Source organism: Nostoc sp. DedQUE07, assembly GCF_034530975.2.
Classification (GTDB): Bacteria; Cyanobacteriota; Cyanobacteriia; order Cyanobacteriales; family Nostocaceae; genus Nostoc.
The window spans coordinates 1-57,671 of sequence record NZ_JAVRCC020000029.1 but is presented as its reverse complement, the minus strand read 5'-3'; the positions used below and the strand labels follow the sequence as shown (position 1 = coordinate 57,671).

Below are 57,671 nucleotides of genomic sequence, written 5' to 3'. Positions count from 1 at the left end.
CTTCTTTTAGCCGCTTATTAATTGCTTTTAGTTCACGTAAAGACAAGCGTTCAGTCTCTAAACATTGCGCGTGAGCATAATCAAGAAAATCTTCTGTTCCGTCTGCATTAATCTTGTATACAAGAAGCGTAGTTATATCAGCCGGGTCGTATCGAAATGCCACAATTTCTGCGTCTCGGCCTCTCAAATGCTCCGCCCGATAGGTCAAGTTTTCAAATTGAATACAGCCATATTTTTGGACTTTACGCCGTTCTTGCTTCATTAAACAAATTGCCAAGTCCAATTGATCATAAAGATATGGGTCTGTCATTAATCCAGCCTCCCATCGCCCAATTCGAGACTGGCCTTTCATCCTGGCATCTGTGTGCGGGTTATATTCATCTACGATGAAGCGTACTAACAATAGCTCTAAATCCTTAAGAGTTAAGCAAGCATCTTTATCCACATTTTCTGGTCTTTCCTGCACGTTTGAACCCGTATATCCAGGAAGGGTATTTAGCACTTGTAAATTAAGTGTTTTAAAAAAACGCTCCACAATTCCGTCATCAGATGGTCGTCTTCTCAAAGCACAATTAAAACCTATTTCTACTGCAACTTGTTCTGTAGTGTGGATGGAAGTAAAATCTTTTCCACCATCGGTATAGAAGTAATTAGGTTTTCCGTAAGCTTGCCATTCATTGCGTAATTGGTACTCGGAACCGTAAGACTTGGGCAAAATAGCATGACGTAGAGCTAGAGCATCTATTTGGGAGCTAGGGTGATCAAATCCCACATAAAACCCCACTAAGCAACGGGAGTAGGAGTCGATAACAATTGTCAGCCAAGGACGATCTAACACTCCATACTCATCCACAAGCCTTACATCTAAACGAGTATGATCGCATTGCCAAACATCATTGCTACCCTCTACCTCCAACTCTCGCCCATCGCGGGTCATGTGCGTCAATCGCTCTCCTAAATAGCCAGGGCTTCTTGCTTTCTCCTTTCTCTCTTTCTGCTCAATATGTTCGTCAAGAATTCGATAAACCGATTGGTGGCTAGGGTGTTCACTTTTGTTAAGGCTAAGTTGTTTAGCTCTACCTTTGACCTTCAGAAACACCTGATTCCGGGTCATCCGCTTGCTACCTTCATTACCCTCTTTATAAGTATTAATGATGAAATCTATCCACTCCTGCTCAAGACGATACTTCCCCTTATCTGAGCGTGTTGTAGTCAGTCCCACTAACCCTTGTTCTCGCCATTTTTGAAGTAAACGTTCTACTTGACGAATTGATACACCCAGTTTTTGGGCAGCTTCTATCTTTTTAGTGCTGTAGGTTTTGCGATCACATGGCTCTGTGAGGCTTTGAATTACCTCCATTCTCAGCTTTACCTGCTCTGTGATTAACTCTTCTGACGGCAGTTTATGAGGTTTTGTAGAATCTTGATGCTGTTGTAATTCAACAGCATCATCTTCGGTTGAAAGACAAGAATTATTTAATTTCTGATACATTATTAACTGAACAATGTAAGAATAACAAAGTGGAGTTAAATATCTAGCTTATGCCATACAACACTGAGCATAAATATCTATAACTATAGTTAAATAAGGTTTTCCGATAACTGAAAAAGTTATATCAGCAATATTTATATCCAATAAAGCAAAGTCAACAAACTAGGAAGAGTTGCTATAGTTCGCAAACGAAGAATCATTTTGTTTATGAAGTTGAGAAACCATAGTTTTTTATTAAAAATTTATTTTGCAAGTTTTGCTTAATTAGGCAAGGTATTAACTACTATCTGAGATTGGAGATTGTAGCCAGAGGTATTGAGTCAATTTTGATTACTAAATGCATTCCACTAATATTGTTAAATTAACATATAGTGTGCAAAGTAAAACTTATTGTGTGTAAATTAATCTATCGAAACTGGTTTATAGCAGTTTTTGCATGGGTAAGGTACAGAAAGGAATAATTAACCACAGATGAACATAGCAAGGATACACAACAGCTAGCTGTGTGCCCCTACCCGTGTACCTCATTCAAATGAAAATTGCTATCAGAAGCTTCTGTCAGCCAAAAAACAGATAAAGATTAATTACGATACGCCAAACTCGAAAATTATCACCTTCACTCAGCCGTTAAGCAATACCTTTTGCATTTTAAGCATCGCAAGCGGGGCAATTGCGGAAAATTATAAGTATTAATGCCAACTACTAAAGCATCTCGACTCATGAATTATCAATCGCTCCCATTAGTTTTAATGCTATGCGCTGTGCAGACGTTAGTCCTCTTACACCTGTAATATTCAGCCCAGCAAAGATTTTGCAGTTGATGACTTTTATACATTTGCCAGTGCTTGCATCCCAAATTCGGATGGTTTCGTCAATACTACCACTGACTATGAGTCGACCGTCGGGGGAAAATTCTAATGACATGACTCCATCTTCATGCCCAACAAAGGGTTGACCAATGGGTTGACCATTCATATCCCACAGCCGCACTGTGTTGTCAAAACTACCACTGACAATGAGTTGACCATCAGGGGAAAACGTTACTGCTCTAACTCCACTTTCATGGCCGACAAAGGGTTTACCAATAGGTTGACCATTTACATCCCACAACCTTAAGGTCTTGTCATCACTACCACTAACAATGAGTTGACCATCAGGGGAAAACTTCACTTTCCAAACTTTATCCTCATGCCCCATCAAGGATTGATCAATGGGGTGACCATTTATATTCCACAGCCGTACCGTTTTGTCAAGACTACTACTGATAATTAGTTGACCATTTGAGGAAAACTCTACTGAACTGACTGCATCTTCATGTCCCTTCAAGGGTTGACCAATGGGTTGACCATTCACATCCCACAATCGTACTGTCTTGTCCCAACTGCCACTGACAATGCGCTGACCGTCGGGGGAAAACGCCACTGATATAACTCCATTTTCATGCCCAATAAAGGGTTGACCAACGGTTTGACCATTATTCACATCCCACAATCGTACTGTCTTGTCCCAACTGCCACTGACAATGCGCTGACCGTCAGGGGAAAACGCCACTGATATAACTCCATTTTCATGCCCAATAAAGGGTTGACCAACGGTTTGACCATTATTCACATCCCACAATCGTACTGTCTTGTCCCAACTGCCACTGACAATGCGCTGACTGTCAGGGGAAAATGCCACTGAATATACCCCAGAATCATTGCTAACAAAGGGCTGACCAATGGGCTGACCGTTCAAATCCCATAGTTGCATTGTATTATTATTACTGCCAGTGACAATAAGTTCACCGTCCAGGGAAAACGCCACTGAACTGATCCTATCTTTATCCGTAACAAAGAATTGTTCAATGGGTTGACCATTCACATCCCAAATATGCACCATGTCCCAACTGCCACTGACAATGCACTGGCCGTCAGGGGAAAACGCCACTAATATGACATTAGAATAATGCCCAACAAAGAATTTTTCGATGGATTGACCATTTAAATCCCACAGCCTTAATGTCTTATCATCACTGCCACTGATGATGCGCTGACCGTCTGGGGAAAATGCCACTGATTTGACCCCATCTTCATGCCCGACAAAGGGTTGACCAATGGATTGACCATTTAAATCCCACAGCCTTAATGTCTTATCATCACTGCCACTGATGATGCGCTGACCGTCTGGGGAAAATGCCACTGATTTGACCCCATCTTCATGCCCGACAAAGGGTTGACCAATGGATTGACCATTTAAATCCCACAGCCTTAATGTCTTATCATCACTGCCACTGATGATGCGCTGACCGTCTGGGGAAAATGCCACTGATTTGACCCCATCTTCATGCCCGACAAAGGGTTGACCAATGGATTGACCATTTAAATCCCACAGCCTTAATGTCTTATCATCACTGCCACTGATGATGCGCTGACCGTCTGGGGAAAATGCCACTGATTTGACCCCATCTTCATGCCCCTGAAGGAATAATAAAACTCTGCCAGAAGATGCTTCCCAAACCTGTACAATCCCCTTACTATCTCCAATCACTAATTTTTTTTGGACATCTGGACTGAATGCTACAGACAAGATCGTTCCTAGAACTGGTGCAAAGACAGAATTTGTGAGATCCGCTCCCATCAAATTTATCCATCGCAGGCTGGCATTAGCAAAGTTTACATCTTTAATAACAGTGTGGCTGAGGTCAGATTTTTCTAGTCCGTAAAGATTTGCTCCCAGTAGTAATTTCACCAAGTTGCCACCCATATAACCCACCTGAGTCTGGGTTTTGCCACGGGTTGACTCAATTAATGCGAGCAAGCATTGTTGAAATACTTGCTCGTCTAACATTGGCACAGCTAAATCCAGCACAGCTTTTGCCAAGGGAGTTGTACCTAAATAGTTATATAACATCTCCAGAGACGTATTGGTAAATGACTTCAGTGGCGCTATGGGGAGCGGTTGCCCATTTTCCCTACACTGTCGCTGAAAGTATTCTGACCAAGTGTAATCCCGTGGTGGAACAGTCTTGTTTAAACAAGATTGTGCTTGAGCCAGTTCTGTGAAGTCGGGGGCTAAAACGCCTAACTCTGCCACCAGCTTATAGGCAGCAAAAAATTCCAATAACGAACGATGGGCAGGACTGTAGTCTCCTTCTGCATTACGAATTAGCATTGTTTGCCCCATCATGTCGTAATGCCAGTGGTCTAAATCTTTTTCTTCTTGGACTACAGCGGGAAATAAACGCCGAATTCGGTCGGGGAATTCTTTGTAGTTCATGCTCATCTGGTCTGTTGAGAGCATTTCCCAGGACAACTCACACAAAAAATAGAGCTTATCTGCCAATGAGGTAAAGGTACGCTTGGTTTTGATATCTCTCTCCATCTTGTGCCGCACAGCATATAAATATACCCGTGATATATCAACTGGCTTGCCCGCCTCAATCTCTGGCAAAGCTTCTATAATTAGTTCCGTCATTACCGGACGACGTGCCAAATCCCGCAATGTCGAATTATTCATTATCCGTTCTACTGTCTCTGGTTCAGAACGAAACGCTAGTACCTGCCGAATTTGCTCATCATCAAATTTTTCTAATTCCAGCACTTCAAAGCGCGGTGTCTCTAGAGGCAAGTCAATAGTAGAAGCTTGCAACTCTGCACTTAGCAAAGCCCTTCCTTCTTTTGCTTCGGGGAAATGTTCGGTGCGACAGGTGAGAATTACCTTTGCCCCTGGTACTACTACTTTGGCTAGTTCCCAGAAGTTGTTGATCATCTCTTGGCGATTGACTCTAGCTGCCATTTCATCAAAGCCATCAAAAATCAACAGTACCTTACCCATGCGGTTGAGTTGCTCAAAGGCAGAATAACCAGGCAGTGGGATTTCATGCTTGCGAAAAAAGAATTCTGAAAATAGCGATTCCACACTGACTGCTTTGGCATAGTCCCGTAAAGGAATGACTAATGGTAGACGTGGGCGTTCTACTCCCCGGCGTTGAGCATCCCGATAGCGTTGCAGGGCAGCCCAGGCATAATGCAATCCAAACCAGGTTTTGCCAGTGCCAAATTCACCCAAAATGGAAAGGTGTTCTTTGGCAGGGTCGTCAAGCCAACGTTCAACATAACCATCAATCCAACCATCAGCTTGAGCGTAACGGCTAATACCCATTTTCTGCTTTGATTTGGGATCAAATTCCTCTTTGGTACAAGCTAAGGGTACATAAGTGCGGTCAATTCCCCGTTCCTTGATTTCATTTTCTAACCAGTTGAGGTAGACATTAAAATCGGCATCCCTATCCAGCAACTCATCAAGGGTGTAGCAAAATAAATTTTGATTTTCTTGCTTGCTCACCTCATCTTTAGCAGCGCGACTGACACGGCGATTGGTGATTAGCCAACCTATATCTGTTTTTCGAGCATTTACTGACTGTCGCAAGGCAGCAACATCTGCCATTCCGGCTTCTCCTGTAATGCCGCGCACCAAAACTCGGTTATACCCCTTTTTCTCTATAGGGTTATTGACATTAATAATCCACTCAAAATAATTTTCATTGCTAATTTCACCTTTTTCAAAGCCATAACGTAGGGCAGTGAACCAAGCCCGTAATTGCTCTGCTAATTTATCTGTCTGATTTGGTTGACTCGGAGTTTGTACAGTAGATTGAACAGGTTGTTTATTTGTTGTTTCTTTCCTAAAAAAGAGATTAATACACCCCAAATTGTTAGAGATGAATTTTTGGGGTGCTGTTTCTAATTCCTGCCGCAAGAATGTTACTAGTGTTTCGTTTGTCACCCATTGGTTAGATACATCAGCCGAGTCAAATCCGCGCAAAATCGCGCTAGTGAGTACGCTGCTGGCTCCACTCACGTTTTCATGGGCTAGCTCAAATTCTCTGCAAGCGGCAATAAAACAGCGATCGCGTGTATTTCCGCGATCGCCTGGATCGGCTTCTGTAAAATTGAGTAGTTCCCCACTGTAACAACAGTCCAACCAGATAATTTGCTGCCGTACTGGGCTTTCTTGCAATAACTCACGCAGCCACTTTAATTGCAGTCCCCAGTTCCCATCACAATCGGTATCACTGGTAGCTAGAAAACCTTCTTTAATGCGCCGACCTGTGCGAAGACCATGGCCTGAGAAATAGAACAGGGCTGTATCCGGGATGCTCCTACCTTCAGGATAAAATAGCTCTTCTAAAACATCCTTTAAATCTGCTAGCTTGACTTCCTGATTTTGTGCTATCCGTGGTGCATCATCTTCAAACGGATCTAGGAATCCTGGCAATCGCTTGACATGAAAATTTCCAGCTTCACTGAGTCGCTTGGCGATCGCTTCTGCATCGTTAGCAGGCGATCGTAACGCTGACAATCCTGAAAAATTGTACTTATTAATGCCAACTACTAAAGCATCTTTACTCATTAATATGCGACTTTTTATAGAAATTCTGGAAAATTCATTGATATATTAACTAGCGTTTAATTCTACTCATCTTTTCCAAGACAATAACCAAGTAAATTTTTTTACTAAATATTCCCCTTTGTGACAGTCACTTGTCCTTTAATGGTGTAAATATTGGTCTGTCCTGATCAGACCCTCGCAACAAATAGATTGTCAATTGCTTACCAGACTCTTGTTCTTGCTTAGGATTGATAGGTATTGGCCAGCGAAGAGATTTATAAAGTTCTAAGCGATACAAATCAAAAGCAGATTCCAACAAGCTACAGTAGACACCTGCCGCATCAACTGTCCAGTAGTAAGCAAATATTAAGCCCAGTAACGCAGTAGGAACAGCCCACCAAGCCCAAACAGTCCATACAATAAACAGCAAACTCCAGAGCCAAAAACGGGCTGCTGTGTTCAGGCTTGACCGTGCTTCCTGTAATTCTTTCTTCACTCCATCTGGTAATACTAACCAGAGGCGAGACCAGCAAATTACAGCATCCAAGCCATACTTATCATGAGGACGGTTTTCAGCTGCTCTAAGGATATTGCCTAACTTTGTAGGCATTAACCTATTAAATTGAGATGGAAACTCCATAAGCTGTCCATCTAGCGTCACATATTCCTCTAATTCCTCGTTAGTTATAACTTGTTTATCTTTTTTATCAGCCAGAGTTTGCCAACGCTTATCTTTTCGTTTAAAGTCATGCTCTTGTTGCTGTATCATCCAGCGTCGTAAAGGTTGTAACCAGCGAGACCAATAGCCTTCTAAGAATCTTAAAACAGATAAATCAAACTTTTGAACCACAAAAGCTGAGACAGCAATCATGAGCAAACCTGTTACCATAACAGCAATTAGCAAAGATTCTGGTTGCTGTTTGAGCCAATCTTCCAAAGGTTTTCGACCAAAACGCAAGACCCAAGCTAATAGTCCCCCCATCCAAAAGACAAAAGCTGGTGTCAGTATATTTGCAGCCCAGTTTTCTGCAAGTTTTCCACCCAGACTTTCTAAAAATTTGGTTGGCATATATTTATTACTGAGCAGCAGGTATTAGCACGACATTATGAGTAGGACAGATTGGTATTGTCGCTCCGACAATGCGGCGATACCAAACGTAGTCTCCTTGAGGACATATATATTTTTGAGCAGATATTGCTTGACCTTTACCTGGAAGTGGCTCAAAACCTTTTGATACCTGCTTCTCACTAAGAAACTCCGCTATCCAATTGCGAGTGTCTGGCTGACTTTTCAAGATTTCTAAAATCTGCTTATCGACTTCCTGTCCAGCTTTAGCTTGTGCTAATAGTTCAGCCAATTGTTTGTCTACTTGAACCGCATCATTTCCTAAAAGTTCTGGAAGAAAAGGACGAATCGAACGGCCAGTCTCCAGAATGTCGTCAGGTTCAAACGTCACAACTGAAACCTCATTATGTAAGATTAATAGCTAATTTTTTTAGTTATACACTGAAACAGACTAGCGCAGTTAATTTTTCAACACTGATGCAGTCCATACCACTATTACTCAGGTTTTACCCCTTACATAAATAAACACATTGCCGCTATCAAGAATGCGACATCTAATTTGTGAAGTCTTTTAATAGCAGGCTTTCTCAGAGAAAAAATAAACGACCATTAAAATGTGAAACTTTTGGTTTTGCGACCTCAATTTGTGAAAACATTGAAAATCTCTAGTCACTTTTGGTTAATCATATAAATGAATAAAAACCTTGTAATGCGAGGGTTTTGCAGGATAAAATTAGCGACATTAATTTGTTAGACTATGACATCTAATTTGTGAATGTACAGTATTTATGGATAGCTGGAGCGCGTGGGCATCGTCAGATTCTAGGCACACCAGAACAAATTGCCGACCAGCTAGAAGATTGGTTTGTCAATGGCGGGGCAGATGGCTTTAATATTATGCCGCCCTGGTTGCCTGGAGGATTGGATGAGTTTGTAGACTTGGTAATTCCTGAATTGCAACGTCGCGGTCTGTTCCGTACAGAGTATGAAGCAGGAACCTTGCGCGAAAATCTTGGTTTACCTCGTCCAGTAAATCAGTTTAGCAAAGTTGCTACTCGTGAAGCGGCGATCGCCTAACTTTTTCTAAAGCAAGTTTTGCACCAAAAAGGCTCAAGCATTCCTGCCTGAGCCATGACTAAATTAAATTTATAGATTAGCTTCAAGAACTATATCTTTCGATCGGCAGTGGATAAGCTCAGGTAAAATTTATCGCAATAGTAATGTAAAATAATTATTTGGATGATGTCTGGTTTAAATCTATAGCCTAAACAAAATCTAAATTACTAAAGCTGGGAGTTGGGAAACTCCGGTGAAATTCCGGGACTGTGCCGCAGCTGTGATGGGATGACCCAAGTCAGAATGCCAACTCTCAGGATGTCCTCAAGACACACCCACCGTCTACTCCCTGCGTTGCACGGGGAAGGAGTTATAAGTTTGGTTTCTAGATTTGCCACTTGTCCTGGCTTGTTTTATGCTACTCCCGCCGCAGATGGTATATTATCTCGCGTTAGAATACCAGGTGGAATTATTAGTAGTCAGCAATGCCGTGCGATCGCAGATATAGCAGAACAGTACGGTGGTGGCTATCTAGATGTGACTAATCGAGCTAACCTACAAGTCCGTGAAATCCGCACGGGGATAAATGCTGAGGTTCTGAAATACCTACAAAATATGGGATTGGGTTCTGACAATACTGTTGTAGACCAAATCCGCAATATTATGACCAGTCCAACTGCTGGTATCGATCCCAAAGAATTAATCGACACTCGCCCTTTTGTTCAAGGTTGGGATGATTATATTGCAGCACATCCGGCACTTTCGGGACTTTCGGCCAAATTTAGCGTTTGCTTTGATGGTGGTGGGATAATTCGGGTGTGCGATCGCTTGAATGATATCGCCTTTGTAGCTGTCTTACTTAACGATAATGTTTACTTTCGCCTGCATCTCAGTGTCGGCGAGAAAAGTCAACCCCCCAGCGATACGGGAATTTTGCTACCACCAGAAAAATGTTTGCCCGTCTTAGCAGCTTTGGCGGATGTCTATCTAGCTTATAGTCATACTACGAGTAAGCGGCGGTTACGTCTAAGAGAGTTATTGAATACTTTGGGCTGTGAAAATTATCTCCAAGAAGTTGAGCAGCGTTTACCTTTTTCTCTTTTGTACAGTGAAATCGGAAAAGACCTAACCCCCCAACCCCCTTCCCGACGCGGGAAGGGGGAGGAATTCTCCCCTCTCCTCACAGGAGAGGGGTTGGGGGAGAGGTCAGATGCTAAGTATCAGCATATTGGCATCCATCCCCAACGTCAGCAAGGCTTATTTTACATTGGTGTTGTCTTACCCCTTGGCCGATTGGAAAGTATACAGATGCGGGGTTTAGCAGATTTAGCAGCAAAATACGGTAGTGGAACTTTCAGGCTAACCCCTTGGCAAAATTTGCTCCTGACAGATATTCCTCAGCAATGGGTTGCTGATGTCCAACGTGAAATTGCTTTATTAGGATTAGATTCTTCTGCAACCAATATCAAAGGTGGATTAGTTGCCTGTTCGGGAAAAAAAGGTTGCGCCGCTTCTGCCACTGACACTAAAAGTCATGCGTTGGCATTGGCAGAGTATCTTAAAACTCGCGTTACTCTCGATTACCCAGTTAATATTCACTTCACTGGCTGCGAAAAATCTTGTGCCCAGCACAGCAAAAGTGATATTACTCTCCTCGGTGTCAGCTTCAATGCTGACAATGAAACTGTGGAAGGCTATCACGTTTATGTTGGTGACAGCAAGCAGAAATTCGGACGCGAACTATATCAATATGTAACTTTTGCCGAACTACCTGCATTAATAGAGCGGATGCTATATGTATATAAAATTCAACGCCTAAATTCTGATGAGTCCTTCGGGCAATTTGCTAATGGATATCCGATAGCACAATTACAGCAGTTATTTAATATAATCCCTCAATCAATTGCGAACAAAAAGATTCCCAACTTTTTAGAGAAATCGGCAATCTAAGCCTTTTGATTTTTATATATCAATCCCAAATTTAAAATCCCAAATTGAATGCCCGACTATATCCGAGATGCCAACGAAATTTACCGTAATTCCTTTGCAATCATCCGGTCAGAAGCAAACCTAGATGTGCTGCCACCAGATGTAGCAAAAGTTGCTGTACGTCTCATTCATGCCTGTGGAATGACGGATATTGTCACTGACTTAGGATATTCACCAACAGCAGTGCAATCCGCAAGGGCAGCACTGGCAGCAGGAGCGCCAATTCTGTGCGATTGTCGGATGGTTGCCGATGGTATTACCAGACGGCGGTTGTCTGCAAACAATCAAGTTATCTGTACCCTCAACGAGCCAGAAGTGCCAGAACTTGCCCAGCGTATGGGTAATACAAGGTCGGCGGCAGCTCTTGAATTATGGCGATCGCACCTAGAAGGCTCAGTAATTGCAATTGGCAATGCGCCCACAGCCCTGTTTAGGCTGTTAGAAATGCTCGATGAAGGAGCGCCCAAACCTGCGATTATCTTGGGTTTTCCAGTGGGCTTTGTCGGTGCAGCGGAATCAAAAGCCGCACTGGCAGCAGATAGCAGAAATGTACCATTTTTAACCTTACACGGTCGGCGCGGTGGAAGTGCGATCGCGGCAGCAGCAGTTAACGCCCTGGCAACGGAGGAAGAATGAATATGCAACCTAAAGGTCGTCTTTATGGAATTGGTGTCGGCCCGGGCGATCCCGAATTATTAACTCTGAAAGCGCTGCGGTTATTACGTGCGGCTCCTGTAGTAGCTTATCAATCAGCCACAGATAAAGAAAGTATCGCTAGAGCGATCGTGGCGCAGTATCTTCCTGGCAATCAAATCGAGGTACTATTTCACCTCCCCCGCGCTTTGGAACCAGAAAAGGCAAAATCTATTTATGACCAGGAAATTGAACCAATTGCCGACCATTTAGCAGCAGGTCGAGATGTCGTAGTGTTATGTGAGGGCGATCCATTTTTCTATGGTTCATTTATGTACCTGTTCACGCGGTTATGCGACCAATACGAAACAGAAGTTGTCCCCGGAGTTTCCTCGCTGATGACTTGTCCGGTAGCCTTGGGTGTACCTTTCACCTACTACAATGATATTCTCACAGTCTTACCCGCCCCGTTACCAGCAGAAGAACTGACTACACATCTGCTGATGACTGACGCCGCCGCAATTATGAAACTAGGTCGTCACTTTACCAAAGTACGAGATATCCTGCATAAATTAGGGCTAGCGTCACGAGCAAGATATATTGAGCGGGCATCAACATCACAGCAACGCATCATCCCTCTAGATGAAGTCGATCCAGCCGAAGTACCCTATTTCTCAATGATTGTGATTCCCACCAAGAATCGACTATAGACTGACCTTTTCTTTTTAGTTAAGGTATTGTTTAACTGATGATTGAGACTTTACCATAAATAAATACTTCAAGAAAACTTGATGGCTTCTAATAGCACCTTCACTCCTGATACGATCGCTGCTGGCTTTCATGCCCTGTCTGACCCCCTACGGATTCAGGTATTAGAACTGCTGCGCTCTCAAGAACTATGCGTCTGTGACCTGTGTGAACACCTGGGAACTACTCAATCTAAACTGTCTTTTCACCTCAAAACCTTGAAAGAAGCGGGTTTAGTTCGCGCTCGTCAAGAAGGGCGCTGGATTTACTACAGCCTCAATCTACCGCAGTTTGCTGTCTTAGAGCAGTATTTAGCAGAATTCCGCCGCTTTAGCCCCATATTACCTATTCGTCCCCCCTGCGATCCTTAAATATTCATCAATTTTTTTTGTAATATTTCGTTTAATTTTAGTTTTATAGGCATTGACAAATCAATTTTTTTTGAAATGATGGAGATATACTCTTGATATAACTCACGAATTTTAGATTTTCAATTTTGGATGTTGGATTGAATAATCTGAAATTCCTGCTCGAAGCTCCTGCATTCATGTATGGGGTTAATTGTAATGAACAAAAATACTTCAAAACGCCTCTCTTTTATTGACCGTTTCCTAACCTTGTGGATTTTTTTAGCAATGGCGATCGGTGTAGGTCTAGGCTATTTCTTTCCTGGAGTAGAAGCCTTTATCAACCAGTTTCAGCTGGGAGCAACCAATATAGCGATCGCCATCGGGTTAATTCTGATGATGTATCCGCCCTTAGCCAAGGTGCGGTATGAAGAATTAGGGGATGTATTTCGCAACGGAAAAATTCTTGGTGTTTCACTAATTCAAAATTGGATCGTTGGGCCAATTTTGATGTTTGCTCTGGCAGCTATCTTCTTACATAATTACCCAGAATACATGACGGGATTGATTTTGATTGGATTAGCCCGGTGTATTGCAATGGTAGTTGTGTGGAGTGACTTGGCACGAGGCAATACAGAATATACGGCTGGCTTGGTTGCCTTTAACAGCATCTTTCAAGTCATCTTTTATAGTCCTTATGCTTGGTTTTTCATTACTGTACTGCCGCCACTGTTTGGTTTACAAGGCAGTGTTGTTAATGTCAGCATTGCTGAGATTGCTAAAAGTGTGTTTATCTATCTCGGTATTCCCTTTTTAGCTGGATTTTTCACTCGTTACTTCTTAGTAAAAGTGAAAAGTAAACAGTGGTATCACGAGGAATTTGTGCCTAGAATCAGCCCCATTACACTGATTGCTTTATTATTTACAATCGTCGTTATGTTCAGCTTGAAAGGGAATTTGATTGTTCAGATCCCCTTCGATGTGGTGAAGATTGCAATTCCCTTGATCGTCTACTTCTTCATCATGTTTTTGGTCAGCTTTTACATGGCTTGGCGCGTTAAAACAGACTATTCTAGAGCCGCAAGCGTCGCCTTTACATCGGCAGGAAATAATTTTGAACTTGCAATCGCAGTGGCGATCGCAGTATTTGGCATTAATTCGGGTGTTGCTTTTGCCGCCGTCGTCGGGCCTCTGGTGGAAGTGCCTGTATTGATTGGTCTGGTTAATGTGGCTTTCTGGTTAGAAAAACGTTATTTTTCGCCATCTGAATCGAGAACCTTTTAAATTTAGGCAAATTATTCAAAGGAGTTGAACCATGAAACGTGTGATGTTTGTCTGCAAAAAGAATTCTGCCCGTTCCCAAATGGCGGAAGGTTTTGCTAAAACTCTTGGTAAAGGAAAGATTGCAGTGATTAGCTCTGGGTTGGAAGCAAGTCAGGTTAGACCAGAAGCGATCGCAACCATGAAAGAAATTGGTATCGACATTACCGATCAACACTCCAAACCCCTGAGTGATTTCCAAGCACAAGACTTTGATATCGTGATTTCTTTGTGTGGCTGTGGCGTAAATTTACCGCCTGAGTGGGTTGTGCGAGAAGTATTTGAAGATTGGCAGTTAGACGATCCAGCAGAACAACCAGAAATTTTTCCGAGAGTCCGCGATGAAATCAAAGAACGGGTCACTCAATTAATTGAGTCTGTAAATCAAGAAATTACACCTGCTTGATAAGCATTACAAGGATGCTTTATTTCTTGGAAATCCCTAACCAATTATCATGACGACATTTGACCATCCCCCCAGAATTTTATTTTTGTATGGCTCCCTGCGCGAGCGTTCCTATAGCCGCCTTTTGGCAGAGGAAGCCGCACGCATCATTGAAGAATTTGGAGCAGAGGTGAAGTTTTTCGATCCCCGTGAACTGCCGATTTACGGTAGCGTACTTGACACCCACCCAAAGGTGCAGGAGTTGCGTCAATTAAGCTTGTGGTCAGAAGGGCAAGTTTGGTCTAGCCCAGAGTTGCACGGTCAGATTTCTGGCATTATGAAAAATCAAATTGATTGGATTCCGCTCAGTATTGGAGCCGTTCGCCCGACTCAAGGAAGAACTTTGGCTGTGATGCAAGTGAGTGGAGGATCTCAGTCTTTTAACGCTGTCAACACATTAAGAATTCTTGGACGCTGGATGCGGATGTTCGCGATCCCCAATCAATCGTCAGTGGCTAAAGCATATCAGGAGTTTAACGAAGACGGCACTATGAAAGATTCGCCCTACCGCGATCGCGTTGTCGATGTGATAGAAGAACTTTACAAATTTACCTTGCTATTGCGTGACAAAGTTGATTATCTCACAGACCGCTATAGCGAACGTAAGGAAAAAGCTGTCAAAGAGACAATCAAGATAGCTTCTCAATCTCTTGAAATTATAGCAACAGCCAAAAAGGTTAGGACATCAACAGACGATAAAACTTAGACACAAAAAGGCTTTTCACCCAGTCCCCAGTCCCCAGTCCCCAGTCCCCAGTCCCTTGCCATAACTTTAAAACAAATTGACTATTGAGCATCCAAAAAAAGATAACCTCCTGGCAGATTGAACCAGGAGATTTAAACAAATTGATTCATCTTTACAAGCGTTGTAGCAGACTCAAACCGTGGCTATCAGTACCACAGGTATTGAAAAGAAAGTATTCATCAGCCAACTTTTGCACTTGTTCTGATTCCAATACGCTGGGTTTCCAAGGGTTAGGGTTATTGTAGGCGTAGAAAGTTTCCACACCATCAATGCCCTTTTCGGACGCAGCTGGAATTAAGTCAAAAAGCGATCGCTTGTAACGAGCTGGATGAGCCAGAACTGCCAATCCCCCAGCTTCATGAATAGCGGCAATCACGTTACTTGCCTGATATTCTTGCCCTGTAGTCGGCCTTCTTTGCAGATAGGGTTTCATACTAGGATGTTCTGTTGCAAAAGCGTAAGCCAAAATGTGAACTTCTATATTCAAAAGGCTGGCATTAATTTCCACGCCACTCCACAGGTGAGGAGTGGTTGCATGAGGATTATTCCACTTCCAATCTTCTAACCAAGCAAGGGCGCCTTGATAGCCGACAATACCATGATGATCGGTGATAGCTAATCCTTTTAACCCAATAGCGATCGCCTGCTCCATCAATGCACTAGGCTGCAATCTACCATCCGAGTAGACAGTGTGCATGTGAAAGTTGAATAACCTTGGACAACTATGTGCATCAATGTTACGGAATACTTGCTTTAAAAGCTCTGCTGAAGTTGTAGTACGGGCCAAATTTACAACCATAACCCCCTCTGAAGAAAAATATCTATCTTTAACACACCAAAATGCCACATCTCTGAATGAGAAAGAACCAAAACTAAAAATTAGTATCAGTTGCTACTTTCTCAGCTTTCTCAGCAAATTTTTCAATATGTTAAGACTACGTTAGCAAATCTTAATCTCAGTAGTCATGGGTAGTTTGCACTACTTTATTATTAGGTAGTAGCAAATATTACATTTAAATTTTCATAAATGCGCCTATAACGTCTGTGTTAACTGGCTTATAAAATAAAGGTTTAGTATAGGAATTATCTCTAATAAGCCTGAAATGCAAATTAACTTTGTGTGTAAAAAATACTATTTACCTCAGTAATTACAGCTTTTTTCTAACCAATAATGACTTTAGCGTAAGCGTAGCCCGCCGCAGGCATCGCATAAGTGAGTCTAAAATAGCTTTGAGAAAACTAACGATGTCTACGACGGGCTATGCCTACATTTTGGTTGCATTATACCCCTCGCGCAATTCCAAAAGAATCTCCCTTCAAGGTGACTCCAAGGGGTTCTATCACTACCTCGCGGGAAAGAGACGCTTCAACTCTTCCAGCGATCGCAGCCGAAAGTTGATTCTCTCTTGCAAGTAGGACAATTCTCTCTGCATCCTGCTCCGACTCTGTATAGAATGCAAATCCTGCACCGTAATTGAACACCGAAAGCATCGTCTCGGCCCCGCCCTCAAGATGACTCTCAACAAATGTAAATATCTCTGGTACTGGGAGCATTGTTTCGATAACGTACCGAAGCGGCTTCACCGACCGCATCAGCTTTTGCCAACCATGACCAGTGATATTCTCCATCGCTGTGGGACGAATTCCTTCGCCCAGCACCGCCTGTACAAGGGGCGTGTAAAGATACGAAGCAGCATTCATCGCTTCCCAGAACTCTTGCCCACTCGGAAGTTTTGTTCTGTAGCCATCAGGAAGCGACTCAGCAAGCTTTCGCAGTGGGGTAAAACCGTTCTCATGGGGGCCCGAACTTTCCACCAAAACAATGGTATTTCCGGCATCCAGACGCGAGCTATCAATAGGAGCGACACCAGCCGGCATAACCCCAAAAACCGAGCCAGCGATGTCGAGCCGCCCTGGAATCATCTTAGTTTTTAGTTGAGGAGTTTCCCCTGAGAGATAGACACACCCGACTCGTTTGCACCCCTCAACTACTCCATCAAGAAACCCATCAAGGAAAGCAGGGGTAAAGATTGTTTCAGGAGTACTCGACGGCAGATAAAGACCCAGAAGTATAGTCTGCATACCTGAAGTTGCAGCATCGTTAGTCAGACAGGAGATGATCTTGATACCAATATTCCACCAGAATCGTCGAAGTTCTTCTTCGGAAAGATCGTCAGGGCGGGTATCGTCTGCGGTGCCCAGTCCTTCCGGCACAAGTGTCATCGAAAGTTCTCTAGCCCCCGCCTCTAGAAACGGAGCGAGGTTGAAGCTGAAAGCGTTAGCACTTGCTCCTAGACCTGACGCGGGGACGATGCCATAAGCGCTTGCAAAGCCAAGTGTGCGTTTTGCAGCATCAATGAAGCGTCGTTTTGCAGCATCGAGAGTATCGTAATCGACTTGATCGAGAGCTTGAGCCATCAGGTTGTGTTTTAAGTTAAGAGTTAGGAGTTAGGAGTTAAAAGTTAGCAAAACTCATAACTCATAACTCCTCACTTTAAAATACCTCATCTTCAATACCACGCCACCATTCACCTAATTTCATCAAGTCTTGGTAAATATCTTCTAATTCTTTGGTATAAACATCGTTTGTCAGAGTTGCTCGACGCTCTTGCAATTTTTTGAGACGCAGTTGTACCAATACCCAAGGTTTAGAGATGCTATTCGTTGCTTCGATGTATTGCGCTAGTTCTTTGCTATCCATATATTTTATATTTTGATTTCTCCACCATCCCCCTCAACGCCTAACCAAAAACAGTCACGATATTAGTACAATGTCAAGCTAGTTTTCAGGGTTTGTAGTCAGGACTTTAGTGCTTAGAAAATAAGGACTAAAGTCCTGACTACGAACTCACCTACCCATCAATTTAAACTTGACTGACTACTGTCGTGACTGCTGACAAAGGTGTTAAGTGAATTATTTCTATTTTAGATATCTGGCACAAACTACGTAGCTGCAAATTAGCTGACTAAAAGACATCGCAGCCAGTTCAAAACTGGCAAGTAATTAAGCTTTAGCCAAGTTTTCAGCAGCAAAGTCCCAGTTGACCAAGTTTTCTAGGAAATTCTTGATGAACGCTGGACGGGCGTTTTTATAGTCAATGTAGTAGGCGTGTTCCCAAACATCCAAGGTTAAGAGTGCCTTCTTACCATGAGCTAGGGGATTTTCTGCATTTGGTGTTTTGATCACCTTTAGCGTACCACCATCATCGATCAGCCAAGACCACCCACTGCCGAATTGAGTTGCAGCCGCGTTAGAGAACTCTTCCTTGAATTTGTCAAAGCTACCAAAATCTTTATCGATTTTGGCTGCGAGTTCACCTGTGGGTGTGCCACCACCTTGTGGTTTCAAAGAATTCCAGAAGAAGGTGTGGTTCCAAACTTGGGCAGCGTTGTTGAAGATTCCCACTTTAGAGGAGTCTTGGAAAGAAGTTTTAATCACTTCTTCCAGAGACTTATCAGCAAGTTCTGTACCTTCAGTGAGCTTGTTGAGGTTGTCTACATAAGCTTTGTGATGCTTGCCATAGTGATACTCGAAAGTTTCAGCTTTCATACCAAAAGGCTCTAGAGCATCTTTTTCAAAGGGTAGTGGGGGTTGTACAAATGCCATTGTGTCAAATCCTCTCTTTAGCGGTTTCTAGTTTGTAAGCTATTGCAGAAGTTTGGGAAATTAATAGCTTTTATTTTTAGAGGTTTTATGCCTTTGATTAGTGAAACATAAAACTTAACATCGTCATTCTACTACCAAAGTGAAGACGGAAACAAAGTAGTTTGTTGATAAGTCAAATCGCTAGCAATTCCTGACTATAAATAAAAATGACTAATGTTTTATAACTAAAGGCTAATAACTAAATAGCATTTAGCAATTAAAAGTTTAATACTTCTATCTTTAGTAAGATTAATTACGATTTGAAAAATCAGTCGAAAGCGAGATGATTTATTGTTAAAAAAATGTAGACTAAATTAATAATTGTTTACACTTGACTATAAGTATTAATTTTCAAATTAAAATAGCCAATAGTTAACTTACATCTATTTTATTTTTAAATACAGTTTTAAAGATGGTAAGTGAATAATCACTCACCACCCTTTGAAACTAAAAAACTAACAGCAAATAGTAGTAATTAACACTGAGATAAATGCTGTTGGTAATAGTTAACGATTTGTGCCGTGACTTCAGACACGTCTAAACCATCAGTTTGAAGTTCGATCGCATCTGCTGCTTTCTGCAAAGGAGAAACCTTGCGTGTACTATCTTTCCAGTCACGTTCGGCGATGTCGTGTTCCAACTGTTCTAAACTCACTTCAGGTTGACCTTGGGTGTTAAAGTCTTGCTGGCGGCGACGGGCGCGTTCACTCACAGAAGCGGTTAAGAAGATTTTAACTTCGGCATCGGGAAATACATGAGTACCAATATCCCGACCTTCAGCAACTAAACCACCTTTTTTGCCCCACTTTTGTTGTTGTTTAACCAGTGCTTGACGGACTGCGCTTTGTGCCGCGATCGCAGATACTTTTGATGTTACCTCAATCGTGCGAATCACTTGGGTAACATCAGTACCATCAATCCAAACCTGCACAGACGATTGTAAATCCTGGGTGGGAGTAAGTTCAATTTTACACTGGTTAGTTAATTCGGCGATCGCACACTCATCGTCAATAGCAATTTTCTTTTGCAGTACTAACCAAGTGACAGCACGGTACATCGCTCCTGTATCTAAATACACTAAATTCAGGTTTGCTGCCACTTGCCGCGCCACTGTGGATTTTCCAGCGCCGGCTGGGCCATCAATGGCGATAATGGGTTGACGATCGCGCAATATGAGATTGTCAATCAAACGTGTAGCACCAAGACGAGCTGCGATCGCCAACATTCCTTCCTCCTCAACTTTTTCTAAAGACATCAACGTAGTCGGTTCAACCAATTCAATATATTCCACACAGGCCGTGCTGACCATTGCCACTTCTTGCTGTACCACTGCTATCAACTTGTTACTATTGCGATCGCCTGCAATGAATGCGGCTTCAGCTCGTCGCAAACCCCGATATAACACCGCCGCTTGCTCTTTTGCCGTTGCAGTCAAATATTGATTGCGAGAACTGAACGCCAGACCCGACGCTTCCCGTACTGTTGGACAAGCAACAATTTCTACTGGCAAATTTAAGTCAGCTACTAAGCGTTTAATAATTGCTAGTTGCTGACCATCCTTTTCACCAAAGTAGGCACGGTCAGGCTGTACCAAATTGAAAAGTTTGGTAACAATCGTAGCGACACCCTGAAAATGACCTTGCCGAGAACGACCACACAAGCCTGTTATCATAGCAGATGGCGGGATAACTTGTGTAACCTTTGATTCTTGTATACTCTTCTGAGGAACAGCCATCTCTTCAGGACTCGGTGCAAAAATGGCATCTACCCCAGCTTGTTCGCAAAGTTGTTGGTCTTGCTCTAAAGTGCGGGGATAGCGTTGATAATCCTCGTTAGGAGCAAATTGCAGGGGATTGACGAAAATACTCACAATCACCGTAGAATTTTCGTGCCGCGCCCGTTGGATTAAGCTTAAATGACCTTGATGCAAATTTCCCATCGTTGGCACCAGACCGACTGCCGTCTGATACCAGCCAGTCATCTCATCTAGTCTCAGATCCTCAGTAACCGCAATTAGCTTGTTTTCTGAGCAGCGTTTAGTTAAATAGCAGCGTAAAGCTGCGACTGTTGTCAGCAGGCGCACAAAAATACCCCTAGTTCTTATCGATCCCTCCCCCGTTAGTTTATATCCGAAATAGAGGGAAGAGTTGATTGAACTAGGGGAATTAAGTGATACGGAACTGGGATTGGGCATTGGGCATTGGGCATTGGGCATTGGGTATTGGGCATTGGGGATTGAAAATACTTTTTCCTAGTCCCCAGCCCCTAATCCCCAGTCCCCAGTCCCTAGATTATTTCCCCAATACCTCAATATGCACTGGTGCTACGCCACTGCCCATCATTCCCAAAATTCGAGCTGCGCCGGCAGACACATCAATGACTCGACCACGAATGTATGGGCCCCGGTCATTAATCCGCAGCACTACGGAACGGCCGTTGCGAGTGTTAGTTACACGAACTTGCGTACCAAAGGGTAAACTGCGATGAGCGGCAGTCATTGCTTCTGGATTAAATCTCTGACCGCTAGCAGTGCGATTACCAGAACCATCATAGCCGTAATAAGAAGCCATTCCTCTCAGGGTGGCTCGCACTACTCCGACGGCAATCTGTTGAGGCAGCTTTGGTATTGATATTTGTTGACGGACTGGTAAATTTGCAATCTCTTTTAGGGGAGATGCATTGCCTAGTAGTCTCCGCAAGCGATTGGTTGCTTGCAATGCATCTTGCGCTAGATCGTTGGTACTACCTGCTAATCGCGTACCTTCGCTGATTTCGACCAACTCTTCGCCATTAATTTTAATTACATAGCGATCGCCATCTTGTTGGAGGGGGACGCTTTTGTTTTGCGCTTGATTGGCAGTAGATTTTTCCCCTGCTTTCCAACTGACGGTAATCTTACTCCCGTCCACGTTTTCCCGATTCAACTGGTTGATCTTAGCTGCTATTACACCAGCTATCTGAACCGGGTCATTGTCAGTGGAGCTAATCTGGTTACTCGCATCTGTTACGTTCCCAGTATTCAATGCATTTGATGAATTGCTAGCAATAAGGGCGTACCCTTGTACGCCCCCAGTATTGCCAATTGCACCAACTTTTTTAGTCTCAAGATTCGTATTTGATACAGAACTCAAAAAGGTGAGAACAGGTATATTTTTGATAAAAAGGGTTGCCGCCTTACGTCCTTTGATGTTGTGAGGATGAATTTCTGTAATCACAGCATCCAAGGTTTGTTTCCCTGCTGTTGATTGGAACTCTCCCACCTTAACCACATCAGGGGCGGGTGATTTTTGGGATGCTAGCGCATTTCCTTTAGTGGTTTGAGTGCAACCGACTGAGGGTACTCCCAAAACAGCCATAAACAGGGCAACAATAGTCCACAAATGTCTTTGATTCATGCGTCCGTTTTTGAAAGCGACTGTAGAACTTAAAGTTTTATAACTTGCGGGATTGATCGCTAATGAAAGTGATTTCCCTTTTGAAAAACTCGAACTCGTTCCGTTTTCACTTTGTTCTTTATAACTGCAACAGACTAACACGAACCTTTTAGCTTGGGGATCAGGGTTTTAGCGTAACTATGGGCCACTTTCTCAAATTCCCATTCCAATTTGAAGGTCGAAACCTTTCTCAAAAGCGGACTTTGGCTATGTAACGCTTTTTTGTGTAAGTCAAAAATTTCTTAAAAAAACTTTACGCTTATTTCACACTAAAGTAGCGATACCCTATTCACATCACTTCTAAAGGCTCACAACTACTCGTGTATTTTAGATCACATTGTTTTTGGCTATTTCCTATAAGAAAGTAATATAACTTTAATTAAATGGCATCGGCATAAATACTTAAAATTATTTATTTAAGGAAATATTTAGATTTAACTATGAATAAGTCGCGATCTGAGTTGCATCTTAAAAAATTATGCAAATTAGTTGGAGTCTGATATCTTTTTTCAAAGTTTTTTCTACTTACATCAATCATTACTTTGATTCTCCATAACTAGACTGATGTTGGTGATAAATATAACCTTAAGTAACCGTATTGCTGAGTATAAAAAAAAGGACGATACCCAAAGGAATATTTTTCAGGATTAATGACTTAAAAATTAATAAAACTTTGCGATCGCTTAAACAGCAAATACTGTTTGTAACAAAATATACGTCTTATTTTGTTTATTTTCAGTAATTGCTCAAGTATGATTTTTTAGAGCAAGCTGTTTTTGACAAAATCTTTGTAACTGTAGGGATGTACAGCTGTACCTCTTCTATATATAGTAGGTATTTTGGGAAATGCCATCAGCCTAATGACAAACCAAGCACATCCAGGAGATATAGAAATAGAAGCATCGCCATTAAAAGCTGTTCTCAACGAGTTACATTCCCAGTACAAGTCTCTGCAAGAGGGTGCAGTAGCGAAATACATTCCCGAACTGGCAAAGGCAAACCCGGATTTGTTCAGCATTTGCATTGTGACAGTAGATGGTCAGGTTTACAAAGTTGGGGACTACGAGCAACTTTTTACCATTCAGTCGATTTCTAAGGTGTTTGCTTATGGACTTGCCTTAGAAGATCATGGACTGGATTATGTTTTAACTAGAGTTGGCGTTGAACCGACGGGAGATGCATTCAACGCGATTGTTTTGGATGAGCAATCGAAGCGACCTTATAATCCAATGGTAAATGCAGGTGCGATCGCCACCACTAGCTTAATCAAAGGTTCCGGCCCTACCGAACGCCTGAATCGGATGCTGGATATGTTTCACCGATATATTAGCCGCGACGTATTCGTTGACATTTCAGTTTTTACCTCAGAACGCAGTACAGGACATCGCAACCGTGCAATGGCACATTTGATGCTCAACTTTGGCATGATTGATCGGAATATTGAAGAGGCGCTGGATCTTTATTTCCAGCAGTGTGCTGTGATGGTGAATTGTCAAGACTTAGCAGTGATGGCGGCTACTCTGGCTAACAGAGGTATTAACCCGATTAACAAAGAACAGGCGGTAGATAAGCGTTATATTAAAGATATTCTGAGTGTGATGTATACCTGCGGGATGTACAACTTTGCAGGTGAGTGGGCTTATAAAATTGGAATTCCGGCGAAAAGCGGTATTTCTGGTGGGATTATTGCCGTTGTACCCAATAAGATGGGCATTGGAGTTTTTTCGCCACTGCTAGATGTGCGTGGTAATAGTGTGCGGGGGGTAAAGGTGTGTGAAGAACTTTCCCAACGGTTAGGTTTACATTTATTTGATTGTTCAGGTCAAGAGGCGAAATTTGGTTGAAAGAAGCAAAGGGTAGAGGAATTTTATTTTATAGTTCTTTTAAGACGAGAGTCGGGATTAATATTATGCATGAAGTTTCAAAGCAGACTATAAAGACAGCACAAAAACATGCTCAAAAAGCAATTGAGCATAGCAAAGAGATACAAGAGTTGGGTAAGAGTTTAGAAACAGATGACCAAATCGATCCCGAACAAAAAGAACGTATCGAAGCCTATGGAAAAACCATGCACGAACACGCGCAGAAATTTCAAGATTTGGCGCACAGACTAATAGAAGATCCTTCAACAGATGTATATTCTGAAGCAGTAGAGGAGCATACGAAGGTAAATCAAGCCCATATCGAAGCAATTAAAGAACTTCAAAAGATACAACCGCCAGCTTAAATGAGATATCAACTGATGCAGTTGAGGAAAATTAAATTCTTGGTGATTGATAAAGAACTTCAGATTAGTATAAATGTACTATTAATTTGCGGCTTCTCTGCCTACTGCCCTGCTCCCTACTCCTCTTGCACTAGTTAATTACCTTTTAGCAAAGTCCAGAAGTAGCCATCTGGTGCAACAAAGGAAAAACTCGGCTCGCCAAACTCATTACTAATAATATCTGTAACTTTTTGTACAGTACTTGCCTTGATGCGATCGTAATACTCCTGTATTCCCTTAACCCGATAGGTATATAAAGACATACCCAAGCTACCTGGTTGGGCTGCCTCAAAGTGCGATTCTAAATTAATATTTTCTGGGAATCGAATGATGTAAAGCCTACCACTGCGTACAGCCATCAAGTCAGACTTAGAAGAACGAGGATCATCAAAGGTAGTGAGAATAAACTTTTCACCAGGATTAAGGTCAAAAATATCTCGACCGGCTGGCGAAGATTCATAGCTAGTTTCGACACCATCACGCACACGCAGCAAACCTAAAACTTCTTCATAAAACTTCAGGGTTTCTTTGCTATCATCTTGAACGATGATCCCCATATGGGTAAACTGACTAGCCTTGAGAGCAGCATTGTGGTTAACTTGTCCGTAATCCGGTAGTGTATAGCCAAACCGTTGAAATAGAAGCTGGCGAGCTAAGGGTTGCAGTAGCAGCATTTCTCGTACACCAACTGCTGGCTCAATAAATGGACGGCTTTTCCTCTCTTTGTTGTAGATGACTTCCCAATAAGGGTTAGTGTGCCTAATAGGCAAACCTGCGGCTTTTGCATTTTCTATATGATTTAAGATACTTAACACATCTGCTGTTAAGCTTGCCGCCCAGCGATTTCCCTTAATTTTCATCGACGCTGTTCCTAAACCTTGATGGGTGGGGTTTTGCCAAACCATCAGCCGAATCAAACCATGATCTGCATTTTGGTGGTAGAGGCGGATTGAGCGTAAAGATGAATTCACACCATATAATTGATTGGCTACATCTGCGGTTAATTGACCCACTTGACCAATGCGATAGCCAAATTGCTCCCAATACTGAATTGCAGAAATTGGCTCTGTGATGCCGATACAGATTTCATAGATACCTTCTATTGCAGTTTGTTGTTCGTGAGTCATACCAATTTGGGATTTTAGATTTTAGATTGGGTCAAAATAGACTTTTAAAAGATTCTCTCAAGGGGGAGCAGGGTGATTTCATATAACGAGAGAAAAATCCCATACTCTTATTTCTTTGTCGGTTAACTATGGAAACTAAATCACAACTGAATGGAAATTTAGGGCTTACACATTTTTCTACCATCAAATGAAACCACCCTGCACTTTTCTCAAGAGGGGAGGATGTCAAAATTCTTCTGCTTGAGGAAGCGGGAAGACTTCACCAGCCAAGTAAGCTTGAAAGTGCTTTTGGAAGTACAACCAGGAAGTCATATCTTCGCCATCTGTCAATGCTTTTGGGGCTTGCTTATATAGAGGAATACGGTTATTAATTTCGTCTTGCAGCACTGGGGGCAGTTCTGTTAAACCATTGACTTTGCTGCCAACAGCACTGTAGATTAGCTGACCGGGGCGATCGCCCATTTTCATCCAGGGAAGCCATTGACCAATTCGATCCCAACTCAATTTGAGTTCAGAAACAGATTTCAGTGCTGGGTTGAATAAATCTGCGGTTGGCACAGTTAATTTAAACAATTCCGCTGCCTGATAAATTGGATTTGGGCTGTATTCAGCAAATTTGCGATCGTCTGCTAAGGGATTGGGGTAATAAGGAAATATATCAAAAACGAAGGTTGTGCTGTCACCATCGACCTGTGCGGGGAAGTTTCCTTCAAACTTTCCCTGCACAGGATTATTGGCAACGTGAATCACCGGAACTGTCTCCCCTGTCCAGGGGTTTTCCCATTTGGATAAAACCTCATCTGTTTTTGGGTTGAGGTAGTAAGTTAGTTCCCTAGAAGTAAAATCCCAGCTACCCTCTGCTGTGGGAATACATCGGCTAACGCTTAATCCCAGCATCTTAAACAGGAGTTGTCTTTTCTCACCGGGGATAAAAGCGTAAATTTTACCTTTCCAAATCAGGAAAGTGGATTCGCTAGGGTCGAGGGAAGAACGAGTTTTAACCCAATGCTGCGCTTCAAGTTCTTGGATTTGGGCAACCATTTAAAGCATCCTTAGTATTTGAATAACAACAAAAGAATAAGCTATCAGCATTCAAGTTGCATTTTTAAAAGTTGGGAGTGGGCAAGAAAGACAAGGTGACAAAAGCTTAGAACTTACAACAAGTCTTTCCCCTTGTCCCCAATTCTCTAAGTGACCTTGTCCTCTTTCCCATACTCCATGCCCCATTCCTAATGCCTTTATCAATTAAACTGGTTCAGAAAGTTGCTTATCTAGACGGCGAAACAAAAACAGCCAAAGCGGTAGAGAACTATTAATCGCAATTAGTCGTACTAAATGACCAGTTGTGACAATTTCAACATTATGATTCAATGCCAGGGAAACTAAGATCATTTCTGCCGATCCTCCTGGTGCTGTGACTAAAAGACAGGTTAACCAGTCCCAAGAGGTTAATTGCATCGCAAGTATAGCAGCGATCGCTCCAGCTACGAGAGTCATCCCCACAGACATCAAGGCATAGGCGACAGTCCGCTTTCTAAAGTTGGGTTTGTCTTTCCAATATTCACCAATCGTAATTCCCAACAGCATTTGGCCCAATAAGTTTATTATTGGTGGCGGACTAAAGCTAATATCACCTACAAAAGGCAGCCAATGTAGCAAAGGATTAAACCCGATACCAATCAGCAATGCACCAAAGAAATCGCCAGCAGGTATTTTAAATAATATAGCTGGATAAACTACTAATCCAGTAATTACCAGTACTAACAAGAGTAATTCTAGTTGAGATGGATCGAGATTGAGCCAAGCAGCTTTGATTGGGAGTGTTTGCGGATAATCATTACCAGCTGATGTCCTAGCGATGAAGGGAATTAGAATAACTACACAGGTAACGCGAATCGCCTGTACTAGGGCAACCAAGCTAACATTTTTATTGTAATCGGCAGCGATCGCTGCCATAATTCCTACACCACCAGGAACTGTAGCCAGCATTGCTGTAAATAGGTTGGTTTTGCTGATGCGAGAGTAAATGTAACCGATACAGCCTCCACTCAGCAGCAGAAATAAGGTAAGAAAAATAAATATAGGAATACCGGAAGCAATACTAGCTAGATTAGCGTGGGAATTGGAAGCGCCGACAGTTAAGCCGACAAGTGCCATTCCCACTTTTCTAGCAGTGCGGTTAGGTTGGGGAGAATATTGATAAAAAATTCGACACCCTTGAAGAACCACTGTACCAGCTGCAATGCCGCCAAATATCCAGGCAATCCTGCCAATTTGGAACTTTGCAAGGAGTAAACCCAGAGGTAATGCCAGAAGCATTTCCAAGGTAAGGACAATTAGTTGCTTCCCAAATAGTTGCTGTTTGGTAATAACAGGATTTTGATGAGTGTGTTCTTTTAGGCTGGGAGTACCACTTAGACTTTGATTCATCGATACTAAGCTTTTATTTAAGTCTAAGCTATAGGTGCAAAAGTGGATCTTATGGGATGCGATCGGACATTACCAGCAACAAGCAAAATGATACAGGTGAAGGGTTTTAATTCTATTGGTGGGTTTATTTTAGATTTAGATTTAGTCAGGTTTGGTAGCTCACCTCTTGCAGCAGACAATTAAAATAGTGCCAGAGATATTCCACATCCACGGACAACATTAAATATATGAACACAACTCCCACTAAAAGAGAAACAGATGAAATGTTCAAGTGGTTAAATCGGAACCGCCAGATGTTATTAGATTTATATAAAAATCAATACATCGCTTACAATGCAAATGGAATAATTGCTCACAGCGAAAATTTGCGCGAAGTTTTAGCATTAGGTAATGTTTCAAAACAGCCTTTTTTAATTTACCTAGTTCCCCGTCGCACTGCCTCTATAGAAATGAATTTTACCAATTCGCTTCCGCCTAATAATGCGGTTGAAGAATTGAATAACCCTAAGACACCGTGCGGTGAAACTTTACTACCTGGATTGGTTTTAGATTTAAGTTAGGTTTTGTAAAATTAAATCAAAATTTTAAGGTTGATGTTAATAAACAGGCTTAGAGCTTAGAGTTATGGATGGAGAAGAATTACTCAGACGCTACGCCATAGGTGAAAGAAATTTTTCTAGTGTCAATTTTAGTCGTCTACACTTGGAAGAAGTTGATCTGTGTGGGGTAAACTTAACTAGTGCTGAGTTGACTGGTACTCATCTTAATGATGTGAATCTGAGTTACGCAAATTTGAGTAATGCCAGTCTACAAAGGGTTACGCTGCTTGGAGCTAATTTTGAAGGTGCTAATTTCAGTAATGCTCGTCTTGACGGAGCTGAAGCAGAGTACGCTAACTTCAAAGCAGCTAATCTGAGTCACGCCAACTTGTCTGGCCGTTTTCAAGGAGTGGACTTTAGCTATGCAGATTTGAGTAACATTTATATGGATCATGGCTGGATAGAAAAAGCAAATCTTAGTTATGCCAACTTAACCAATATCACGACATACCAAAGTACGTTAGATAAAGTTAACCTGCGAGGCGCAAATTTAAGCAATGCTTTCTTTAGTGATGGAACAAGACTACGGAAAGCAAATTTGATTGGTGCTAACCTTACAGGTATGGGTATAGGTGAACTTCTTACAAACTGTATCTATGATACTGAGACAATAATTGACGAAAAAACAAGATATCTTTCTATACCTGGAATAGGTATTTTCGATATTTTTGAACAAGCTATTTTTATTGGTTCTGGAGAAAATTTAAATTCTGCTAACTTAGAAAATACCGACCTTAGTGATTTAAATTTAAGCGAGGCTGATTTAAGCCATGCAAATTTGAAAGGTACGAATCTAAGCAATAGCTCTCTTTTTCAAGCAAATTTAGAAGGTGCGGATTTAGAAGGAGCAAATTTGACAGGTGCTGACTTGGAAGGTGCAAATTTAAACAATGCTTATCTTTATAACGCTATATTTGACAGTACCGTTATGCCAGATGGAAGCATAAAGGATGATGAGTGCTAGTAAACAGGCTCAAGAATCTCTCCCTAACCTTCACTTAATGTTCCAATTTTCTTAAAAAGTCTGTCAACAAATTCTTGTTTTGAAAAGTAGCTCGAATGGTATCGCTATTATTATAATCAACGATAACTTCAAATTTTTCAAATTCTCCAACTGGACTGTCAATCTTAAGTGTATCCAGTCCACTAATTGCATCATCAATACTATCAAATTCGTATCTCTTTCCGAAAAGCGGAATTAAAACTATATTACTAATGTAACGCTCAAGACAATTTCTAAGCGTTTCCATAAACCTATCTACTTCTTCTTGACAAACTCGTATCAAAGCCTGTCGCAGTTTTTCTTTATCTGAACTAGTAAGACTATCAAGTTGTCTAAAGGCTGTAGTATAGCTTTCATCAGGAGTATCCTCATCAAAAGCAACATCAAAATCAATTACTTTAAATGCTGATACTACACCTTTATAGGGGATATAAATAACTGCAAAGCCATTATTTTTTAGTTGTTCTAACGCTGGCTTTGTGAAATCTCCAGCTAATACTACCCCATAAAAGGGTGCAGATAGATGATGAAGCTCAATAATTGGTAATATCGCCCCTTGAATTTCCTGAGCTTTATTCTTTGAGTGCTTCGTATATCTACGCCATGCAGATTCAATAAATGCAACAGGTCTGCCAAGCTTCTTATCCGTGCCATCGACTTCAATCACAAAATCTAGATCGTGCTTATTTCCGTACTTATCCTCCCAAGTAACCTTTTTACCACTTCTAGCTGGACGCGATCGCTGCCAGTCAAGATAGTAGTTTTTGACTTGAGCAAATTGCTCTAGTCGAGGTTTCAGAATATCATAAAGTACGATATCTTCAAGAAGTTTGCCTAGTTGCTGACCAAACTTATGTGATGGTGACTGCGCCATAATCTAACTTTCTATCCAAAGCCTTCCTTCATGTAAAGGAATATTATGTTTTCTGTTTTTCCACTTGACATTACGTTCTCTAATTTTCTCAAAAGACCATAAACAAAACCCTGCCTCATTTGCTAATTTTCCCAACCACTGCTCAACTGGAACATACACCCCATAAGGGGCCGAATCTCCAACTACAAAGCAAATCTTGCAATCAGATGTTGTAACTCGACGAAGGGCATGGAATACAGACCCCATATCAATAAAGTATGCGGCGATCATTGTGTGATAAGCTTTGTTGCCGGCTTTAGTCTCTCGGACTTTTTCTAGCTCTTTACAAACAGGAATTAGCTCATCTCGAATTGGCTCAAGGAGAGGATCAGTTATTAAAGCATCCAATTGCAATCGATCCTTTGACACATGTTGCGAACTTGAACGAATCAGAAACTTGCGAACTGTATCATGTAAATCCCCCCAAGAGTTAACCTCACCCCAAAAGGTCATTTCGAGACGCATGGCATCAGCATAATCATAGTTATTTGCATACGGTGGAGAGGTTATTACTAAATCTATTGACTTATCGGGAATACTTTCTAAAATCCTTGCATCTTCTCTAATAAAAGTAGCTTGGCTTGCTGTTCTAACAGACTGCATACAACGCATATCTTCTAACATCAAAGCGACTTGAGTATCTAGTGCATTAAGTGGTTTAGAAATCTTGGCTTTTCGTTTGTTTGGAAGAATATATTGCCACTGCGCCGTGCCTACATAGCTTGACAATCGTAAAGTAGCAGAGATTGCTAGAAAAGTGAGATCCTGTAACTCTTCTGATAGGGCTGGGGCTAGCTCTAAATAGGCTTGCTTGATTTTGAAGAGATATATTAATATATCCTCGGTGTAACATTTATTTAGTAACGCTGGCATTTGGTCTGGAAGCTTTGGCTGAAGACTAGCAGCAAGATTTTTAATTTCAGCGATCGCTTCCAAAAACTCATCGGTATTTATCTCCCATGAGAGCTTCCCTTGTGCAAGCCGATAAACAAAAGGGTGCGCTTCAATGCCGTAGGAATTCACACCAAGTTTATCAGCAGCAATACAAACAGTGCCCGATCCTGCAAATGGATCGAGGACAATTTTCGGTTTCAGTTCTGCGATTACTCCTTCAACCCAAGTTGCTGAAAATCCAGCAGAATACCTAAACCATCTATGAATAGGTAATTTCATATTGTCAGTAAATGTGCCTGTTCTTTCTGTAATAGCTCTTGATTGAAAATCATTGCGAAGTTCAGGCATCAAATTTAAAAGCTGAAGTTAATAGGGCTTACTAATTTTAAATTAGTATTGACTAAACTCATAAAAAATCAGGACTGAGAAATATATCTCAGTCCCGATAAAAAAGCGGGCTAACCGCTATTTATATGGTTAACCCGTGCAGCTTTGGGAACGCGCAGAGAAATTGTTATTGCAATACCAACTTCACATTGGCGTTTTGCAAACCGCGCTGTTTTACTTCAGCCAAAGTTTTGTTAACGGCATACTTTTGGTTGATTGAGTTGATCAACTCGGTTTGGTTGTGCTTCTTAGCAACGCCCCACAGGTCAGCGATTAGGTCAAAAGAACCATCGCCATTGCGAGACCAGCCGAGGTCATATTCGCCTTCCAACACGGCAACGATGTCAGAACGGACACGCTGACCGTTATAACCACGGACATCAGCTTCAGTCTTTACGCTGATACCGAGGTCGCGCAAGGAAGCCTTGAGGATTTCGGCATCGGTGATTTTGGTACGCAGGGTGCTAAAGTGAGACATTTGGGTTTCCTCCAATGAGAAGATTGAGAAAAACGACAACGGTTTGTTTTGGGCGAAGCCGCGCTTAACAGGATGCGGCTTTTCTTATAACTGCTAGCATTTTCAGCTAGCCTTTCCCCCTGGGATGGCAGAGGAAAGCTTTTAAAACTCCATTCGCTGATATTCAGCTACGGAGGATGCTGCGGGGCGTGCGCGCTGTCTGGCCCAATCTCTCAGAGCCGTTACTTGTTCTTGCATCGTTCGAGACAGCGGCAATGTTGCCTTCAGTGCAGCAATAATATCTAGTTGGGTGAACTCCCGATCTTGGGCAAAAGCTTCATACATTGCCGCAACGATCGCTTGTTCAATTTCTGCCCCAGAAAAGCCATCAGACATCTTGGCTAGTTGCTCAAGATCGAATCGAGAGATGTCTTCACGGCGCTTGGTCAGATGAATGTTGAAAATTTGCTGCCGTTCTTCCGGTGTTGGCAAATCGACAAAGAAAATTTCATCAAATCGTCCTTTCCTCAAGAACTCGCCAGGTAAGCGTTCTACTCTGTTGGCTGTTGCCATCACGAACACTGGTGATTTCTTATCTTGCATCCAGGTGAGGAAAGAGCCGAAGATTCTACTTGAAGTCCCCCCATCAGAATCAGAGGAACCTCCACTACCAGCAAAGGATTTATCTAATTCATCGATAAACAAAATCGCTGGAGAAATAGATTCTGCTGTTTTCAGGGCGTTTCGCAGATTTGCCTCACTTCGTCCCACCATTGAGCCGTCGTAGACTCGCCCCATATCTAACCGCAACAGTGGTAAACCCCACAGTCGGGAAGTAGTTTTGGCAATCAATGACTTACCGCAACCGGGAACTCCTAAAATTAACATCCCCTTTGGTTGAGGCAAACCGTACTCTCTCGCTCTTTCTGTGAAAGCGTTAGAGCGTTGCTTGAGCCATCTTTTTAACTCTTCTAAGCCACCTACAGCATCAATAGTTTCATCTTCTTCAATATATTCTAAGATGCCATTACGCCGAATTAGTTGCTTTTTCTCAGATAAAACGATGTCTACTTCATCTTCCGTTAAACGCTCTTTAGTTACCTGTGCCTTACGGTAGACTTTCTCCGCTTCATCTTTAGTTAGACCCAAAGCAGCTCTGAGAAGTTTTTCTCTGGCTTCTGTTGTCAGTCGCCGACCGCGATTTTGCTCTATATGGTGAGTTAATACTTTATTCAACTCAGCCATATCTGGCAATGTAAAGTCGAGAACGACAACTTCTTTTTCCAGTTCTATAGGTACTTGTTGCATCGGAGACATCAAAACGATGTTCTTTTGCATACCTTTGAAACTAGCGATCGCATCACGTAGCGATCGGTTAGTTGCAGGCGCATCTATAAAGGGATGTAAATCTTTAAGAATAAATATACTTGCTTCTTTCTGCCGGATAATCCACTCAATCGCCGCCTCTGGAGATACGGTATTATGTTGCGTAACATTCCGGGGTTGACCATACTCAACAATTCCGTGTGTTACTGTCCAAACAAATACCCGACGCTGGGGCTTTAACAACTGGGCGATAGTGGAAATTGCTTGCTCGGCCCGCTCTTCCTCGGAGGTAACAAGGTAGATTAAAGGGTATTGAGCTTGAATTAGGATCTTGAGCTCTTCGTTCATACTTCGACCTACTTGAGACCTTATAGAGACAGTAGAGACATTGCTTCTGGTAAAGACAACCGAATCATGAATATCTATCTAGCAAGGAACTAACTCTTCCTCACCCTTGGGATTGCTTTTATCTTCATCCATCTCATCGAGAGAAAGATGCTCTTGACCAACTACTCCTGGTTGATTGCCTAAAGTAACCAGTTCCCCATCACGTAAGACTAGTGAGCTATCACAAGTTGGGCATGAATAAACTCTATGAGTCCGCCCATAAGAAGAGTCTTCTAACTCGTCAACCAATTCTTGATTGGATAGGTAAAAACCAAGGGCACGTTCGGCAAGTTCTGACATTGGCTCGGAATCAACTGCTGAACGAATCTTCAGTTTTCTGTGCAACTCTGGCGATAAATACAAAGTGACCTTTTGCTTAGTTTGCGTTTGCATATAACTCTTTAACGGTCTTACCCGGGTATGTATATCAAGTTATCGGTTCTTTTATTGGTTGTCAAGACAGTAAAACGTTTTAACGTCTATTTCGTTACATTTATTTATATTTTGGGTTGCTGGCATCATCATTAGTGGCTCTAGCCCTTGAAATTGAGCGATAAATCGCTCACTACGAATCTCTTAAAATTGATGTGGCAGATTACTAGTTAGCTGATTGAGAATAGTGCAAGATCAGAGTTTCTGGTATTTCCTGGTATTTCTATGAAATCAGTGACTTTGGCAAAATGTGTGATGTAAATGACTACTGCTAATAAAACCTGTAGTTTGGAGCGAAGAATTTATCGGTTTGCCGTCAGCGTTAGCGGAGTTATTGCCGTGTTAATAATTTTGTGGGGTTGTACTGCAAATAATTTTAACGCTGGAGCGATCGCCTGGAAAACTTATAGCAACTCCCGTTATGGCTTTGAATTTCCGTATCCGAGTAACTGGATTTCTTTAGCAGCATCAGAAAATGGTGATGGAATTGCGTTGATTTCACCCCAGAACAAAACGGTGGAAATTCGAGGGTGGGCAAGTCAGCAGCTACCGAATTCGATTGTTACAAACCAAGAATCAGAGAAAAAGCTCAAACCCAACTTTCAAACCGCCCAAGGAGTATCTGGGGTGCTGGTTGTAGAAGTTGATCGACTAGTAGGTTCAATGACACTGACACTAACTCAGAGTCAAGTGAAATACTATTTGCGCGGACGAAGCAAGAGCCAAGATTTTCAAGAATACTATCGTTTGTTTTATTACATTGCCCAGGAGTATCGGATTTTAAAGTTTTAATTGGGCATGGGGCATGGGGCATGAGGGAGATGAGGGAGCAGGGGAGGCAGGGGAGGCAGGGGAAGAAGAATTATTGATTATTGACCAATTCCCAATTGACCAATGCCCAATGCCCAATGCCCAATGCCCAATGCCCAAAATCCACATCTCCCCCAGAATGATGATTGAGAGGGTACAGAAACCTGATAGATTTAGCTATCAGCGAGTAAAAACTGGTGAAGATGAAAGTCCTGGTTATTGGTGGTGATGGATATTGCGGTTGGGCAACTGCTCTTTACCTTTCCAATCGAGGTTATGAAGTTGGAATTTTAGATAGTTTGGTGCGGCGGCACTGGGATAATGAACTTGGTGTCGAAACTCTCACTCCGATCGCACTAATTCAACAACGTCTCCAGCGCTGGCAAGATTTGACGGGTAAATCGATCGACTTGTTCATCGGCGATATTACGAATTACGAGTTTCTCCATAAAACATTACAGCAATTTCAGCCAAATGCTCTGGTGCATTTTGGCGAACAGCGTTCGGCCCCATTTTCCATGATTGACCGAGAACATGCAGTTGTTACTCAGGTCAATAATGTAGTTGGGACGTTGAACTTGCTGTACGCTATGCGGGAAGATTTCCCCGACTGTCATTTGGTGAAGCTGGGGACGATGGGCGAATACGGTACACCCAATATTGATATTGAAGAAGGGTATATCACCATTGAACACAATGGACGCAAGGATACCCTACCTTATCCCAAGCAGCCCGGTTCAATGTACCACTTAAGCAAAGTCCATGATAGTCATAACATCCACTTTGCTTGCCGGATTTGGGGATTGCGGGCAACTGATTTAAATCAGGGTGTAGTTTATGGCGTCTTAACCGAAGAAACGGGGATGGACGAACTATTGATTAATCGGCTGGATTACGATGGTGTGTTTGGTACTGCACTAAACCGCTTTTGTATTCAAGCAGCAATTGGACATCCGTTAACTGTCTACGGTAAAGGTGGACAAACTCGCGGATTTTTGGATATTCGGGATACAGTCAGATGTGTGGAATTAGCGATCGCTAACCCTGCCGAGGCTGGTGAATTCCGCGTATTTAACCAATTTACCGAACAATTCAGCGTCGGCGACTTGGCATTGATGGTGAAAAAAGCTGGTAACGCTATGGGATTGAATGTAGAAATCAATCACTTAGATAATCCCAGAGTCGAGAAAGAAGAACATTATTTCAACGCTAAAAACACTAAATTACTCGATTTAGGTTTACAGCCTCACTTGCTCTCTGATTCTTTACTCGATTCTCTGTTAAACTTTGCTATCAAGTATCAGACGCGAGTCGATCATAAGCAAATTCTGCCCAAAGTCTCTTGGCACAGAAATTAAGGTAAACCCCAGTAAATCGTGGGTCTAAAATTAGTCGTCATATTTTAGCACAATATGACGACTAACCAGTTATTATTTATCAGGCGTATCATCCAGCTACTACTAAATTTGCCGTTGACTATAGTTATTTTGACTGTGCATAGTTGATTACACCACGCGAGAGAGTCTATTCTGTGTTTGATACCGAAACGCAAGCAAAGCTGAGATTATCTGCCTGGACTGAATAATTTTTTATGAGAATTGCCCTATTTACCGAAACCTTTTTACCCAAGGTTGACGGCATTGTAACGCGCCTGCGCCATACTGTCGATCATCTCCAGCGCAGTGGTAATCAAGTGGTGGTGATTGCCCCTGATGGAGGCATCACAGAACACAAAGGCGCTAAAGTTTACGGCGTTACTGGCTTTCCTCTGCCATTGTACCCAGAATTGAAAATGGCACTTCCCCGCCCAGCCATTGGTTACGCTTTAGAAGAGTTTAAGCCTGATATTATTCATGTCGTTAATCCAGCAGTTTTAGGTTTATCTGGCATATTTTATAGCAAAATCCTCAAAATCCCCTTAGTAGCGTCTTACCATACGCATTTACCCCAATATCTCCAGCATTACGGCTTGGGAATGCTTGAGGGTTTTCTTTGGGAACTGCTCAAAGGCGCTCATAATCAAGCTGCTTTGAATCTGTGTACCTCCACAGCAATGGTGGAGGAATTGACAGCACATGGTATTGAACGTGTAGATTTATGGCAACGTGGGGTAGATACAGAATTATTTCATCCCGATTTAGCTAGTGTAGAGATGCGATCGCGTCTATCACAAAATCATCCAGAAAGTCCATTACTACTTTACGTTGGGCGACTTTCGGCTGAAAAAGAAATTGAGCGTATCAAACCAATCTTAGAAGCAATTCCCGAAGCGCGGTTAGCATTGGTTGGAGATGGCCCCCACCGTGAAGCATTGCAAAAACACTTTGCTGGCACAAACACTTATTTTGTTGGCTATCTTATGGGGCAAGAGTTAGGCTCTGCCTTTGCGAGTGCTGATGCCTTCATCTTTCCTTCCCGGACAGAAACACTAGGCTTAGTACTACTAGAAGCGATGGCTGCTGGCTGTCCCGTGGTAGCAGCCCGTTCCGGGGGAATTCCTGATATTGTCACAGATGGGGTAAATGGATATCTTTTTGAGCCAACAGCAGATATTCAAGGAGCGTTAGCTGCTACTGTTCGACTCTTAGAACAAAAACAACAACGAGATATCATCCGTCAAAATGCCCGCCAGGAAGCAGAAAGCTGGGGTTGGGCAGCTGCTACCAAGCAGCTACAAGATTACTATCAAAAGGTGATATTTTCTGAACAGTTGGCAAAATAAGGGAGTGGGGAGATGAGGGAGCAGGGGAGTCTGGGGAAGAAGAATTAATAACCATACCCTATGCCCAAAATCTAAAATCTAAAATTCCGATGAGCGAAACAAACTCATGATACAAGCCCATTTATTTATGGGGATTATTAATTTTGAATGCGTGAATTTTTAATTCGGAGCGAAGCAACGTGACACTCCCCAACTCTGGCAGCGTCTTGGCTACATTAACTGAACTGACTCAAGTTAATCGCGCTCATGCCCTACTGCGTCGCGTCAAAGACTTATCTGTTAATGAATTTGTTTGCTTACTCGACTTTATAACTGCTGAGTTCCAGCAATTTCTGAGAGCTATTGAATTGATCAATAATGAAGCTCTAGAAACTATGTTGGAGAAAGTATTAGAAGCTATCACACTCAAAATTGGTCAAATTCTCCAAGCAGAACATACAGCCATTTTTTTAGTTGATTATGACAAAGGTCAACTGTGGTCAAAAGTTCCTCAAGATAATACCCAAAAATTCTTAGAAATTCGTACTCCCATTACAGTGGGTATTCCTGGCCATGTTGCTAGTACAGGTCAATATCTAAATATATCTGAAACTTATACTCATCCTCTATTTAGCCCAGAACTTGAAAAACAAATGGGCTACAAAATCCGTAATATTTTATGTATGCCCGTTATCAGTAGCAAAAACCAGACTGTAGCGGTAGTGCAACTAGCTAATAAAACCGGGAATGTTCCGTTTAATCATGATGATGAAGAACGTTTTCGAGACTTTGCCGCTTCGATTGGTATTATCCTGGAAAGCTGCCAATCTTTTTATGTAGCGGCTCGGAATCAAAGAGGCGCAACGGCTTTGTTGCGGGCAACTCAGACACTGGGGCAAAGTTTAGATTTAGAAGCGACTTTGCAGATAGTCATGGAACAAGCTCGAATTTTAATGCAAGCAGACCGCAGCACACTGTTTTTATATCGTAAAGAGCTAAACGAACTCTGGACGAAAGTTGCAGCAGCAGCAGATGGCACAAACTTGATAGAAATTCGCATTTCCGCTAACCGTGGCATTGCTGGATATGTAGCTTCCACTGGTGAAGCCTTAAATATTTCTGATGCTTATAAAGACCCCCGTTTTGACCCGACTACAGATAAAAAAACTGGTTATATAACTCGCAATATCTTATGTTTACCAGTGTTTAATTCTGCAAATGAATTGATTGGCGTTACACAATTAATTAATAAGCAACAAAGCAGTTTTACTGCTTCTGATGAAGAGTTTATGCGGGCTTTTAATAATCAGGCAGGAATTGCCTTAGAAAATGCTCGGCTGTTTGAAAATGTACTGTTAGAAAAACAATATCAAAAAGATATTTTACAAAGTCTGTCAGATGCCGTGATTTCTACAGATATGGCAGGACAGATTGTCACGATTAATGATGCAGCCCTAGAGTTGCTGGGTTGTCCGATAGGAGACGCTAATAGTAAAAACAACAAGCTTTTGTGGGAACAAAATTTGATTGGTCGCCTAGTGTGGGAAGTTGTCCCAATTGAAAATCTCCAAATGCGATTAGAAGATAGTCTAAAAACTGGAGCTAAACATTATGTGCCAGAGCAAAGTTTGATGCTGGGAGTGCATCAAGTTATAAGTGAGGAGTTAGGAGTTAAAAGTGAAACTCAATACTTAGCATTCAGTACTCAGCACTCAATTTTAGCAGTGCGCGATCGCACTAACCCCGATATTTTTATTCCCTGGAATCAACCCCTCACTCCCCAATCTGAGTTTCTCACTTCTAATGAAGTACAAACATTAGAGCGCAATATCAATCTTACTGTTAATCCTCTGACTAACCCAGAAGGCGGTGTACGCGGTGGTTTGGTGGTCTTAGAAGACATTACTCAGGAAAAACGGATGAAAACTACCATGTCCCGCTACCTGACGCCCCATGTCGCTGAACAAGTTATGGCATTAGGGGAAGATGCTTTAATGGTAGGCGAACGGAAGGAAGTAACTATATTATTTTCTGATATCCGAGGCTACACAACACTTACGGAAAATCTCGGTGCAGCAGAGGTGGTATTGCTGCTCAATCAGTATTTTGAAACGATGGTGGAGGCAGTTTTTAACCACGAAGGCACTCTTGATAAATTTATTGGTGATGCCTTAATGGCGGTATTTGGTGCGCCGCTACCATTGACAGAAAATCATGCTTGGAGGGCTGTACAGTCAGCGTTAGATATGAGACGCCGCTTAGAGGAATTTAACCAACGACGAATTATCCAGGCGCAGCCGCAAATTCGTATTGGGATTGGGATTAGTTCTGGGGATGTGGTTTCGGGTAATATTGGTTCCCGCAAACGGATGGATTACACCGTCATTGGAGATGGTGTAAATTTAAGTTCGCGCTTGGAAGCAGTAACTAAAGATTACGGTTGTGATATTCTATTAAGTGAATTTACTTACCAATTGTGCAGCGATCGCATTTGGGTGCGCCAGTTAGATAAAATCCGCGTCAAAGGGAAACACCAGGCTGTTAATATCTACGAGTTAGTTGGCGATCACAATACTCCCCTAGATGCCAACACTCAAGAATTTTTATTTCACTATCATACTGGACGCACTGCTTATTTATCGCGCAACTTCTCACAAGCGATCGCTTGTTTTGAGTCTGCCAAATCTATCCAACCCCAAGACCAAGCTGTTGATATCCACCTAGAGCGTGCGCGTAATTATCAACAAACGCCGCCTCCAGAGTCCTGGGATGGTGTCTGGACAATGCTTACTAAGTAGTCATTTGTCATTTGTCATTGGTCATTTGTCAATTCCCCATGCCCAATGCCCAATTCCCCATTCAACCTTGAGTCTCTCCCTGGTCATCTTGAAAGGGATCTTCGCCAATTCCTAGCTCTTTTTTTGAGCGTTTCAACTGTTTCCACAGATCCTTTATTTGTTCGTAAGCTGCACCTGGAGGCACTTTTCCGCCTGTTTCTAAGTTGCAAATGTAACTTACCCGTTGAGCAAATTCCTGGAGATTTGCATTAAAAACCAAGTTTTCTGGCTTAACCTGACCGTAGTAGCGACCACGAGGGAAGAGAAAATCATCCTTGTTCACTATTTTTTTGTCCATTTATTCAATTCACCTTGTGTTTGGGGTTCTGAAGCTGAATCACTAGCAAACCTAATCTTTCTTTTTGTCAGATTGGGGTAAATCAGATCATCCAACTCCTTTCCCAATTGGTGATGCAGGAATTGGTTGATTCAGATTTGAGACTAGAGGATAAAGCTTGAAATACTTTATTATGTTGTAAATATTACAAAAAAAGTTTCCGCTAAAGTAACTAGAGATAATATTTGATTTTCCTCCCTGTTGTCAATTTATCTCATCTTAATTTATGAAATTCAAATTGTAATTAGCTTCGGTCAAAACTTTTAGGTACAAATTATTATCATATACCAGTATGTTTTAGTAACTTATTCTCTCAAAACTAATTCCAATTCTGATAGTAAAACTACTTAGGTAATCATACTAGATATGAAAGTCAATTGTCCTCTGTTAAAAGTTACAGATTTAGTTCTAAATATTTGGCAACTGGCTATTAAGCAGCGATCGAGAAGACAAAATTGGGCTGGGTATTGGTTATTAATTTTTTTACCCTGCCCCTGCTTCCTCTTAAATAATCACCAATGGCTAATAGTTAATAACTAAAGATAAAATGGTGAAGCCTCAAAGGACAATTTTTGTCCATCGCCTAAAACACTACCTGCCACCATGTCTGTTAATTCCAAGTTATACGAAGGCAAAGCAAAAATTCTTTATACAACGGACGATCCAGAAGTCTTGTTGGCTGATTTTAAAGACGATGCCACAGCGTTTAACGCCCAAAAGCGTGGCAACATCGAAGGAAAAGGAAAAATTAATTGTAGCATTTCTAGCCAGCTTTTTAAACAGTTAGAGGATTATGGTATAAAGACTCACTTTATCGATAGTCCTGCCCCGAATCAAATGCGGGTGAGAGCAGTAAAGATTTTACCCTTAGAAGTGGTGATCAGAAATATTGCTGCTGGCAGTTTGTGTCAGCAAACTGGTTTACCAGTGGGTACAATTCTGAAACAGCCTTTGGTTGAGTTCTATTATAAAAACGATCCATTAGGAGATCCTTTGTTGACACGCGATCGCCTGTACCTGCTAGAACTGGCGACTGCGGAACAAGTAGACGCAATTACACATCTTGCATTGCAAATCAATGAATTTCTTAATAACTTTTGGCAACGGTGTGGCATTACCCTAGTAGACTTCAAATTAGAGTTTGGTTTGGACTCACAACAGCAGTTACTCTTGGCAGATGAAATTAGCCCCGACACCTGTCGTTTATGGGATACCGCAGAAAAGGACTCAAACCGCCGGGTAATGGACAAAGATCGCTTTCGCCGAGACTTAGGAAATGTAGAGGATGCCTACCAGGAGGTCTTACAAAGAGTGCTAAAAGCAGTAGAAACTATAAGTTAACCAAGTAAAAACCAAAAGGTGAGAAGGAATTATATTTAACTTTTGCCTTTTGCCTTTTGCCTTGTAAAGTAAAAAAGCAAAAGAAAAAAATTATGTTTTGAAATTTTACCTTTGGCATAAGGGCATTATTGCCTTGTGATGGTGTGTGTGTGGTCGTGAAGAGGAATATAAGTAAAATGCGTTTATCTCCCGTATTGCTGGCAGCAGTAGCAATTGCAGCCCCTTTGGGTGGCTCATTGAGTGCGAATGCAGAAACCGCCAACAATTCCAAACAGACAACAGAAGTTTTGACACTAGAAAAAAATCAACACCCAGAAAAGGACACTGGTCAGGTTAACTCTAGTAAAAGTTTAGAATCTCAACCTAAATCTACAGCAACTATAGAGGCAGAGCGTCCCCAATCCCGCGTCGTCGCAATTTACCCTGCCAACCCAGTAGCAAGCGCGGCCCCAAAGGTAATTGTGCCAACCTCCACAACGCCAAGAACTGCACAAACCCCTGAAATTAATAATCCCAGTCCTACTCAACAGCCGTCTCCGGCTCCAGACATTCCACCGCCAGAAATTCAACAACCAACGCTTTCCCCAACTCCTGAGACCACTCCAGTCCCAGAAAATGTAAATCCACCGACAACAGAACCTTTATTACCCACAACTCCAGAACCATCAGCTACTCCAGATATCCCCCCCCCAGCTAGCCAACAAAGAACACCTACGTTATTCCCAGGCGCTACTCCCAGTCCCCAGAATGTAAATCCACCGACAACTCCGGGCAATACTCCATTCCCAGGTGCTACTCCCAGTCCGCAGAATGTTAACCCACCGACAACTCCGGGCAATACTCCATTCCCAGGCACTACTCCCAGTCCGCAGAATGTTAATCCACCGACAACTCCGGACAATACTCAACCCAACACAGCCCCAGAAGCCAATGACCCCCGCGTACTGGTATCAGAAGTAGTAGTTAGATCCCAAGCTGGGCAACTATCACCAGAACTGGAAAGCCAAGTTTACAGAGTAATTCGTACCCAACCAGGACAAACAACTACCCGCAGCCAACTGCAAGAAGATATTAACGCTATCTTTGGTACTGGCTTCTTCTCCAACGTCCAAGCAGCGCCAGAAGATACCCCCTTGGGAGTGCGGGTAAGCTTTGTTGTCCAGCCTAACCCCGTCCTCAGTAAAGTAGAAGTGCAAGCCAATCCTGGCACTGGTGTCCCTTCTGTACTACCAGCAAACACTGTGGATGAAGTCTTTCGGGAGCAGTATGGCAAAATTCTCAATTTGCGTGACTTGCAAGAAGGCATCAAGCAGTTAAACAAGCGGTATCAAGACCAAGGTTACGTCCTAGCTAACGTAATTGGAGCGCCACAAGTCTCTGAAAGCGGAGTTGTTACCTTACAAGTAGCAGAAGGGGTAGTAGAAAATATTAGAGTCCGGTTCCGCAACAAGGATGGACAAGAAACAGACGAGAAAGGACAACCAATTCGGGGACGGACACAGGAGTACATCATTACCCGAGAAGTGGAGTTGAAGCCAGGACAAGTATTCAATCGCAACACAGTGCAAAAAGACCTACAGCGCGTGTATGGACTAGGACTGTTTGAAGATGTGAACGTGTCCCTTGACCCTGGTACCGACCCCAGCAAGGTGGATGTAGTAGTGAATGTAGCTGAACGCAGCAGCGGCTCTATTGCGGCTGGGGCAGGGATTAGTTCTGCTAGCGGACTTTTTGGAACAGTTAGCTATCAACAGCAAAACCTGAACGGTAGAAACCAAAAACTGGGGACAGAAATACAGGTGGGAGAACGGGAACTGCTGTTTGACGTGCGGTTTACCGACCCCTGGATCGCAGGAGATCCTTACCGGACTTCCTACACAACCAATATTTTCCGTCGCAGTTCTATTTCGTTGATTTTCGATGGTAAAGATGAAGATATTAGGACGTTTGATCCGGGTAATCCCACCGATGTAGATTCTCAGGATCGCCCCCGGATTCTCCGTGTAGGTGGTGGTGTTACCTTTACCCGTCCCCTCTCTGCAAATCCCTATAAAACTTCTGTCTGGACTGCCTCAGCGGGTTTACAGTATCAACGAGTTTCTGCTCGTGATGCTGACGGCAATCTGAGAAAAACAGGAGCGGTATTTGATGATGATACTGGAAACCGCCTCAGTGATGAAATTCCACTGACCCTCTCTAGCGGCGGTCAAGACGATTTACTACTGTTACAAGTAGGGGCACAGCGCGATCTCCGTAATAACCCCCTGCAACCCACTAGTGGTTCTTATCTCCGCTTTGGAGTCGATCAGTCAGTCCCTGTGGGGCTAGGCAACATCTTCCTGACCAGATTCCGGGGTAGCTACAGCCAATATTTACCCATTAAGCTGATTAGCCTCAGCAAAGGGGCACAAACCTTAGCATTTAACCTGCAAGCAGGAACCATCATTGGAGACTTACCTCCCTACGAAGCTTTTACCCTTGGGGGTAGTAACTCCGTCCGGGGTTATGAAGAAGGAGCATTAGGTAGTGGACGCTCTTATGTGCAAGCATCAGTTGAGTATCGGTTTCCAGTTTTTTCAGTAGTCAGCGGGGCACTATTTTTTGATCTTGGTAGTGACCTGGGAACTAGTACTAGGGCTGCTGAAGTGTTGAACAAAAATGGCAGTGGCTTTGGCTATGGTCTTGGCGTTCGCGTCCAATCTCCACTGGGGCCGATTCGGATTGACTACGGTATCAACGATGATGGTGACAGTCGGATTAATTTCGGTATTGGCGAAAGATTTTAAGTAATTAGGAGTTAGAAGTTAGGAGTTATGAGTTTTAATTGCTCATTTTTCACTGTTAACTCATAACTTTTCTGGATTAGCTTGCTAATTGTTACATTTACCTCAATACTGTTCCGATAAAGGGATTAATGACATTTTTCAGGGAATATCAGGGATTTTACCAAAACAGACGATGAACAATACTAAAGGAAATATATTAACTTTTCGGCTATGCGACAGCACACTCTAGCAGCCCAAATCACCCAAATAGGGGTGGGACTGCATAGCGGTGTGAATACCCAGGTGCGGATATTACCAGCCGAAGCGGGAAGTGGACGCTACTTTGTGCGGGTGGATTTACCGGATTTGCCAATAATTCCAGCCCAAGTTGCAGCAGTTAGTCACACTGTTCTCTCAACTCAGTTGGGTAAAGGTGAGGTATATGTTCGCACGGTAGAGCATTTGTTGGCAGCACTTTCGAGTATGGGTGTGGATAATGCCCGAATTGAAATTGATGGCCCAGAAGTCCCACTTTTAGATGGTTCAGCAAGTGTGTGGACAGCTAATATTGCCCAAGTTGGCTTAGTCCCACAACTCGTTAACAACCAAGTTCCCTGGGCTATTACAGAACCAATATGGGTCTATCAAGGGGATGCCTTTGTATCTGCCCTTCCAGCAGCAGAAACCCGCTTTAGTTACGGTATTGATTTTGACCTGCCCGCTATTGGTAATCAATGGCATAGTTGGTCGCTAACTCCTGAACTAGAAAAAACTTCTGCTAGCTTTGCTGCGGAAATCGCTCCTGCTCGTACTTTTGGGTTACTGCATCAAATTGAACACTTACAAAAAACAGGGTTAATTAAAGGTGGCAGTTTGGATAATGCACTCGTTTGTGGCCCAGAAGGCTGGCTAAATCCACCGTTGAGATTTGCAAATGAGCCAGTCCGTCATAAAATCTTGGATTTAGTAGGAGATTTGAGTTTACTTGGAACTTTTCCTCGTGCTCATTTTTTAGCGTATAAAGCCAGTCATAATTTACACATTCAACTGGCTCAGAAAATTTTAGATTTTGGACTTCGGCTGCGCTCAGTCGAACAATTTTAGATTTTAGATTCGATCTAAAGTTTACATCCAGGATTATTAAGGCTTTGGATATACGCTTGCCTACTCAACTTTTAGATAAAAAATCAACTACACGGCCAATGTCAATCCTCACTGAAGTGAATACCATCGATACGACTACACCTACATCTACCGAACCACAGGGTATAAATGAGATTACAATCAGTTCTGAGATTAAAACAACTTTCACATCTGAAGAAATTCAGAAATTACTACCCCATCGCTACCCATTTTTACTTGTAGACAAAATCATTGACTACGTGCCAGGTAAAAAAGCTGTTGGAGTTAAAAATGTCACTATCAACGAACCCCATTTTCAAGGACATTTCCCTGAACGTCCACTGATGCCAGGGGTGCTAATTGTTGAAGCAATGGCACAAGTTGGAGGCATTGTCTTAACTCAAATGTCTTCGGTAGAAGGCGGGTTGTTCGTCTTCGCTGGTATCGATAAAGTTCGCTTTCGTCGCCAGGTCGTGCCGGGGGATCAACTACTAATGACGGTGGAACTGTTATGGGTAAAACAACGTCGTTTCGGTAAGATGCAAGGTCGTGCCGAAGTTGATGGTCAACTTGCTTGTGAAGGGGAATTAATGTTCTCTTTAGTTAGCTAAAAGTTTGCTTTCGTGGTATGGGTATAGCCGTGAAATGCCCCTACTGAATCCTGTTTCAGGATAACAGTTAAAAAATCCACAATAGCATCTGAGTAATTTCTTGATTTTCGCCGCCCTCTCTACGAGACGCACTCACAAACACACTTAACTTGCTTTGCCCGACACTTTCGTTCACTGAAATATTTCACACTCAACAACGCCAGTCGCCTCAATGGGGCGGTAGTCGGTACAACTCTCTTAAGCAGAGTAACGCGCTGCCTCAGAAACCCCGCCTGGCGCTGGATTATTAAGACAGTTCTGGAGATTCACCCTTGAAAACGCTAATTCATCCAACTGCTGTAATTCATCCGAAATCGGAACTCCACCATACAGTGCAAGTCGGTGCCTATGCTGTGATTGGAGCGCATGTTAAAGTGGGCCCTGAAACAATAATCGGCGCTCATGCAGTGCTAGAGGGGCCTTGTGAAATTGGGGCGCAAAATCAGATTTTTACTGGTGCAGCCATCGGTATGGAACCCCAGGATTTGAAGTTTGTAGGAGAACCAACCTGGGTGAAAATTGGTGATAACAACTTGATTCGTGAGTACGTTACCATTAACCGCGCTACCGGTGCTGGTGAAGCTACGGTAATTGGCGATGGTAATCTTTTGATGGCTTATGTCCATGTGGCTCATAACTGCGTCATTGAAGACCAAGTAGTGATTGCTAACTCTGTGGCGTTGGCGGGTCATGTCCATATAGAATCACGCGCTAGGCTAAGTGGGGTTTTAGGTGTCCACCAATTTGTGCATATTGGTAGACAAGCAATGGTGGGAGGTATGGCACGTATTGACCGGGATGTGGCCCCATATATGCTGGTGGAAGGAAATCCAGCGCGGGTGCGAACCCTCAATCTTGTCGGACTCAAACGGTCTGGTATGGACTCAGCAGATTTGCTTTTGCTAAAAAAAGCCTTCCGCATTCTCTACCGTTCTGATTTGTCTTTTAAGGATGCTTTGGAACAGTTGGAATTGTTAGGGGATAGCGAAGAATTGCAGCATCTGCGACGCTTCCTTCTACTTTCTCAGATGCCTGGAAGACGTGGCTTGATTCCCAGTAAAGGGAAAAAAGGCGCAAGTGATGAATCGTGAGATGTAAGATATATCATGTCTGTCGAATTACCCATAATCACCCCACCCCCAACCCCTCCCCGCAAGCGAGGAGGGGAGCAAAAGCGTAGCTGATGAGGTGGGATTATGAGGAATTGTGGTTAATTTTCCAGACATCATAATTTATGAGTTATGAGTTGATAAATTGAATTTTTAACTCCTAACTCCTCATTTTTAGTAATTACCAATTATCAAATGCGGATATTTATCAGCACTGGCGAAGTATCTGGCGATTTACAAGGGTCGCTACTAATTTCAGCGCTGAAGCGTCAAGCTGCGGCGATTGGGTTGGAATTAGAGATTGTGGCGCTGGGTGGCGAAAAAATGGTAGAGGCTGGGGCAATTTTGCTGGGAAATACCAGTAGTATTGGCTCAGTGGGTATTCAAGAAGGGCTGCCTTATATTTTACCAACTCTTCAGGTGCAACGACGGGCGATCGCTTCCCTAAAGCAAAATCCCCCTGACTTGGTAGTGCTGATCGATTATATGACTCCCAATCTGGAAATTGGGACTTATATGAAACAACATCTGCCAGATGTGCCTGTGGTGTATTACATTGCTCCGCAAGAGTGGGCTTGGTCAATAAGTTTGCGAAGAACTAACCGGATTGTTGGTTTTACAGATAAGCTGTTGGCAATCTTTCCACAAGAAGCCCGTTACTTTCGCGAGAAAGGCGCAAAAGTTAGTTGGGTGGGACATCCTTTGGTTGACCGAATGCAAGATGCTCCTAGTAGGGAAGCAGCTCGTGCAACATTGGGGATTGCACCAGAAGAAATTGCGATCGCACTCCTCCCCGCCTCTCGCCGTCAAGAACTAAAATATCTTTTACCAATTATTTTTCAAGCTGCCCAAACTATTCAAGCAAAATTACCTGAAGTTCGTTTCTGGATTCCCCTATCGCTAGAAGTTTATAGACAGCCAATCGAAGAGGCTATTGAGCGTTACGGTTTACGGGCGACAGTTATATCAGGTCAACAAATGGAAGTTTTTGCTGCGGCTGATTTAGCCATTAGCAAATCTGGTACTGTCAATCTAGAACTGGCTCTGTTAAACGTGCCACAGGTTGTAGTTTATCGCCTCAGTCGTCTGACTGCGTGGATCGCTCGGAAAATTCTTAAAGGTTCTATAACCTTCGCATCGCCACCTAATTTAGTCGTGATGAAGCCGATTGTGCCAGAATTTTTACAAGAGCAAGCCACAGCAGAAAATATTACCCAAGCAGCGATGGAACTGCTACTCAATCCCAGTCGCAGAGAGCAAACTTTGCTAGATTATGAAGAAATGCGGCAAAGTTTGGGAGAAGTTGGGGTTTGCGATCGCGCTGCTCAAGAAATTTTGCAAATGCTATGAGGGACTGGGGACTGGGGACTGGGGACTGGGGACTAGGAACTGGGAAAATTTTGTATATTTAATACTCTATACTTAATACCCAATTCCCAATCTCTAATACCTAATACCCAATCCCCAGTCCCTAATCCCTTTAGAGGTGTCATGGCTTATGAGATGAAAAAACAACGAGCGATCGCAGTTGATTTATTCGCTGGTGCGGGCGGTATGACTCTTGGCTTTGAGCAAGCTGGTTTTGATGTGCTGGCGTCTGTGGAAATCGACCCGATCCATTGTGCAACACATGAGTTTAACTTCCCTTATGCGAGAGTGTTATGTAAAAGTGTTGTGGATACTACCGGGGAAGAAATTAGGAATCAGTCTGAAATTGGCGATCGCGAAATTGATGTGGTTATTTGTGGCTCACCATGTCAAGGATTTTCCCTAATTGGTAAACGGGCTGTTGACGATCCTCGAAACTCTTTGGTATTTCACTTTCATCGACTGGTTATTGAACTAAAACCGAAATTCTTTGTGATGGAAAATGTCCGGGGGATAACGGTTGGCGAACATAAACAAATCCTCCAAACATTAATTAGCGATTTTAGAATTCACGGCTATAAAGTAGAAGAAAATTATCAAATTCTCAACGCTGCAAATTACGGAGTACCACAGTCCCGTGAGAGATTATTTCTTATAGGTGCAAGGGAGGATGTAGAGTTAGCGAAATATCCTCAGCCGATTACTAAACAAGCTTTACTAAATAATTTAAATTCTCAAAAAATATCTGACATTCCATTGAGTCCTACAGTATGGGATGCAATTGGAGATTTACCTGAAATAGAACAATATCCAGAGTTACTAACAAGAGATTGGGTTGTTGCAGACTATGAAAAGCCTAGTAACTATGCTCTTGTACTTCGCGGGATCAAATGCCTAAATGATGATTATTCTTACAAACGAGAATATGATTTGCGAATACTTTCTTCAAGTTTAAGAACAAAACATTCTGCGGAAACTGTTAAACGTTTTCAGGAGACTCAACAAGGCGAAAGAGAAAAAATTAGTCGTTTTCATAAGCTACATCCTGGTGGTGTCTGTAATACTTTAAGAGCCGGAACGGATAAGTATAGGGGTTCTTTCACATCTCCTAGACCGATTCATCCATCTACGCCGCGCTGTATCACCGTCAGGGAAGCGGCGAGATTGCATTCTTACCCCGATTGGTTTAGATTTCATGTAACCAAATGGCACGGATTTCGACAAGTTGGTAACTCTGTACCACCGTTACTAGCAAAGGCTGTGGCGTCAGAAATTATTCGCAGTTTGAATATTTCGCCTTTTAAGCCGAGTTTGGGATACAAGTTGCCAGAGGAGAAGCTATTACAATTTAATATGTCGCAAGCGGCACAATATTATCAGCGGGACTGATAAGAATACACTTTGTAATATGTGCAAGGTTAGGCTAAGTCCAAGCACGGAAGAATGTACTATCTTCCCAGACATTAGCAGCCCGCCCTGCGATGGCTGTTAATTCTTCTTTTTTAAGAGGCACAAAAGCTCTCGCTATCTTGACATTATTCTCTAATTGTGTAACCGTCTCTGCTGCAATTACACAACAATTAACTCCAGGCTGAGACATTGTGTAACCTAAAGCTTGCTCCATACCTGCCAACCCACCTGATTTAAACAGCCGACCATAAGCCGGGACTTTCATCGCAATCACACCGACATTTTTTTCTTGAGCAACTGGTAAAACTACTGGGATAAATGGATGTGGGTGGTGTTTGTCGGCAGCATTTACAGGAATCAGTGTAGTGTGAAAAGGATAGCGACGTAACCCTTCAGCAATTACTTGAGGGTCGTGATGTCCGGTGATCCCAGCAAAGCGCACCAATTTTTGTTCTATGGCTTCTTCTAAAGCTTTAATTGCACCAGATGCACTAAAGATGGTGTCGAGTTCTTCAGAAAAAGAGACGTGATGCAACTGCCACAAATCGAGATAATCTGTATTGAGACGTTTCAGCGATCGCTCCAATTCTCGCCATGCACCATCACGATCTCTTCGATCGGTCTTGCTTGTGAGAAACACCTTTGAGCGATGGGGTGGTAGCACTTTCCCTAAATAATCTTCACTCGGCCCATAACTAGCTGCTGTATCAAAATAGCGGATACCAAGTTCCAGCGCTCTTTGAATAATTGCTGTAGCATCACCCTCTTTTCCTTCCCAGGATAGTGGCGTTTGTCCTGCTCCTCCTAACCCGAAGATCGGGAGTTTTACTTCTGTGCGTCCCAGTACCCGCTCTGGCATAGTTGCTGACGGTGTTGCGGTGTTGGTAGTATTTTGCTGTAAAGCATTAGTTGCCACAATACCTCCAGTCACAGCAATGCTGGTAATTAGGAAATTACGCCGCGTTTTTCCTTCTGTCATGATTGGGTTCGGGGGCGAATTACTTTTATTATAAATTCTAATTACGTGCGATCGCGCTACTTGCCAGCGATCGCATTTTTATCAGCGTAGTTAAGATTTTTCTGATATTCTATGATTTTTTGCTGGGCTACTACATAATTGGGGCTAGAAGATGGCACGTTTTTCATAAGTGCGATCGCACCTTTCCAATGACTCACAACTGTCTTCCACTCATCTGGAGATTTTGCTGATTGAGTCAAGTTAGCTGCATTAATTGCTTGATTTACTGCCTCTCGAAATGTATCAGTTTCAAGTAACACTATCGGCGAGTCTGAAGTCACTGGTGAGGGTGTAACTAATACAGGCTTTGATGGTATTTGTGTTGGAATCTTAGAGGTTAAGGGAAGTATTTCTACGAATTTTGAAGAAGAGTATATTCCTAGAGAAATTGAAAATATTATAAAAACGAACAAAAACTTTTTATTTAAATTACGATCCTTCCGTCGAGACTCCATTATTAAATTTTGCCCATTGTTCGATAAAATATTTGATTTTGTTGTGTGCAATCCCATTTCTCCACGCAATTTATCGAGTTCTTTTTCTGTACTTTTTTCTGTCTATAAATTAATATTTGATTTATTGGTATCTTCTTCTTTATTACCAGAATAAGCAGATATTATTCGGTTTTTTACCAAATATTCAATTTGATAAATCAATGCCCCAGCATAAATATAGAATAGCCCAAATATTAAGATGATATTATTGATATTTTCTATTTGTGTATAGTATTCAATTCGTCTGTCGTAGCTAGGATAAAATAATGGTAGAAGGATCGTAGAAAAAAAAGCTGCTATCAGTGTAGAAATTGCAATTACAAGCCAAGCGTACAATCCTTCCCACCAACTCATTAATCCTGGTAATAATCCCTGTGTCGTACCTATTTCCGGTGCCTGAATTTCTGAGATAAATCGACTAATGAGCAAGTGTAAGCAGTGATGAGTTAAAGAAATTATCGGAATTGGAGATAAGATTAACAATATTGTAAATATTAAAAATAATTCCGGGCTACGTACGAAATATACGATGTCATAACCTAGCTTTCCAGTATTTTGAACTATAAATATAATAACTCTCAAAAATAGAGTCAAAATCAATGCTTTGAACCAAGAACTAGGATAAGGAAACCATAAAGGCCAGTAAAACGTTTGTAGCTTTTGCTTAGTAACTTCTTGAGTATTCGGCTGTTTCATAACCAATAACTAAATCCAAACAACTAAGATAATATCTTCCATCTCAGGATTTCCTATTTACAGGTAAAAGCAAGATTTTCAAAATTTTTCCAATCCTATATTTAAAATTCATATAAATTTATTAAAATTATTATAAAACCCCATATTTTAGGTTCTATCTCTGCACCTATGCGTGAGATAAATTAAATATTATCGTTCCTTGGTAATCACAGAGCTACCATTACTAATACTTACTTTTTGAATAAAAACGTTAGTAGAAGATGATAAAATATCAGTACTAATTTGATTAGCAATAAATTCAAAATCTTGGTTTGTTAATCCCTGCGCAGTATCGCCACTTAAGTTAATATAAATAGTTAGATTTTGAGGATTACTAGAAGAGTGTTCATCATCTACTGGTTCTAAATCAGCTTCTACCATGCCCAAATCAAACTCTTTACTCCAAGTCGGAAACTCCTTACCTGTTTGTTGTCCATAAATTTTGACTCTTTCAACAGATGCAGCCCCTAAAGCTGTTAACCCTTTGCGGATAAATGCAACTAAAATTTGCTGATTTAGTACTTGGGCAGATTCTAGCGTTACCTCTAAGCAAGCATCTTGGAAAGCAACTTTTGCGTTGATCCCTTTGGGGTATAAGTGGCGGTTCATCAGAGATGCGATCGCTTCTGCATCTCCCTGTTTTGCAAGTTTTAGAATATTTGGCTGTGTCATAACCAGTAAAAAAGAAAATCTAGAAAAATAAACTTATATTCTCAGGATTCCCTCTTGACAGCCTTAAGTAACACTGTAATGTAAGATATCAGCTAACCTGGGCTAAAATATTTAGTATAAAGATAGTCATTCACAGACTTTTACAAAAATATATTTTCCCTGTATCAACATCAAAAACTCTTGTTTTTGTGCTTGCCAAATTAACAGGATTAATATTAATCAGTTAATTCCAATTTTCAATATGAAGTTTTACCGAGATCGTGTTTGGCCTTCGACGCTAGAAGAAGCCATAGTTATCCAAGAAACGCTGCAAAATCAAGTAATTACTGAAGATCAACTACAAGAACCTATTCAGTACGTTGCTGGTGTAGATATGGGTTTTGAAGCTGATGGAACAATTAGCCGTGCTGCTGTTGCAGTGCTGAGTTTTCCTGATTTGCAAGTAATCGAGACAAGCCTAGCACATCGTCCTACAACCTTTCCTTATGTTCCTGGGTTCCTCTCATTTCGGGAAATTCCAGCCGTACTCGATGCCCTGGAGAAAATTAACACAACACCAGATATCATTCTATGTGATGGTCAAGGAATTGCTCATCCCCGCAGATTAGGTATAGCTAGCCATTTAGGGTTACTTATAGATATGCCGACAATTGGTGTAGCTAAGTCGAGGTTGATAGGTAAGCATGAAGAATTGGCAGAAACCAAAGGCAGCACGCAACCACTAATATATAACGGTGAAACCATTGGGGCAGTTTTGCGATCGCGCACAGGAGTAAAACCTCTGTATATTTCCAGTGGTCATCGAATTAGTTTACCGACTGCGATTGACTATGTATTACGCTGCACGCCCAAATATCGACTGCCAGAAACTACACGTATTGCTGATAAATTAGCGTCGAATAGATAAAGCTTGTTGAAGTTTTTTCTAAATACTTGCTTGCACCTACTCAATCGTGTTAGGAATCGCACAGAAAGAAGTTGAAGTAGCTAAATACCACTTACAAAGTTAGAACAATGAACGCACTAACTTTACATTGGCACGATGCAGGCCAAGATAAAACTCAGAATATTTACGAACAACAGCCAAGTCAAAATCATGGCACTGTCCGCATCGGTCGCGATCCCCTCCGGTGCGATATTGTTCTGAGTCATCCTACTGTATCTGGACTCCACGTTGAAATATTTTTTCATCACCAGCAACAGCGTTTTTATATCAGGAATTTGCGATCGCAAAATCCCCCCGTTGTCGATGGACGGCAATTAGTCCAAGGTGAAATGCCTTTAACTGAGGGTACTAGCATCTCTTTGGGACAAATAAAACTCAACGTTACAAGCGTTTCCACGGGTAGTATTCCAGCAACAATTTTGCTCCCACCCAATCCAGCACTAAATCTCGGACATCACCATCATCCACAAACACCCCCCGCACCACCGCCAGGAGTTTATGGCTTAGAATGCCCCAAATGTCATAAAGTTTCCCCAGGAGAGAATCTACAAATTGGCTGTCATTGGTGTGGGACATCTTTAGCTGCGGCTGTGAGTGTGTTGGTAGCACGGGGTAGTTGAGCAGGGGAGAAATCAATTCAAAATTCAAGTTGCGCTGGAAGCGCACCAAAGGTGCGACTCAAAATTCAAAATTGAAGATTCAATCCCCATACTCAATGCCCAATGCCCAATGCCCAATGACCAATGACAAATGACCAATGACAAATGACAAATGACCAATGACTTACAAATCCAATTAAGTTGGGAAGAACCAGCGACAGGCGAACGGCGAGAACCACTGTTAAATGTGCCGATCGCTTTTGGTCGAGAATTTGCTCGCTTACCTGCTGAACTCAGAGGAATGCGGGTTTCTCGGATGCTGCTTAACAGTAACGAAGTTTCTCGCTACCATGCCCTAATTGACTGGGAACAAGACCATTTAGTAGTGATTGACCAAGGTAGCGTTAACGGTGTCTATGTCAACGGTCAACCACAAACGCGTAGTGTTCTAGTTAATGGCGATACGTTGCAAATTGGCCCTTATCTAATCGCAGTGACATTTGGTGCTAGCGCTGCTGCACCAGATACTAGCCCCCCTTCAACGATTCACTTCAACGCAAATACCAATCGCCCAGACCCCAGCTTACCTGTACAGCCGCTAACGCCTGTGGCAAGTAATTTCCCGCCATTGGCGTTTCAGGCACAAAAAGTCTCTGTGCAAGCACTTCATGCTACAGGATTACCAGTAGATGAATCTGATTATCTAGCGATCGGGGCGGGATTGGGTAGCTTTTTATGGACTGATTTGTTGCGAATTAGTGGTGTACCTGCTGACAAAATTGTGGCTTTGGGATTAGAGGCAGAACCTTATGCCCGTTACAAACGCCTCTGTCTGAATTCGCAAATTCCTTTATATGAAAGACTGCGTTCTAATTCTGATTCTTGTCCCGATAATATTTGGGGTTGGCCTAGTTATGCCTTGCGTGAAGCTTGGGGAGACTTAGCTAAGGGACAGATGAAGTCAGCATTCAAGTATTTATGGCAAGTGTTTGCTGAACCAACATTTGCAGAAACTTATACTCCCCGTGCGGGTAATGTCTTTGATTCCATAGATAGGGAGACGAAGCGCATAGGCTGGAATCAAATTTATCGCTATGGGCGAGTTAGAGTAATTCGCAAAACTGATGATGGCAGATATTGCGTAGCCTATTCTCGCGGCCCGGGAAATTATGCTTTTTTAGTTAGTCGTTATTTACATTTAGCTACTGGATATCCAGCAATTCAGTTTCTCCCAGATTTGCAAGCTTATAGGGAAAAATATCAAGATTTTACATCTGTCGTCAATGCTTATGAAGCTCACGATCGCGTTTATGAGCAACTAGAGCAACATGGTGGTACGGTATTGATTCGGGGGCGGGGAATTGTGGCTTCGCGGATTGTGCAGCGAATTTATGAAGCCAGAAAACGAAATCGGAATATTGCAGTTTTGCATTTAATGCGATCGCCTAAACCCCAAGGTAACAAATTTCAAAATACCCAGCGCCTAGTCAAAAATCATTACGAATTTCAACCATTTAACTGGCCGAAAGCCTGTTGGGGCGGCGAACTCCGGGCAATGTTAGAAAAAGCCACCCCCGATGAACGCAAGCGTTTACTAGCAGACTGGGGTGGAACTACCACCGCCGACCGCCGAGATTGGCAGCAAATTACTGCCCAAGGGTTAAGCGAAGGTTGGTATCAAATTACCTTCGGTGAGGTTTTGGATGTGGAACGAGATGCCCAAAACCGGACTATTACCCGTATCCGAGAGCAAAGCTTTGGGGAAAAGAAATTGTTCGCTGACTTTATTGTTGATGCTACTGGACTGGATGCCAAAGTAGATGCCAATCCCCTCTTGGCAGATTTGGTGAAACATTACAATTTACCAGTGAATCATCTGGGGCGATTGACTGTAGCGAACAATTTTGAATTAGTAGAAATGCGTAGCGATCGAGGTCAAATGTATGCTGCGGGGGCGATTACTTTAGGTGGCCCTTATGCCGCAGTTGATAGTTTCTTGGGCTTGCAATACGCTGCATTAGTCGCCGTTGATGGACTCGCCGCCGCTCGTGCGCCTGGAGTTCAAAGGTTGAATGTTTTAAGTTCCTTTAGTCAGTGGTTGAAGTGGGTGTTAAATCAATCACCTTAGTATTAGGAGGCAGGGGGCAGGGGGCAGAAGGCAGAAGGCAGGAAGGATGGAGTATTTATCTGAACCTATCCCACTAATACCAAAATGTGATAATCTACTTTCTGAATAAGAGGGG

General features: G+C 42.4%; 49 protein-coding genes, 1 pseudogene and 1 riboswitch (1 of these 51 running past the window's edge). Of the genes and pseudogenes, 27 read left to right on the top strand and 23 right to left on the bottom strand.

Going from position 1 to position 57,671, the window contains the following annotated elements; genetic code table 11:
• The 4 genes from RMZ95_RS21285 to RMZ95_RS21270 all read right to left on the bottom strand — a co-directional run.
• Positions 1-1,492 carry the 5' portion of a Mu transposase C-terminal domain-containing protein gene (locus RMZ95_RS21285; protein ID WP_322685974.1) on the bottom strand. The gene continues 251 nt to the left of window position 1, outside the view, so 1,492 of the gene's 1,743 nt are visible here — the first part of the coding sequence; it begins with the start codon at positions 1,490-1,492; the stop codon falls past the left edge of the window.
• A gap of 717 nt (positions 1,493-2,209) precedes the next feature.
• A complete protein-coding gene (locus tag RMZ95_RS21280) occupies positions 2,210-6,886 on the bottom strand; it encodes an eIF2A-related protein (protein WP_409883358.1) in 4,677 nt (1,558 codons plus the stop codon).
• A 127-nt stretch (positions 6,887-7,013) separates the two neighbouring features.
• Positions 7,014-7,934, bottom strand: a complete 921-nt coding sequence (locus RMZ95_RS21275) for a hypothetical protein (protein WP_322685972.1) — start codon at positions 7,932-7,934, stop codon at positions 7,014-7,016.
• Positions 7,935-7,941: 7 nt separating this feature from the next.
• Positions 7,942-8,322: a hypothetical protein gene (locus RMZ95_RS21270; RefSeq protein WP_322685971.1), complete on the bottom strand. Its 381-nt coding sequence runs from the start codon at positions 8,320-8,322 to the stop codon at positions 7,942-7,944.
• Between the two features lie 392 nt (positions 8,323-8,714).
• Here RMZ95_RS21270 and RMZ95_RS21265 point away from each other — a divergent pair.
• The 8 genes and pseudogenes from RMZ95_RS21265 to arsH all read left to right on the top strand — a co-directional run.
• A pseudogene (locus RMZ95_RS21265) lies at positions 8,715-9,008 on the top strand (nitrilotriacetate monooxygenase); the annotation flags it as partial.
• A 199-nt stretch (positions 9,009-9,207) separates the two neighbouring features.
• Positions 9,208-9,317: riboswitch (cobalamin riboswitch) on the top strand.
• Positions 9,306-10,937, top strand: a complete 1,632-nt coding sequence (gene cobG / locus RMZ95_RS21260) for a precorrin-3B synthase (RefSeq protein WP_409883379.1) — start codon at positions 9,306-9,308, stop codon at positions 10,935-10,937. Its footprint overlaps the riboswitch before it by 12 nt.
• Before the next feature lie 48 nt (positions 10,938-10,985).
• The gene (locus RMZ95_RS21255; RefSeq protein ID WP_322685970.1) at positions 10,986-11,612 is read left to right on the top strand and encodes a precorrin-8X methylmutase; all 627 of its coding nucleotides are present in this window, start codon (positions 10,986-10,988) and stop codon (positions 11,610-11,612) included.
• A gap of 2 nt (positions 11,613-11,614) precedes the next feature.
• Complete coding sequence (locus RMZ95_RS21250) at positions 11,615-12,319, top strand: precorrin-2 C(20)-methyltransferase (RefSeq protein ID WP_322685981.1); 705 nt, start codon at positions 11,615-11,617, stop codon at positions 12,317-12,319.
• Positions 12,320-12,400: 81 nt separating this feature from the next.
• Positions 12,401-12,727 carry a metalloregulator ArsR/SmtB family transcription factor gene (locus RMZ95_RS21245; protein ID WP_322685969.1) on the top strand — a complete coding sequence of 109 codons (327 nt, stop codon included), beginning with the start codon at positions 12,401-12,403 and terminating at the stop codon, positions 12,725-12,727.
• Positions 12,728-12,922: 195 nt separating this feature from the next.
• Entirely contained in the window at positions 12,923-13,987 is a 1,065-nt protein-coding gene (gene arsB / locus RMZ95_RS21240; protein WP_322685968.1) for an ACR3 family arsenite efflux transporter, read from the top strand.
• Between the two features lie 31 nt (positions 13,988-14,018).
• The gene (arsC, locus tag RMZ95_RS21235; protein WP_322671460.1) at positions 14,019-14,429 is read left to right on the top strand and encodes an arsenate reductase, glutathione/glutaredoxin type; all 411 of its coding nucleotides are present in this window, start codon (positions 14,019-14,021) and stop codon (positions 14,427-14,429) included.
• 49 nt (positions 14,430-14,478) lie between these two features.
• On the top strand, positions 14,479-15,174 hold the full coding sequence (gene arsH, locus RMZ95_RS21230) for an arsenical resistance protein ArsH (RefSeq protein ID WP_322685967.1): 696 nt from the start codon (positions 14,479-14,481) through the stop codon (positions 15,172-15,174).
• A gap of 151 nt (positions 15,175-15,325) precedes the next feature.
• On the opposite strand, the gene RMZ95_RS21225 is transcribed toward arsH, so the two are convergent.
• From RMZ95_RS21225 to RMZ95_RS21200, 6 genes are all read right to left on the bottom strand, one after another.
• The gene (locus tag RMZ95_RS21225; protein ID WP_322685966.1) at positions 15,326-16,012 is read right to left on the bottom strand and encodes a PHP domain-containing protein; all 687 of its coding nucleotides are present in this window, start codon (positions 16,010-16,012) and stop codon (positions 15,326-15,328) included.
• A gap of 482 nt (positions 16,013-16,494) precedes the next feature.
• Positions 16,495-17,436 (bottom strand): AIR synthase related protein, encoded by a 942-nt coding sequence (locus RMZ95_RS21220; RefSeq protein ID WP_409883375.1) that lies wholly within the window; start codon positions 17,434-17,436, stop codon positions 16,495-16,497.
• Positions 17,437-17,707: 271 nt separating this feature from the next.
• Positions 17,708-17,914 carry a hypothetical protein gene (locus RMZ95_RS21215; protein WP_099099470.1) on the bottom strand — a complete coding sequence of 69 codons (207 nt, stop codon included), beginning with the start codon at positions 17,912-17,914 and terminating at the stop codon, positions 17,708-17,710.
• 303 nt (positions 17,915-18,217) lie between these two features.
• A complete protein-coding gene (locus RMZ95_RS21210) occupies positions 18,218-18,820 on the bottom strand; it encodes a superoxide dismutase (protein WP_322671464.1) in 603 nt (200 codons plus the stop codon).
• Between the two features lie 514 nt (positions 18,821-19,334).
• Positions 19,335-20,942 (bottom strand): bifunctional pantoate--beta-alanine ligase/(d)CMP kinase, encoded by a 1,608-nt coding sequence (locus RMZ95_RS21205; RefSeq protein WP_322685964.1) that lies wholly within the window; start codon positions 20,940-20,942, stop codon positions 19,335-19,337.
• 208 nt (positions 20,943-21,150) lie between these two features.
• The gene (locus tag RMZ95_RS21200) at positions 21,151-22,254 is read right to left on the bottom strand and encodes a septal ring lytic transglycosylase RlpA family protein (RefSeq protein WP_322685963.1); all 1,104 of its coding nucleotides are present in this window, start codon (positions 22,252-22,254) and stop codon (positions 21,151-21,153) included.
• 899 nt (positions 22,255-23,153) lie between these two features.
• On the opposite strand from RMZ95_RS21200, the gene glsA reads away from it, so the two are divergent.
• A complete protein-coding gene (glsA, locus tag RMZ95_RS21195) occupies positions 23,154-24,137 on the top strand; it encodes a glutaminase A (protein ID WP_322671467.1) in 984 nt (327 codons plus the stop codon).
• Complete coding sequence (locus RMZ95_RS21190; RefSeq protein ID WP_322685962.1) at positions 24,134-24,520, top strand: hypothetical protein; 387 nt, start codon at positions 24,134-24,136, stop codon at positions 24,518-24,520. The genes glsA and RMZ95_RS21190 overlap by 4 nt, the downstream gene beginning before the upstream one ends.
• Before the next feature lie 134 nt (positions 24,521-24,654).
• Here the strand turns inward: RMZ95_RS21190 and RMZ95_RS21185 are convergent, their stop codons facing one another.
• The 3 genes from RMZ95_RS21185 to RMZ95_RS21175 all read right to left on the bottom strand — a co-directional run bounded on the left by RMZ95_RS21185 (position 24,655) and on the right by RMZ95_RS21175 (position 28,116).
• Entirely contained in the window at positions 24,655-25,686 is a 1,032-nt protein-coding gene (locus RMZ95_RS21185; RefSeq protein WP_322671470.1) for a VOC family protein, read from the bottom strand.
• 225 nt (positions 25,687-25,911) lie between these two features.
• Complete coding sequence (locus RMZ95_RS21180; RefSeq protein ID WP_322671471.1) at positions 25,912-26,727, bottom strand: DUF1838 domain-containing protein; 816 nt, start codon at positions 26,725-26,727, stop codon at positions 25,912-25,914.
• A gap of 204 nt (positions 26,728-26,931) precedes the next feature.
• Entirely contained in the window at positions 26,932-28,116 is a 1,185-nt protein-coding gene (locus RMZ95_RS21175; RefSeq protein ID WP_322685961.1) for an AbrB family transcriptional regulator, read from the bottom strand.
• 227 nt (positions 28,117-28,343) lie between these two features.
• Between RMZ95_RS21175 and RMZ95_RS21170 the strand changes: the two genes are divergently transcribed.
• Complete coding sequence (locus RMZ95_RS21170; RefSeq protein ID WP_322685960.1) at positions 28,344-28,676, top strand: DUF5678 domain-containing protein; 333 nt, start codon at positions 28,344-28,346, stop codon at positions 28,674-28,676.
• Between the two features lie 64 nt (positions 28,677-28,740).
• A complete protein-coding gene (locus RMZ95_RS21165) occupies positions 28,741-29,679 on the top strand; it encodes a pentapeptide repeat-containing protein (protein ID WP_322685959.1) in 939 nt (312 codons plus the stop codon).
• A 34-nt stretch (positions 29,680-29,713) separates the two neighbouring features.
• Here RMZ95_RS21165 and RMZ95_RS21160 read toward each other — a convergent pair whose 3' ends face one another.
• The 5 genes from RMZ95_RS21160 to RMZ95_RS21140 form a co-directional block, all read right to left on the bottom strand.
• Complete coding sequence (locus RMZ95_RS21160) at positions 29,714-30,592, bottom strand: hypothetical protein (protein ID WP_322685958.1); 879 nt, start codon at positions 30,590-30,592, stop codon at positions 29,714-29,716.
• Between the two features lie 3 nt (positions 30,593-30,595).
• Complete coding sequence (locus RMZ95_RS21155; protein ID WP_322685957.1) at positions 30,596-31,873, bottom strand: DNA methyltransferase; 1,278 nt, start codon at positions 31,871-31,873, stop codon at positions 30,596-30,598.
• Between the two features lie 166 nt (positions 31,874-32,039).
• Positions 32,040-32,390, bottom strand: a complete 351-nt coding sequence (locus RMZ95_RS21150) for a DUF1257 domain-containing protein (RefSeq protein WP_094350625.1) — start codon at positions 32,388-32,390, stop codon at positions 32,040-32,042.
• 141 nt (positions 32,391-32,531) lie between these two features.
• Positions 32,532-34,043 (bottom strand): AAA family ATPase, encoded by a 1,512-nt coding sequence (locus RMZ95_RS21145; RefSeq protein ID WP_322671475.1) that lies wholly within the window; start codon positions 34,041-34,043, stop codon positions 32,532-32,534.
• A 78-nt stretch (positions 34,044-34,121) separates the two neighbouring features.
• Positions 34,122-34,475 (bottom strand): hypothetical protein, encoded by a 354-nt coding sequence (locus tag RMZ95_RS21140; RefSeq protein ID WP_322685956.1) that lies wholly within the window; start codon positions 34,473-34,475, stop codon positions 34,122-34,124.
• Positions 34,476-34,775: 300 nt separating this feature from the next.
• Here RMZ95_RS21140 and RMZ95_RS21135 point away from each other — a divergent pair, with 300 nt between their 5' ends.
• The 5 genes from RMZ95_RS21135 to RMZ95_RS21115 all read left to right on the top strand — a co-directional run bounded on the left by RMZ95_RS21135 (position 34,776) and on the right by RMZ95_RS21115 (position 40,823).
• Entirely contained in the window at positions 34,776-35,306 is a 531-nt protein-coding gene (locus tag RMZ95_RS21135; RefSeq protein ID WP_322685955.1) for a hypothetical protein, read from the top strand.
• Between the two features lie 13 nt (positions 35,307-35,319).
• On the top strand, positions 35,320-35,553 hold the full coding sequence (locus tag RMZ95_RS21130) for a hypothetical protein (protein WP_322685954.1): 234 nt from the start codon (positions 35,320-35,322) through the stop codon (positions 35,551-35,553).
• A complete protein-coding gene (locus RMZ95_RS21125) occupies positions 35,528-36,682 on the top strand; it encodes an NAD-dependent epimerase/dehydratase family protein (protein ID WP_100899423.1) in 1,155 nt (384 codons plus the stop codon). Before RMZ95_RS21130 ends, RMZ95_RS21125 begins: the two co-directional genes overlap by 26 nt.
• Positions 36,683-36,915: 233 nt before the next feature.
• Entirely contained in the window at positions 36,916-38,046 is a 1,131-nt protein-coding gene (locus RMZ95_RS21120) for a glycosyltransferase family 1 protein (RefSeq protein WP_322685953.1), read from the top strand.
• A 179-nt stretch (positions 38,047-38,225) separates the two neighbouring features.
• Complete coding sequence (locus RMZ95_RS21115) at positions 38,226-40,823, top strand: GAF domain-containing protein (protein WP_322685952.1); 2,598 nt, start codon at positions 38,226-38,228, stop codon at positions 40,821-40,823.
• Positions 40,824-40,884: 61 nt separating this feature from the next.
• Here RMZ95_RS21115 and RMZ95_RS21110 read toward each other — a convergent pair whose 3' ends face one another.
• Positions 40,885-41,160 carry a hypothetical protein gene (locus RMZ95_RS21110; protein WP_322685951.1) on the bottom strand — a complete coding sequence of 92 codons (276 nt, stop codon included), beginning with the start codon at positions 41,158-41,160 and terminating at the stop codon, positions 40,885-40,887.
• A 642-nt stretch (positions 41,161-41,802) separates the two neighbouring features.
• Here RMZ95_RS21110 and purC point away from each other — a divergent pair.
• From purC to RMZ95_RS21075, 7 genes are all read left to right on the top strand, one after another.
• Entirely contained in the window at positions 41,803-42,540 is a 738-nt protein-coding gene (purC, locus tag RMZ95_RS21105) for a phosphoribosylaminoimidazolesuccinocarboxamide synthase (RefSeq protein WP_322685950.1), read from the top strand.
• A gap of 176 nt (positions 42,541-42,716) precedes the next feature.
• Complete coding sequence (locus tag RMZ95_RS21100) at positions 42,717-45,326, top strand: BamA/TamA family outer membrane protein (protein WP_409883344.1); 2,610 nt, start codon at positions 42,717-42,719, stop codon at positions 45,324-45,326.
• A 210-nt stretch (positions 45,327-45,536) separates the two neighbouring features.
• Positions 45,537-46,409: a UDP-3-O-acyl-N-acetylglucosamine deacetylase gene (lpxC, locus tag RMZ95_RS21095; protein ID WP_322685948.1), complete on the top strand. Its 873-nt coding sequence runs from the start codon at positions 45,537-45,539 to the stop codon at positions 46,407-46,409.
• Between the two features lie 98 nt (positions 46,410-46,507).
• On the top strand, positions 46,508-47,038 hold the full coding sequence (fabZ, locus tag RMZ95_RS21090; protein ID WP_322671485.1) for a 3-hydroxyacyl-ACP dehydratase FabZ: 531 nt from the start codon (positions 46,508-46,510) through the stop codon (positions 47,036-47,038).
• Positions 47,039-47,349: 311 nt separating this feature from the next.
• Entirely contained in the window at positions 47,350-48,168 is an 819-nt protein-coding gene (gene lpxA, locus RMZ95_RS21085) for an acyl-ACP--UDP-N-acetylglucosamine O-acyltransferase (RefSeq protein ID WP_322671486.1), read from the top strand.
• Positions 48,169-48,381: 213 nt separating this feature from the next.
• Positions 48,382-49,536, top strand: coding sequence for a lipid-A-disaccharide synthase (gene lpxB, locus RMZ95_RS21080; RefSeq protein ID WP_322671487.1), 1,155 nt, complete (start codon positions 48,382-48,384; stop codon positions 49,534-49,536).
• 141 nt (positions 49,537-49,677) lie between these two features.
• Positions 49,678-50,943, top strand: a complete 1,266-nt coding sequence (locus RMZ95_RS21075) for a DNA cytosine methyltransferase (RefSeq protein ID WP_322685947.1) — start codon at positions 49,678-49,680, stop codon at positions 50,941-50,943.
• Between the two features lie 34 nt (positions 50,944-50,977).
• On the opposite strand, the gene RMZ95_RS21070 is transcribed toward RMZ95_RS21075, so the two are convergent.
• The 4 genes from RMZ95_RS21070 to RMZ95_RS21055 all read right to left on the bottom strand — a co-directional run bounded on the left by RMZ95_RS21070 (position 50,978) and on the right by RMZ95_RS21055 (position 53,883).
• Positions 50,978-51,943: an aldo/keto reductase gene (locus tag RMZ95_RS21070; RefSeq protein ID WP_322685946.1), complete on the bottom strand. Its 966-nt coding sequence runs from the start codon at positions 51,941-51,943 to the stop codon at positions 50,978-50,980.
• Positions 51,944-51,999: 56 nt separating this feature from the next.
• Positions 52,000-52,263 (bottom strand): hypothetical protein, encoded by a 264-nt coding sequence (locus tag RMZ95_RS21065; protein ID WP_322685945.1) that lies wholly within the window; start codon positions 52,261-52,263, stop codon positions 52,000-52,002.
• 276 nt (positions 52,264-52,539) lie between these two features.
• Complete coding sequence (locus tag RMZ95_RS21060) at positions 52,540-53,172, bottom strand: hypothetical protein (RefSeq protein WP_322685944.1); 633 nt, start codon at positions 53,170-53,172, stop codon at positions 52,540-52,542.
• Positions 53,173-53,361: 189 nt separating this feature from the next.
• The gene (locus tag RMZ95_RS21055) at positions 53,362-53,883 is read right to left on the bottom strand and encodes a hypothetical protein (RefSeq protein ID WP_322685943.1); all 522 of its coding nucleotides are present in this window, start codon (positions 53,881-53,883) and stop codon (positions 53,362-53,364) included.
• A gap of 241 nt (positions 53,884-54,124) precedes the next feature.
• Here RMZ95_RS21055 and nfi point away from each other — a divergent pair, with 241 nt between their 5' ends.
• From nfi to RMZ95_RS21040, 3 genes are all read left to right on the top strand, one after another.
• A complete protein-coding gene (gene nfi / locus RMZ95_RS21050) occupies positions 54,125-54,790 on the top strand; it encodes a deoxyribonuclease V (protein ID WP_322685942.1) in 666 nt (221 codons plus the stop codon).
• Between the two features lie 107 nt (positions 54,791-54,897).
• Positions 54,898-55,449 (top strand): FHA domain-containing protein, encoded by a 552-nt coding sequence (locus RMZ95_RS21045; RefSeq protein WP_322685941.1) that lies wholly within the window; start codon positions 54,898-54,900, stop codon positions 55,447-55,449.
• Positions 55,450-55,600: 151 nt separating this feature from the next.
• Complete coding sequence (locus RMZ95_RS21040; protein WP_322685940.1) at positions 55,601-57,556, top strand: FHA domain-containing protein; 1,956 nt, start codon at positions 55,601-55,603, stop codon at positions 57,554-57,556.
• The last annotated feature ends 115 nt before the right edge of the window (positions 57,557-57,671 follow it).

Bases quoted from the DNA above. Each gene is read 5' to 3' on its own strand.
- RMZ95_RS21075 (WP_322685947.1), top strand. From the start codon at position 49,678: ATGGCTTATGAGATGAAAAAACAACGAGCGATCGCAGTTGATTTATTC.
- RMZ95_RS21220 (WP_409883375.1), bottom strand. From the start codon at position 17,436: ATGACACTTGTGCCGGAAGGACTGGGCACCGCAGACGATACCCGCCCT.
- nfi (WP_322685942.1), top strand. From the start codon at position 54,125: ATGAAGTTTTACCGAGATCGTGTTTGGCCTTCGACGCTAGAAGAAGCC.
- RMZ95_RS21215 (WP_099099470.1), bottom strand. From the start codon at position 17,914: ATGGATAGCAAAGAACTAGCGCAATACATCGAAGCAACGAATAGCATC.
- RMZ95_RS21275 (WP_322685972.1), bottom strand. From the start codon at position 7,934: ATGCCAACCAAATTTTTAGAAAGTCTGGGTGGAAAACTTGCAGAAAAC.
- lpxB (WP_322671487.1), top strand. From the start codon at position 48,382: ATGCGGATATTTATCAGCACTGGCGAAGTATCTGGCGATTTACAAGGG.
- RMZ95_RS21225 (WP_322685966.1), bottom strand. From the start codon at position 16,012: ATGGTTGTAAATTTGGCCCGTACTACAACTTCAGCAGAGCTTTTAAAG.
- RMZ95_RS21100 (WP_409883344.1), top strand. From the start codon at position 42,717: ATGCGTTTATCTCCCGTATTGCTGGCAGCAGTAGCAATTGCAGCCCCT.
- RMZ95_RS21070 (WP_322685946.1), bottom strand. From the start codon at position 51,943: ATGACAGAAGGAAAAACGCGGCGTAATTTCCTAATTACCAGCATTGCT.
- fabZ (WP_322671485.1), top strand. From the start codon at position 46,508: ATGTCAATCCTCACTGAAGTGAATACCATCGATACGACTACACCTACA.
- RMZ95_RS21185 (WP_322671470.1), bottom strand. From the start codon at position 25,686: ATGACTCACGAACAACAAACTGCAATAGAAGGTATCTATGAAATCTGT.
- glsA (WP_322671467.1), top strand. From the start codon at position 23,154: ATGACAAACCAAGCACATCCAGGAGATATAGAAATAGAAGCATCGCCA.
- RMZ95_RS21110 (WP_322685951.1), bottom strand. From the start codon at position 41,160: ATGGACAAAAAAATAGTGAACAAGGATGATTTTCTCTTCCCTCGTGGT.
- RMZ95_RS21120 (WP_322685953.1), top strand. From the start codon at position 36,916: ATGAGAATTGCCCTATTTACCGAAACCTTTTTACCCAAGGTTGACGGC.
- cobG (WP_409883379.1), top strand. From the start codon at position 9,306: ATGTCCTCAAGACACACCCACCGTCTACTCCCTGCGTTGCACGGGGAA.
- RMZ95_RS21140 (WP_322685956.1), bottom strand. From the start codon at position 34,475: ATGCAAACGCAAACTAAGCAAAAGGTCACTTTGTATTTATCGCCAGAG.
- arsH (WP_322685967.1), top strand. From the start codon at position 14,479: ATGACGACATTTGACCATCCCCCCAGAATTTTATTTTTGTATGGCTCC.
- RMZ95_RS21145 (WP_322671475.1), bottom strand. From the start codon at position 34,043: ATGAACGAAGAGCTCAAGATCCTAATTCAAGCTCAATACCCTTTAATC.
- RMZ95_RS21135 (WP_322685955.1), top strand. From the start codon at position 34,776: ATGACTACTGCTAATAAAACCTGTAGTTTGGAGCGAAGAATTTATCGG.
- RMZ95_RS21280 (WP_409883358.1), bottom strand. From the start codon at position 6,886: ATGAGTAAAGATGCTTTAGTAGTTGGCATTAATAAGTACAATTTTTCA.
- arsB (WP_322685968.1), top strand. From the start codon at position 12,923: ATGAACAAAAATACTTCAAAACGCCTCTCTTTTATTGACCGTTTCCTA.
- RMZ95_RS21210 (WP_322671464.1), bottom strand. From the start codon at position 18,820: ATGGCATTTGTACAACCCCCACTACCCTTTGAAAAAGATGCTCTAGAG.
- RMZ95_RS21160 (WP_322685958.1), bottom strand. From the start codon at position 30,592: ATGGCGCAGTCACCATCACATAAGTTTGGTCAGCAACTAGGCAAACTT.
- RMZ95_RS21060 (WP_322685944.1), bottom strand. From the start codon at position 53,172: ATGAAACAGCCGAATACTCAAGAAGTTACTAAGCAAAAGCTACAAACG.
- RMZ95_RS21125 (WP_100899423.1), top strand. From the start codon at position 35,528: ATGAAAGTCCTGGTTATTGGTGGTGATGGATATTGCGGTTGGGCAACT.
- RMZ95_RS21055 (WP_322685943.1), bottom strand. From the start codon at position 53,883: ATGACACAGCCAAATATTCTAAAACTTGCAAAACAGGGAGATGCAGAA.
- lpxC (WP_322685948.1), top strand. From the start codon at position 45,537: ATGCGACAGCACACTCTAGCAGCCCAAATCACCCAAATAGGGGTGGGA.
- RMZ95_RS21130 (WP_322685954.1), top strand. From the start codon at position 35,320: ATGGGGCATGAGGGAGATGAGGGAGCAGGGGAGGCAGGGGAGGCAGGG.
- RMZ95_RS21045 (WP_322685941.1), top strand. From the start codon at position 54,898: ATGAACGCACTAACTTTACATTGGCACGATGCAGGCCAAGATAAAACT.
- RMZ95_RS21155 (WP_322685957.1), bottom strand. From the start codon at position 31,873: ATGCCTGAACTTCGCAATGATTTTCAATCAAGAGCTATTACAGAAAGA.
- purC (WP_322685950.1), top strand. From the start codon at position 41,803: ATGTCTGTTAATTCCAAGTTATACGAAGGCAAAGCAAAAATTCTTTAT.
- RMZ95_RS21200 (WP_322685963.1), bottom strand. From the start codon at position 22,254: ATGAATCAAAGACATTTGTGGACTATTGTTGCCCTGTTTATGGCTGTT.
- arsC (WP_322671460.1), top strand. From the start codon at position 14,019: ATGAAACGTGTGATGTTTGTCTGCAAAAAGAATTCTGCCCGTTCCCAA.
- RMZ95_RS21250 (WP_322685981.1), top strand. From the start codon at position 11,615: ATGCAACCTAAAGGTCGTCTTTATGGAATTGGTGTCGGCCCGGGCGAT.
- RMZ95_RS21150 (WP_094350625.1), bottom strand. From the start codon at position 32,390: ATGTCTCACTTTAGCACCCTGCGTACCAAAATCACCGATGCCGAAATC.
- RMZ95_RS21170 (WP_322685960.1), top strand. From the start codon at position 28,344: ATGAACACAACTCCCACTAAAAGAGAAACAGATGAAATGTTCAAGTGG.
- RMZ95_RS21175 (WP_322685961.1), bottom strand. From the start codon at position 28,116: ATGAATCAAAGTCTAAGTGGTACTCCCAGCCTAAAAGAACACACTCAT.
- RMZ95_RS21245 (WP_322685969.1), top strand. From the start codon at position 12,401: ATGGCTTCTAATAGCACCTTCACTCCTGATACGATCGCTGCTGGCTTT.
- RMZ95_RS21165 (WP_322685959.1), top strand. From the start codon at position 28,741: ATGGATGGAGAAGAATTACTCAGACGCTACGCCATAGGTGAAAGAAAT.
- RMZ95_RS21255 (WP_322685970.1), top strand. From the start codon at position 10,986: ATGCCCGACTATATCCGAGATGCCAACGAAATTTACCGTAATTCCTTT.
- RMZ95_RS21040 (WP_322685940.1), top strand. From the start codon at position 55,601: ATGACCAATGACTTACAAATCCAATTAAGTTGGGAAGAACCAGCGACA.
- RMZ95_RS21180 (WP_322671471.1), bottom strand. From the start codon at position 26,727: ATGGTTGCCCAAATCCAAGAACTTGAAGCGCAGCATTGGGTTAAAACT.